Source organism: Xanthomonas bonasiae, assembly GCF_014836395.1.
Taxonomy (GTDB): Bacteria; Pseudomonadota; Gammaproteobacteria; order Xanthomonadales; family Xanthomonadaceae; genus Xanthomonas_A; species Xanthomonas_A bonasiae.
Window position 1 is genome coordinate 140,338 of sequence record NZ_JACSQX010000005.1, and the last position, 57,671, is coordinate 198,008.

39 protein-coding genes (1 of these 39 running past the window's edge) are annotated in these 57,671 nt (G+C 68.7%); 21 read left to right on the top strand and 18 right to left on the bottom strand.

What is annotated here, in order from left to right; all coding sequences use genetic code 11:
- Positions 1-205 precede the first annotated feature (205 nt).
- Both H9658_RS09505 and H9658_RS09510 read left to right on the top strand, forming a co-directional pair.
- Entirely contained in the window at positions 206-463 is a 258-nt protein-coding gene (locus H9658_RS09505; RefSeq protein ID WP_179567602.1) for a helix-turn-helix domain-containing protein, read from the top strand.
- 1 nt (position 464) lies between these two features.
- Positions 465-1,805, top strand: a complete 1,341-nt coding sequence (locus tag H9658_RS09510) for a type II toxin-antitoxin system HipA family toxin (RefSeq protein ID WP_191825164.1) — start codon at positions 465-467, stop codon at positions 1,803-1,805.
- A 304-nt stretch (positions 1,806-2,109) separates the two neighbouring features.
- Here H9658_RS09510 and H9658_RS09515 read toward each other — a convergent pair whose 3' ends face one another.
- Positions 2,110-2,859, bottom strand: a complete 750-nt coding sequence (locus H9658_RS09515) for an SDR family oxidoreductase (RefSeq protein WP_191825165.1) — start codon at positions 2,857-2,859, stop codon at positions 2,110-2,112.
- A 97-nt stretch (positions 2,860-2,956) separates the two neighbouring features.
- Between H9658_RS09515 and H9658_RS09520 the strand changes: the two genes are divergently transcribed.
- Positions 2,957-3,907, top strand: a complete 951-nt coding sequence (locus tag H9658_RS09520; protein ID WP_191825166.1) for an AraC family transcriptional regulator — start codon at positions 2,957-2,959, stop codon at positions 3,905-3,907.
- A gap of 14 nt (positions 3,908-3,921) precedes the next feature.
- On the opposite strand, the gene H9658_RS09525 is transcribed toward H9658_RS09520, so the two are convergent.
- Positions 3,922-4,506, bottom strand: a complete 585-nt coding sequence (locus H9658_RS09525; RefSeq protein ID WP_191825167.1) for a TetR/AcrR family transcriptional regulator — start codon at positions 4,504-4,506, stop codon at positions 3,922-3,924.
- 64 nt (positions 4,507-4,570) lie between these two features.
- Between H9658_RS09525 and H9658_RS09530 the strand changes: the two genes are divergently transcribed.
- Complete coding sequence (locus tag H9658_RS09530) at positions 4,571-5,605, top strand: NADP-dependent oxidoreductase (RefSeq protein WP_191825168.1); 1,035 nt, start codon at positions 4,571-4,573, stop codon at positions 5,603-5,605.
- A 292-nt stretch (positions 5,606-5,897) separates the two neighbouring features.
- The gene (locus tag H9658_RS09535) at positions 5,898-6,329 is read left to right on the top strand and encodes a gas vesicle protein (protein ID WP_179567592.1); all 432 of its coding nucleotides are present in this window, start codon (positions 5,898-5,900) and stop codon (positions 6,327-6,329) included.
- Between the two features lie 52 nt (positions 6,330-6,381).
- Here H9658_RS09535 and H9658_RS23185 read toward each other — a convergent pair whose 3' ends face one another.
- Positions 6,382-7,854 carry a sensor domain-containing diguanylate cyclase gene (locus H9658_RS23185; RefSeq protein WP_191825316.1) on the bottom strand — a complete coding sequence of 491 codons (1,473 nt, stop codon included), beginning with the start codon at positions 7,852-7,854 and terminating at the stop codon, positions 6,382-6,384.
- Positions 7,855-8,762: 908 nt separating this feature from the next.
- On the opposite strand from H9658_RS23185, the gene H9658_RS09550 reads away from it, so the two are divergent.
- The 8 genes from H9658_RS09550 (at position 8,763) to map (ending at position 22,644) form a co-directional block, all read left to right on the top strand.
- Positions 8,763-12,155, top strand: coding sequence for a GH92 family glycosyl hydrolase (locus tag H9658_RS09550; RefSeq protein ID WP_225209862.1), 3,393 nt, complete (start codon positions 8,763-8,765; stop codon positions 12,153-12,155).
- Positions 12,156-12,442: 287 nt separating this feature from the next.
- A complete protein-coding gene (locus tag H9658_RS09555) occupies positions 12,443-15,553 on the top strand; it encodes a TonB-dependent receptor (protein WP_191825169.1) in 3,111 nt (1,036 codons plus the stop codon).
- A gap of 134 nt (positions 15,554-15,687) precedes the next feature.
- On the top strand, positions 15,688-18,132 hold the full coding sequence (locus H9658_RS09560) for a GH92 family glycosyl hydrolase (protein WP_191825170.1): 2,445 nt from the start codon (positions 15,688-15,690) through the stop codon (positions 18,130-18,132).
- Positions 18,133-18,207: 75 nt separating this feature from the next.
- On the top strand, positions 18,208-19,365 hold the full coding sequence (locus H9658_RS09565; RefSeq protein WP_225209863.1) for a LacI family DNA-binding transcriptional regulator: 1,158 nt from the start codon (positions 18,208-18,210) through the stop codon (positions 19,363-19,365).
- A gap of 185 nt (positions 19,366-19,550) precedes the next feature.
- Positions 19,551-19,994: a DUF2231 domain-containing protein gene (locus H9658_RS09570; RefSeq protein WP_191825171.1), complete on the top strand. Its 444-nt coding sequence runs from the start codon at positions 19,551-19,553 to the stop codon at positions 19,992-19,994.
- A complete protein-coding gene (locus H9658_RS09575) occupies positions 19,987-21,291 on the top strand; it encodes a PQQ-dependent sugar dehydrogenase (RefSeq protein ID WP_225209864.1) in 1,305 nt (434 codons plus the stop codon). Before H9658_RS09570 ends, H9658_RS09575 begins: the two co-directional genes overlap by 8 nt.
- 367 nt (positions 21,292-21,658) lie before the next feature.
- On the top strand, positions 21,659-21,871 hold the full coding sequence (locus H9658_RS09580) for a ParD-like family protein (protein ID WP_179567582.1): 213 nt from the start codon (positions 21,659-21,661) through the stop codon (positions 21,869-21,871).
- Complete coding sequence (map, locus tag H9658_RS09585; RefSeq protein WP_191825172.1) at positions 21,868-22,644, top strand: type I methionyl aminopeptidase; 777 nt, start codon at positions 21,868-21,870, stop codon at positions 22,642-22,644. Before H9658_RS09580 ends, map begins: the two co-directional genes overlap by 4 nt.
- 292 nt (positions 22,645-22,936) lie before the next feature.
- On the opposite strand, the gene H9658_RS09590 is transcribed toward map, so the two are convergent.
- The 3 genes from H9658_RS09590 to H9658_RS09600 are packed head-to-tail and all read right to left on the bottom strand — an operon-like array spanning position 22,937 to position 26,045.
- Positions 22,937-23,338 (bottom strand): hypothetical protein, encoded by a 402-nt coding sequence (locus H9658_RS09590; RefSeq protein ID WP_191825173.1) that lies wholly within the window; start codon positions 23,336-23,338, stop codon positions 22,937-22,939.
- On the bottom strand, positions 23,319-23,825 hold the full coding sequence (locus H9658_RS09595; RefSeq protein WP_225209865.1) for a hypothetical protein: 507 nt from the start codon (positions 23,823-23,825) through the stop codon (positions 23,319-23,321). The genes H9658_RS09590 and H9658_RS09595 overlap by 20 nt, the downstream gene beginning before the upstream one ends.
- 27 nt (positions 23,826-23,852) lie before the next feature.
- Positions 23,853-26,045 carry a TonB-dependent siderophore receptor gene (locus tag H9658_RS09600; RefSeq protein WP_318241277.1) on the bottom strand — a complete coding sequence of 731 codons (2,193 nt, stop codon included), beginning with the start codon at positions 26,043-26,045 and terminating at the stop codon, positions 23,853-23,855.
- Between the two features lie 576 nt (positions 26,046-26,621).
- Between H9658_RS09600 and H9658_RS09605 the strand changes: the two genes are divergently transcribed.
- Positions 26,622-27,245, top strand: a complete 624-nt coding sequence (locus H9658_RS09605; RefSeq protein ID WP_191825175.1) for a Fur family transcriptional regulator — start codon at positions 26,622-26,624, stop codon at positions 27,243-27,245.
- A gap of 5 nt (positions 27,246-27,250) precedes the next feature.
- Here the strand turns inward: H9658_RS09605 and H9658_RS09610 are convergent, their stop codons facing one another.
- The 5 genes from H9658_RS09610 to H9658_RS09630 all read right to left on the bottom strand — a co-directional run bounded on the left by H9658_RS09610 (position 27,251) and on the right by H9658_RS09630 (position 32,470).
- Positions 27,251-28,102: an AraC family transcriptional regulator gene (locus H9658_RS09610; protein ID WP_191825176.1), complete on the bottom strand. Its 852-nt coding sequence runs from the start codon at positions 28,100-28,102 to the stop codon at positions 27,251-27,253.
- Positions 28,103-28,351: 249 nt separating this feature from the next.
- Entirely contained in the window at positions 28,352-29,293 is a 942-nt protein-coding gene (locus H9658_RS09615; RefSeq protein ID WP_318241279.1) for an MBL fold metallo-hydrolase, read from the bottom strand.
- Between the two features lie 125 nt (positions 29,294-29,418).
- A complete protein-coding gene (locus H9658_RS09620; RefSeq protein WP_191825178.1) occupies positions 29,419-30,060 on the bottom strand; it encodes a TetR/AcrR family transcriptional regulator in 642 nt (213 codons plus the stop codon).
- A 12-nt stretch (positions 30,061-30,072) separates the two neighbouring features.
- The gene (locus H9658_RS09625) at positions 30,073-31,590 is read right to left on the bottom strand and encodes an FAD-dependent monooxygenase (RefSeq protein ID WP_191825179.1); all 1,518 of its coding nucleotides are present in this window, start codon (positions 31,588-31,590) and stop codon (positions 30,073-30,075) included.
- A gap of 400 nt (positions 31,591-31,990) precedes the next feature.
- Positions 31,991-32,470 (bottom strand): VOC family protein, encoded by a 480-nt coding sequence (locus H9658_RS09630; protein WP_179567564.1) that lies wholly within the window; start codon positions 32,468-32,470, stop codon positions 31,991-31,993.
- Positions 32,471-32,749: 279 nt separating this feature from the next.
- Between H9658_RS09630 and H9658_RS09635 the strand changes: the two genes are divergently transcribed.
- Entirely contained in the window at positions 32,750-32,905 is a 156-nt protein-coding gene (locus H9658_RS09635; protein WP_179567562.1) for a hypothetical protein, read from the top strand.
- A gap of 319 nt (positions 32,906-33,224) precedes the next feature.
- Here the strand turns inward: H9658_RS09635 and H9658_RS09640 are convergent, their stop codons facing one another.
- From H9658_RS09640 to H9658_RS09665, 6 genes are all read right to left on the bottom strand, one after another.
- On the bottom strand, positions 33,225-36,398 hold the full coding sequence (locus H9658_RS09640) for a bifunctional cytochrome P450/NADPH--P450 reductase (protein WP_191825180.1): 3,174 nt from the start codon (positions 36,396-36,398) through the stop codon (positions 33,225-33,227).
- A complete protein-coding gene (locus H9658_RS09645) occupies positions 36,395-37,099 on the bottom strand; it encodes a TetR/AcrR family transcriptional regulator (RefSeq protein ID WP_191825181.1) in 705 nt (234 codons plus the stop codon). The genes H9658_RS09640 and H9658_RS09645 overlap by 4 nt, the downstream gene beginning before the upstream one ends.
- A 290-nt stretch (positions 37,100-37,389) precedes the next feature.
- Complete coding sequence (locus H9658_RS09650) at positions 37,390-38,685, bottom strand: carbohydrate porin (protein ID WP_191825182.1); 1,296 nt, start codon at positions 38,683-38,685, stop codon at positions 37,390-37,392.
- A gap of 281 nt (positions 38,686-38,966) precedes the next feature.
- Positions 38,967-39,896, bottom strand: a complete 930-nt coding sequence (locus H9658_RS09655) for a dihydrodipicolinate synthase family protein (RefSeq protein ID WP_191825183.1) — start codon at positions 39,894-39,896, stop codon at positions 38,967-38,969.
- A gap of 114 nt (positions 39,897-40,010) precedes the next feature.
- On the bottom strand, positions 40,011-41,408 hold the full coding sequence (locus tag H9658_RS09660) for an MFS transporter (RefSeq protein ID WP_225209866.1): 1,398 nt from the start codon (positions 41,406-41,408) through the stop codon (positions 40,011-40,013).
- Positions 41,409-41,511: 103 nt separating this feature from the next.
- A complete protein-coding gene (locus H9658_RS09665) occupies positions 41,512-42,366 on the bottom strand; it encodes an IclR family transcriptional regulator (RefSeq protein ID WP_191825185.1) in 855 nt (284 codons plus the stop codon).
- A 431-nt stretch (positions 42,367-42,797) separates the two neighbouring features.
- Here H9658_RS09665 and H9658_RS09670 point away from each other — a divergent pair, with 431 nt between their 5' ends.
- A complete protein-coding gene (locus H9658_RS09670; RefSeq protein WP_191825186.1) occupies positions 42,798-43,268 on the top strand; it encodes a hypothetical protein in 471 nt (156 codons plus the stop codon).
- 30 nt (positions 43,269-43,298) lie between these two features.
- Here the strand turns inward: H9658_RS09670 and H9658_RS09675 are convergent, their stop codons facing one another.
- Positions 43,299-44,054: a nuclear transport factor 2 family protein gene (locus tag H9658_RS09675; protein ID WP_191825187.1), complete on the bottom strand. Its 756-nt coding sequence runs from the start codon at positions 44,052-44,054 to the stop codon at positions 43,299-43,301.
- Positions 44,055-44,468: 414 nt separating this feature from the next.
- Here H9658_RS09675 and H9658_RS09680 point away from each other — a divergent pair, with 414 nt between their 5' ends.
- The 5 genes from H9658_RS09680 to H9658_RS09700 all read left to right on the top strand — a co-directional run.
- Positions 44,469-44,657, top strand: coding sequence for a hypothetical protein (locus H9658_RS09680; RefSeq protein ID WP_191825188.1), 189 nt, complete (start codon positions 44,469-44,471; stop codon positions 44,655-44,657).
- Positions 44,658-44,924: 267 nt separating this feature from the next.
- Positions 44,925-45,671, top strand: coding sequence for a response regulator transcription factor (locus H9658_RS09685; protein WP_191825189.1), 747 nt, complete (start codon positions 44,925-44,927; stop codon positions 45,669-45,671).
- A gap of 470 nt (positions 45,672-46,141) precedes the next feature.
- Positions 46,142-53,776, top strand: a complete 7,635-nt coding sequence (locus H9658_RS09690) for an SdrD B-like domain-containing protein (protein ID WP_191825190.1) — start codon at positions 46,142-46,144, stop codon at positions 53,774-53,776.
- Complete coding sequence (locus tag H9658_RS09695) at positions 53,773-57,147, top strand: Ig-like domain-containing protein (RefSeq protein WP_191825191.1); 3,375 nt, start codon at positions 53,773-53,775, stop codon at positions 57,145-57,147. Before H9658_RS09690 ends, H9658_RS09695 begins: the two co-directional genes overlap by 4 nt.
- Positions 57,148-57,157: 10 nt before the next feature.
- Positions 57,158-57,671: the 5' portion of an OmpA family protein gene (locus H9658_RS09700; RefSeq protein WP_191825192.1), read on the top strand. 506 nt of this gene lie beyond the right edge of the window; 514 of the gene's 1,020 nt are visible here — the first part of the coding sequence; the start codon lies at positions 57,158-57,160; its stop codon lies beyond the right edge, outside the window.

The window sequence follows — 57,671 nt, forward strand, 5'->3', positions numbered from 1 at the left end:
GGCTGCCCCAGTCACTGCAGAAAGTGCGGCGATTGTGCCTGCGGCGAATTGCTCAATCGTCACCGCTTCACGCGGGACGAAACGCCCCGTATCCAGCAACGCAGGGACTGGCCGGCAGTGGGTGGGTCTACCTGAATATCAGCTATTTGAAATTTATTCGTTTTGCGGGTATTTTGCGGTTAGCTGGATAACGGGTACTGCTCTGATGCCAAAACGCCACGTTCTGGTCACCGCGACGCAACTAGGCGCGACGCTGCAGGCCGCACGCAAGGCCCAGGGACTGACCCAGTCTGCACTGGCCGGCCGTCTAGGCCTGAGCCAGTCGCGGGTTTCCCATCTGGAACTGAACGCCCACGCGTTGAGCGTCGAACAACTCTTGGCCTGGTGCGCGGCGCTGGGGTTGGAACTGACCATCGGCATCCGCGGCGACCCCACCGCCGCCAACGCGCAAGCGGAGTGGTGAGATGGGGCGTCGATCGCACAGCCGCAGCCTCTCCATCTGGACCAATGGCGTTCGCGTGGCGCGCTGGACGCTGCCTGCGCGCGGGGAGATGGAACTGCACTACGACGCGGATTGGGTCGGCGCCGACATCGGCCGGCCGCTGTCGCTTTCGCTTCCGTTCAACCTGCAGAACCAGCCGCTCAAGGGCGAGAAGGTCTTCAACTACTTCGACAACCTGCTGCCCGACAGCGATGCGATCCGCCGGCGCGTGGCGCAGCGCTTCAGGGCGCCATCCACCGATCCCTTCGACCTGCTGAGCGCGATCGGGCGCGACTGCGTGGGGGCGGTGCAGGTCCTGGGTGAGGACGAGGTGCCGCAGGATGTCGGTCGCATCGAGGGCTTACCGCTGTCCGAAGCGGACGTCGAACGGCACCTGATCGAAACCGTCTCGCCGCACGCCTTTGCCGCGCACCGCGACCCGGATGCGGACTTCCGCATCTCCCTTGCCGGTGCGCAGGAGAAGACGGCCTTCCTGTGGTGGGAGGGGCAGTGGTACGCGCCGCGCGGTGCCACGCCGACCAGCCACATCTTCAAGCTGCCGATGGGCCTTGTGGGCGGGCGGCGGGCGGATTTCAGCACTTCCGTCGACAACGAATGGCTGTGCCTGCGGCTGCTGAAGGCCTATGGGTTGAACGTGGCCGATGCGCGCATCGCCCGCTTCGGCCAGCAGCGCGTGCTGGTGGTCGAGCGCTTCGACCGGCGCCTGGCGCCCAATGGGCAGTGGCTCATGCGCCTGCCGCAGGAAGACTTCTGCCAGGTCGCAGGGTGTTCGCCGTTGCGTAAGTACGAGAACGAAGGCGGCCCAGGGCTCACCGCCTTGTTCGGCACATTGCGTCAGTCGATCAATGCCGAGGCCGACATGAAGACGCTGCTGGCCGCGCAGGTGCTGTTCTGGTTGTTGCGCGCGCCCGATGGTCATGCCAAGAATTTCAGTATCCAGCTTCTGCCGCGTGGCCGCTTCCAGTTGACTCGGCTGTATGACGTGATGTCGGCCTATCCGGTCTTGGGCGACGGCCCCCATCAATGGTCGCCTCATGAGATCAAGCTGGCCATGGCGTTGCTCGGCAAGAACAAGCATTACGCGATGCACAGTATCCAGCGCAGGCACTTCAGCAGCACGGCGCAGCGGGTCGGCTATGGGTCGACGGCCGAGCTGCTCATCGAGGAGATCCTGGCGCGCACGCCGGCCGCCATCGCCGAGGCGCGCGCGGACCTGCCGCAGGACTTCTCGCCGCGCGTTGCCGACGCCATCCTGGGCGGGCTCGAACAGGCAGCCGCCGTGCTCGAAGGAATGGCCGCTTAGCGGGGCGAGCAATCGCCAGCGGACCGTTGCAATCCGGATGCAGCCTCTGCGCTCAAGTGGGTGGCAACGGACGCATCTCGCGGCCGCCAGCGGCGCCGCGCCACCACGGTGCCGTCGCCGCCTGACCCTGGCGCGGTAGCTGCCGGGGAGCACTGTGAGGCCCGGCAGGCCATCGCCGCCACCTGCCGCCCCGCAAGTCCTTGGCTTCCAGCGATGTCGTTGGGCAAATGAAGCCGTTGCAGGCTTCGAGCAAAAGCCGGAACGGCCAGGCGTGTCAGGCGAAGCGCCTGGCGCGCTCGCCAGTTCACCCCGCCTCCGCCGCCCACTGCACCGCATCCGCCCCGGCCGGCAGATACAGCGGCGCTGACGGATCGGTGGCCGCGCGCCAGACGGCTTCGGCGACGTCCTGCATGCGGGTTCCCGGCCCGGTGGATTCGGCCATCCGCGCGATGGTGTGGCGCATGAAGTCGCCATAGACCGCGTCGTCCATGCCGCGCAGGCGGGTGCGGGCGGTGTCGCGAAAACGCGTCTCGCCCGAGGAACCGGGCAGCACGAGGCGCACGCGCACGCCGAACGGTTCGACTTCGCTCGCCAGCGACTCGGTGAAGGCATTCACCGCCGCCTTGGCCGCGCGGTAGATGCCGACCAGCGGCAACGGCTTGTAGGTGACGCTGGAGGTGACGTTCACCACGACGCCGGCACCGCGCGCCCGCATCTGCGGCAACACCGCCTGGGTGAGCGCCATCGTGCCGAAGGTGTTGGTGTCGAACAGGGCGCGCACGGTATCCATGTCCATCAACTCGAACGGGGCGGGTGCGCCGAAGCCGGCGTTGTTGACCAGCACGTCGATCGGGCCGGCCGCCGCGACGGCCGCGCGGATGCTCTGCGCGTCGGTGACGTCCAGCGGCAGCACGCGCAGCTGTGCCGATGGCGGCAGCAGGTCCTCGCGCGGGGTGCGCATGGTGGCGAGCACCCGCCAGTCGCGGGCGAGGAAGTAGCGGGCGGTTTCCAGGCCGAAGCCGGAGGAGCAGCCGGTGATCAGGACGGTCTTCAAGGGGATTCCTTTGCGCGTGGACGAGAACCCACGATAGATTGCCGTCCCCGTACTCGCTACGATCCAGAGTCCTTGATTCGTTTGCGAGCGTCCAGCGATGGTGGATCCCCTTGCCGAGGTGGTGACGCTGCTGCAGCCGATGGCCCGGTTCTCCAAGCAGGTGGTCGGTGCCGGTGCCTGGCGCATCCGGCGTTCCGACGCCGGGCAGCCGTTCTACTGCGCGGTGCTGGAGGGCGGCTGCCACATGGCGCTCGACGGCGGCGCGCCGATCCTGCTGCAGGCCGGCGATTTCGTGCTTGTGCCCGCGGCTTACCGCATCACGATGTCCAGCCTTGCGCCGCACGCGGACGTGGCCGAGACCATGCCGACGGCATTGGGGAACGGCGTGTTCCGGATCGGCACGCAGGACGGCCCGGCCGACCTGCGCATCCTGGCCGGCCACTGCAGTTTCGGCTCGCCGGATGCGGCGCTGCTGGTCTCGCTGCTGCCGCAGATGGTCTATGTGCACGGCGAGCACCGGCTCGCCACGCTGGTGCGCCTGGTGAGCGAGGAGTCGCGCGAGGCACGCCCCGCACGCGAGGTGGTGCTCTCGCGTTTGCTGGAAGTGCTGCTCATCGAAGCGCTGCGCTCGGCCGCGGGCACGGCGGCGTCGCCGGGCCTGGCGCGCGGGCTGGCCGATGCGCGCCTGGCCGCGACGATCCGCGCGATGCACGCGCAGCCCACGCGCGCATGGACGGTGGCGGCGTTGGCGAAGGAAGCCGCCTTGTCGCGCTCGGCGTTCTTCGAGCGCTTCGGCCGCACGGTGGGCATGGCGCCGATGGAATACCTGCTCGCCTGGCGCATGGCCTTGGCCAAGGACCTGCTGCGCCGCAACGAGTTCGGCATCGCCGCGATCGCCGAGCGCGTCGGCTACAGCTCCGCGAGCACCTTCAGCGTCGCGTTCGCCCGCCATGTCGGACAGCCGCCGACGCAGTACGCGCGCGCAGGTGGCCGCGGCGCTGCGCGCGGCGAACCGTCGTTCTCCGACCACGTCGAGGGCGTGCGGTAGGCATTCGGCGCGGATTACCGCTTCCGGGCCGGCGACCTCGTGGGAGGCGGTGCGGGTTGCGCAAGGATCGCACCGGTCACGAGTTCGAACAGGCGCTCGGAGCGCTTGGCGTGCGATGGCTGTTCGCGCAGCCAGGCCAGCGCGGCAATCAGGTCGAACAGTTCGTCCCCATCCATGTCGGCGCGGGCCTTGCCGTCCGCCTGCGCACGCGCCAGCAGGGCGGCGCCGGCGGAGCGCAGCCGTACGCAGGAGGCGTGCAGCGCGGAGGAGGCGTCTTCGATGGCGGACATCATCGGGGCGAGGATGCCGCGCTGGCGATGGGTGAAGGCGATGATCTCCTCAAGCCAGGCCAGCAATGCCTGATCCGAGGCCGCTGCCGTGCGCAAAGCGTCGGCCTTCGCCGCCAGGTCCTCGAAGTCGTTGCGCAGCAGCGCCTCGAGCAGGGCTTCGCGGGTAGGGAAGTGGCGGTACAAGGTGCCCAGGCCGACTTCGGCGCGGCGGGCGATGTCCCGCAGCGAGGCGTCTGCGCCGGTCTCGGCCAGGGCCTCGCGGGCCACGTCGAGCAGGCGTTGGTAGTTTTTCTGGGCGTCGGCGCGCATGCTTTCCTTTACATGTGGAGCACTGCTCCGTATATTCGGAGCACTGTTCCGATCAGGATACGCCATGCACAGCTCCGACGACACACAGCACATGATGAAAGCGGTCCGCCAGCGGGCGTTCGGCGGCCCTGAGGTGCTCCATTACGAGGACGCGCCTGTGCCCGTGGTGCGGCAGGGTGAGGTACGCATCCGGGTTCACGCCATCGGCTTGAACCCGCCGGACCTGTACCTGCGGGAGGGCTACAGCCGCCTGCCTCCGGAATGGCGCCCACCGGTGGCGTTCCCGCTGATCCTGGGCACGGACGTGTCGGGGGTGATCGAGGCGGTGGCGGAGGACGTGGGCGGGCTGTCGCGCGGCGACGCGGTCTACGCGATGGTGCGCTTTCCGGACGGATTGGCCGGCGGCAGCCAGGCGTATGCGCAGTACGTCACCGCGCCCGCCACCGAGGTGGCGCGCAAGCCGGCCGGGATCGACCACGTGCACGCCGCGGGCGCGCCGATGTCGTTGCTGACGGCGTGGCAGTTCCTGATCGCGCAGGGCCACGCCGTGGCCAATCCGCTGCAGCCCATGCCGCATGTGCCGGTGCCGTTGCAGCGCAAGACCGTGGTGGTCAATGGGGCGGCCGGCGGCGTCGGCCATTTCGCGCTGCAGCTGGCCAGGTGGCAAGGCGCGCGCGTGATCGCGGTGGCTTCCGGCAAGCACGAGGCCTTCGTGCGTGCGCTGGGGGCCGAGCGCTTCGTCGACTACACCAAGGCCGCGCCGGAGGAGGTGCTGCGCGACGTGGACCTGGTGGTGGATGCCGTCGGCGGCCCCGGCGCCGGCAGGTTCCTGCGCACGCTCAAGCGCGGCGGCGCGCTGTTCCCGATCTTCCCGCTCGGCTTCGATGGGCACGCCGAAGCGGCGGCGCGGGGCGTGACGGTGTCCACCACCCAGGTGCGTTCCAGCGGCGCGCAACTCGCCGAACTCGCGGCACTGCTGGAGGCGGGCACGGTGCGCGTGGCCATCGACAGCACCTTCGCGCTGTCGCAGGCGCGGCAGGCGCACGAACGCGCCGAGCAAGGGCACATCCAGGGCAAGATCGTGATGACGGCCGACTGAGGCCGCGGGCCGGGGCGTTGCCGCCTGCATCGATGGTGGCGATCCCGGCAGGCGGTGCGCGCGTTGACCGCCGTGGCGACGCCAAGCAGGAGTGACGGCGATCGTCTGACTGCGCGGCAGGCGCTGTTGCCGCCTTCCCCGTGCCGGGAGCTGGTGCGCGCGGCACGTTGGCCGGTGCATCGTGGCTGGGATTTCCGCGACGGCACGTGCCGGTGTCTCTGCGCGCGCCGACGAATCTGTATACCCTCATGGCGCCATGGGATCGCTGTGGCGACTCAAGGGAGACACACACATGTCACAACACGAAGAACAATCGACCGCGGCGCTGGATACGGATGCGTTGCTGGCTGCGGCCCATCACCCCGACTACCTGCTGCAGGATCTGGTGGCGATCGCGAACCTGGGCGTGCAGATCGGGCTGACGCTGACGGTGGGCGGCAGCACCATCTCCGGCATGCTGATCGGCGGCAAGGAGTTCATGCAGCGGCTGACCGAGTCGATCACCGAGGTGGCGCCCGACGAGCTGGTCGCGCCACTGCAGGAGCGCTTCCAGCCGTATCGCGACATCTACGAGCAGAGCGAGCTGAAGCCGGCCACCTTCGTCCATCTCGCCGACGCGCGGGTGGTGGCGACGGGCGGCGAGTTTCCGGTCAACGGTTGTCTGTGGCGGGGGCGGATTAGCCAGGTCTCCGGCTTCAGCATCGGCGTGATGTCCAGCGTCTGAGGCGGTCCAGCGGCACGGCAAGACCCCGCTTCGGCGGGGGTTTTTTTTGCGGCTACGTGGAAAACCGATCCCGGCCCGCCTGCTTGGCCCGGTACAGCGCGGCGTCGGCCATGCCGACCAGTTCCGCGGCGGTCCAGCGCTGATCCTCCATGTGCACGCTCGCCACGCCGATGCTCACCGTCACCCGCGCGTCGGTCGGGCTGGACGCGTGCGGCAGGTCCAGGTCGCGCACCGCGGTGCGCACCTGCTGCGCCAGCGTCTGCGCGCCCGCGGCGTCGGTGAACGGCAGGATCACCGCGAATTCCTCGCCGCCGTAGCGGGCCGCGATGTCGTGCGGCCGCTGCGCGCAGGCGGCCAGGGCCTGTCCCACGTGCCGCAGGCAGGCGTCGCCGTTCACGTGTCCGTAGGTGTCGTTGTAGAGCTTGAAGTGGTCCACGTCGATCATCAGCAGCGAAATGCTGGAGTGCAGGACTTCGCTCTGCTGCAGCGCGCCGCGCAACTTGTAGTCGAAGCCGCGCCGGTTGTAGATGCCGGTGAGCGTGTCGCTCCAGGCTTCCGTGCTCAGCTTGGTCTCGCTGGCCTGCATGCGCCGCAGTTGCTGGTCCAGCCAGAGGCCGAGGCCGACGAACAGCGCGCACGCGATCACCGCGATGCACGAGCGCCGCACGGCCACCGCGCGCCAGGGCGCGAGCACTTCGTCGGTGGACACGCCGATTAGCACCCAGAACGGATAGCGCTGGACAGGGGCGAATCCGGAGATCCGCTCCACTCCGTCGATGGGCGACACGGCGGCGATGGAGCCGCGGCGCACTGCCTGCATGGTCCGATGGAAGGGCGTGCCGGCGATGCTGCCGCCGCTTCGGCCGATGTCTCCGGGGGAGCGGGAGACGACAGTGCCGTCGTCGCCGACGATCGCGATCGATCCGTCGTGTCCGATGTCGAACAGGCGGTGGAAGCGGGCGAAATAGTCGACCGGGATGCCGACCAGCACGATGCCGGCGAAGGAGCCATCGGGCTTGTCGATGCGCCGGGTCAGCGGGACGATCCAGGCGCCATCGGCCGGGCTGCGGATCGGCCCGCTCAGCAGCGCCAGGCGGTCGCCGTGGTGCCGATGGTGTGCGAAGTAGGCCGGTTCGGAACCGTTGCGGTGCTTCGCGCCTGCAGGGAGCGAGGAGTTCACCGGGTGCCCGTGCGCGTCGTAGACGACGATGACATGCACCCGGTCGGAGCGGTCGACCTCTTCGCGCATGGAGTCGCGCAGGGCATCCGGCGCCAGAAGGCCGCTCTCGACGCCGGCGACGACGCCTGTCAGCACCGTCTCGGCGATGGCGAACGAATCGCTGGTGTGCTGGGCGAGGGAACTGGCCAGGTTCAGCGCATTGGTCCGTGCGGTCTGCAACGCCGTGTTCCTGGCGTCGCGCAGCGACGAGTACTCCGACCCGGCCAGCACCGCCCACGCGGCGGTGACGAACAGGTACAGCGCCACGCGCTGGGCCAGGTTTCTGCGGCGCTTGCCTTTGGTCATGCCCGCCGCCCCCTCGCGGCGCGTCTCTCGACTCCCCTGGCGGTTATCGGCAGCGGAGCCCCGGGCTGAACCACCAGGGAGGCGCGACGGGCACGCATGCCGCCAGGCGCGTGGCCGCCGTGGGCGCGTTGGCGTCAACTCACCGCCCGCGGTTGGAGCGAGCGTTTGAGGGACGACGCGTTTTCGCCAAGGGCGGTCGTTAGCTGGCAGGTGAAACCTAAATGAGTCACGCGTACGCATGTTCCGGCGGTCCGCAGGCGCATCGTCGACATCGACGACGCGCGGCACGGCCCACTGCGCCGCGCCTGCACGCTGCGCAGCCGCTCGCTCGATGCGCAGGCCGGCTTCCGGATCGGGATCGGCATGCTGTGCGAGCGAAGCGCATCTGGTGCGCATACCGGACGCGATCACCGAGGTGCGCGCCACCTGCCGCAGGACGCTTCGCCGCGCGTTGCCGACGCCATCCCGGGCGGCGGCCGCGGTGCCCGAAGGGATGGCGGCGTAGCGAACGCGAGGACGTGTCGCGACCTGCGCAAGAGCGCAGCGCGTCGACGCGCGTTGGACGTGGCGTTGGGCCACGGATGAGGCCATGGCTGTTGCGCAGCAGCATGCAACCCCGAAACGGGCGTGTTACATCTACCCGCGTTGGATCGATCCAAAGCCGTCGATGCATTGCATCCTGGGGAAGACGGCGAGTGGGGGATCGCGAGCCACGCGTCTGCTGATGGTCGCTGACGGGTCCGCATGCACCTGCGGCCGCGGCGATGCGTCGGCACCGACGTTGCGCGCGGTCCATCGGGTCGATCCGGTCCACGTTGCGTTCTCGCATCGCGCGCCGTTGTCACTGCGGTTGCGCGCCGCCATGCGCGCCGCGGGTGCCACCGACCGACACTTCCTGGGAGTCTGCCATGACGTTCCGCCCACCCTTCGCGCACCTGCCTGATGCTTCGCGCCGGTGGCTGGCGTCCTTCGTTGCGGCGGCGTTGCTGCTGGCAGGCAGCGGCGCGGCGTGCGCGCACGACAGCGGCTTCGCTTCATCGTTCGAGCGCGGCGAACCCGCGCCGGCACCGGCCGCGCAGCCCGGCCAGCAGGGCGTGCAGATCGCTGTCGGCAATGGCCCCGCGCATCCCTACGCGGCCAAGGCCGGCATGGGCTACACCGGGTTGCACGCGTTGCGCTATCGCGCCGCTGCGGCCGGGCGCGCGTCGCTGTTCGCGGTCGATGTTGCGGTGGAGCCGGACACGATGCTGTCGTGGATGGTGCTGCCGGAAATCGTGGACGGCGACACGGTGGCCTCGACCGGTGTGGCGGTGGATCTGCTGTTCGACGATGGGCGCCGGTTGTCGGAGCTGGGCCTGGAGGATCAGCACGGTGCGCTGGTCAGCGCACAGGGGCAGGCCGCGTCGCAAACGCTGTATCCGCAGCAATGGGCGCTCAAGCAGGTGCGGCTGGGCGAGGTGGCGGCCCTGCGCGGCAGGCGCATCCGTGCCATCGAGTTGCAGGTGCAGCCTGGCGCCGGCAAGCTGGCGTCGGGCTGGATTGACGATGTCGCGCTGCGCCGCGAGGCAGCGCCGCAGGCGGCGCGACGGCCGAGCGACGAGGTGGTGACCACGCGCGGGACGCAGTCCAACGGCACGTTCTCGCGCGGCAACAACATTCCCGCCACGGCGATGCCGCATGGCTTCAATTTCTGGGTGCCGGCGACCGATGCCGGTTCGCTCGGCTGGCTGTACCGCTGGAACGAGCAGAACGGCGAGGACAACCGGCCGCGGCTGCAGGCGCTGTCGATCAGTCACGAGCCCAGTCCGTGGATGGGCGATCGGCAGACCTTCCAGGTGATGCCCTCATCCACGCGCGGAGTGCCGGAGGCGGACCGCGGCAAGCGCGCGTTGTCGTTCGGTCACGACCACGAAGAGGCGCGCCCGCATCTGTACCGGGTGGACTTCGACAACGGCATCCGCGCCGAACTGGCGCCGAGCGAGCGGGCGGCGATCTTCCGCTTCCGCTTTCCGCGCGGTGGCGACGCCAATCTGCTGTTCGACAACGTCGATGCGCGCGGTGGCCTGACCCTGGACGCGGCGACGCAGACGCTGCGCGGCTACTCCGACACGCGTAGCGGGCTGTCCAACGGCGCCACGCGCCTGTTCGTGTATGCGCGCTTCGACCGTCCGTGGATCGCCAGCGGCAAGATCGCCACGGGGCGCCCGACCGGCTACGTGAAGTTCGCGCCGGGCGCCGAGCGCGAAGTGGTGATGCGCATCGCCACCTCGCTGATCTCGGTGGAACAGGCGCAGCGCAACCTGCAGCAGGAGATCGGCGACGCCGGGTTCGACGTGGTGCGGGAGCGCGCGCAGGACGCGTGGGACGCGGTGCTGGGACGGGTGCAGGTGCAGGGCGCCAGCCACGATCAGCGGGTCACGCTGTACTCCAATCTGTACCGCCTGTTCCTGTATCCGAACATCGCCCACGAGAACGTCGGCGATGCGGCGCATCCGGATTGGCGGCATGCCGACCAGAACACGTGGTCGAAGGACAGTGCCGGCGGCGACGCCGAGCGCAGCTCCGCGCCGGTGGCGCCGGGCAAGGTCTACGTCAACAACGGCTTCTGGGACACCTTCCGCACCAGTTGGCCGGCCTACGCGCTGTTCGCGCCGGAGCAGGCCGGGGCGATGATCGACGGCTTCCTGCAGCAGTACCGCGACGGCGGCTGGGTGGCGCGCTGGTCCTCGCCCGGCTACGCGGACCTGATGGTCGGCACCAGCTCCGACGTGGCCTTCGCCGACGCCTGGCTGAAGGGCGTGCGCGGATTCGACGCGCACGCCGCCTATGCCGCGGCGCTGCGCAATGCCACGGTGGTGCCGCCGGTGGCGAACGTCGGCCGCAAGGGGCTGGCCCGCTCGATGTACCGTGGCTACGCCGCCAACGATGTGCACGAAGGCCTGTCGTGGACATTGGAGGGCGCGCTCAACGATTTCGGCCTGGCGCAGATGGCGCAGGCGCTGGCCGCCGAGGAACAGGATCCGCAGCAAGCGCAGCGCTATCGCGAAGAGGCCGAGTATTTTCAGGCGCGTGCCACCGACTACGTGGCGCTGTTCGATCCCGCGACGCGCTTCTTCCGCGGGCGCACGCCCGCAGGCCAGTGGGGCGTGCCGGCGTCGGGCTTCGATCCGCGCGTGTGGGGCGGCGACTACACCGAGGCCAATGCCTGGACCTTCGCCTTCACCACCCCGCACGACGCCGCCGGCCTGGCCGGGCTGCTGGGCGGCGAGGATGCCTTGGCGACGCGGCTGGACGCCTTCTTCGCCACGCCGGAGACGGCGGACCCGCAGTTCGCCGGCAGCTACGGCGGCGTCATCCACGAGATGACCGAGGCGCGCGACGTGCGCATGGGCATGTACGCGCACAGCAACCAGCCGTCGCACCACATTCCGTGGATGTACGTGGCGGCGGGGCAGCCGTGGAAGACGCAACGCATCACCCGCGAGGTGTTGCGCCGGCTGTACCTGGGCAGCGAGGTCGGCCAGGGCTATCCCGGCGACGAGGACAACGGCGAGATGTCGGCGTGGTACCTGTTCGCGATGCTCGGGTTGTATCCGCTGCGCATGGGCGCGCCGGAGTACGTGATCGGCTCGCCCGCGTTCCCACGGGCGGAGGTCGATCTCGGCAACGGCCGCAAGCTGGTGGTGATCGCACGCAACAACAGTGCGCGCAACGTGTACGTGCAATCGCTCACGCTCAACGGCAAGCCGTGGGATAAGGCCTGGCTGCGCCATCAGGACATCGCCGATGGCGCCACGCTGGAGTTCGTGATGGGCGACACCCCATCGCGCTGGGGCAGCGGCGTCGCTGCGCTGCCGCCGTCGCTGACCCCGCCCGGCAGCGCGCCGCGCGGCCTGCAGGACGTGGCGTCGCAGGCGGTGGCAGTGTCGTTGAATGGACAAGCCAAGGCCGCCGCATTGATCGACGACGACGCGACGACGGCGCTGTCGCTGCCGGCCGGCGCCAGCGTCGACCTGCGCTTGGCGACACCGATGCGCGCCACGCACTACACGCTGACCAACGCCGACAGCGCATTGTCCGGCCTGGCCTGGACGCTGGAGGGGCGCAACGGCGACGGCGCCTGGACCCTGCTGGACCAGCGGCGCGCGCAGGCGTTCGCCTGGGCGCGGCAATTGCGGCCGTTCCGCATCGCCCACCCCGGCGCCTACGCTGCGTACCGCTTGCGCCTGGAGGCGGGCGAGGGCGTGGCGCTGGCCGAGATCGAACTGTTGCAGCCGGTGGCCCGGCAGGCCGTGCCATGAAGCGGCGACAGCGCAGCGCGTGCGACGTCCGTCGCCCGCTGCAGGAGAACGCAATCCGCTAGACCAGTGGCGCGACAACAGGCTCGCCGCGAAGTACCGAGGTATCTGATTTTTCAAGTGATTGGGACGATCCAATCCGGTTTGTGCAGGACAGGAGGAAAGAAACGCAAGGCCGGCTCGCCGCAGTGACGCCGGATGTTTTCCTGCCGCGACGCGCGCACGTTCCGCTCGGTCTTTGGATCGATTGAAACCCGCCGTCGCCGCAGCCGATCAATCTTTGGGAGAGGATGATTGAAATGAACCGCATGTCACACGTACGCCACCGCAGCACCTTGTCTGTGGGGATCGCCATCGCCTTGTGCGCGAGCGCCGCCTCCACCACCGCCTTCGCGCAGCAGGCCGACAGCACGCCAGCGCCCTCGGGCCAGGCCGAACTGCAGGCCAAGGACCTGGACGCGGTCACGGTGACCGGCTACCGCTACGCGATCGAGAAAAGCCTGGAGCAGAAGCGCAACGCCAACGCCGTGGTGGACGTGATCACCGCCGAGGACGTCGGCAAGTTCCCCGACAAGAACGTGGCCGATGCGTTGCAGCGCGTGCCCGGCGTGGTGATCAGCCGCGACGGCGGAGAGGGCAAGAACGTCAGCGTGCGCGGGCTGTCCTCGGAGCTGGTGCTGACCGAATTGAACGGCAACTACATCGCCACCGCCGAGTCCAACGGCGACCCGACGCGCTCGTTCAACTACACGCTGCTGCCGTCGAACCTGCTGGGCAGCGCGGAGTTGTACAAGACACCGGAAGCGCGCATCGACGAAGGCGGCATCGGCGGCACGGTGATCCTGCAGACGCGGCGGCCGCTGGAGCTGGAACCCCATTCCGGCTTCGTCTCGGTCGAGGGCACCTGGGCCGATACCAGCAAGAAGACCGACGGCCAGTTCTCCGGTTCGTACTCGTGGCACGACAAGGACAACCGCTTCGGCGTGTTCGTCGGCTACACGCAGCAGAAGCGCACGGCGCGCACCCTGGACGCCAGCACCGAGGACTGGCAGTGGTACGGCCGCGACGAAGTCGGCCCGGCCGTGGACGTGAACGGCAATCCGTCGGCGTTCAACTCCAACTGGTGGGGCGGCACCGGCTTCTGGGACCAGAACGGCAATTACCGCACCGGCTTCATGATGCCGACCGCGGTCAGCCTGGACGTCAAGCAGGAGGAGCGCGAGCGCAAGGGCGGCCAGCTGACCTTCCAGTTCAAGCCGACCGACGACCTGACCCTGACCGCGAACTACTTCCGCTTCGATCTCTCGCAGAACTCGCAGACCAACACCGTCAAGATTCCCGAGTGGAACATCGCGCGTTACTACGGCGACGGCAACTGGCGCGGCGGCCGCCTGCTCGACGGGCTGCACCTCGATCCCAGCGGCACCATCGTCACCGGCGCCGACTACAGCCTGCATCCGGGCAAGGCGTACTACTGCAGCGAGGCCCAGGCTGCCGCGGCCGGCCTGCCGCCAGGCGGCTGGGGCTCGGACGACTGCACCGTGCCGACGCCGCAGATCACCGGCAGCTACAACATCGAAAAATCGCTGTCGCAGACGGTGGACCTGGGCGGCGAATGGCGCGGCGAGAGCGTGGACGTGTCCTTCAAGGCCGGCCGCACCTGGGCCAAGGGCGGGCCGGAGCTGCAGTTCTCCCTGCCGATCAAGCCGCGCCTGCAGAACCCCGACGGCAGCTGGACCAACGGCAACTTCGCCAGCGCCTGGGACCTGACCGGCACCCCGACCATGACGTTCTCGCCGGAGTTGATGCAGAACCTGCGCGACGGCATCCTGCAGGTCGATCTGGGTTCGACCGGCTCGTCCTGGACCCGTAACACCAACCAGCAGAAGTACGCGCAGATCGACACCACCTGGCATCTCGACGGCGAGGTCTTCGATTCGCTGCAGTTCGGCCTCAAGCGTCGCGACGGCGGCATCCACCGCAACACCGGCAACAACTACTGGGTGTGTCCGGGCACCGACCCGGGCGACTACGACAACCGCTACTGGAACGGGCGCTGCAACGCCATCGCCACGCAGTTCTCGCCGGACCTGCTGTATGCGATGGACAACTTCCCCGGCGGGGTGAAGGCCAGTGCGTTTCCGGCGATCAACTTCCCGGGCTACATCGGCTACTTGAACAACACCTACGGCGCGATGCAGACCCGCAGCGAAGACAACTTCGTCTACAACGTCGACGAGAAGATCTATTCCACCTACCTGCAACTCAACTTCCACACCGAGCACCTGCGCGGCAACGTGGGCGTGCGGGTGGCGCGCACCGGCCAGCACGCCGATTCCACCGACAAGGTGACCGCCTACAACGACTACTTCTTCGACGGCGCCGACGGCAATCCGCTGGCCTGCCAGCAGGGCGCCGCCATGCCCACCGGCGCCCCGGCCGACACCTACTGCGGTACCGAAGGCTACTGGCGGTTGTCGGACAGCGAGCAACGCAACGAGTCGTTCGTCATCAGCGGCCTGGACCGCAATTACACCGACGTGCTGCCGAGCTTCAACCTGGCCTACGACCTGACCGAGAACCTGCTGTTGCGCGCGGCGGCGTCGAAGGTGATCGCGCGTCCCAGCTACACCGACATCGCCGCGCCCGGCAGCCTGGAGTACTACAGCCCCGAGTACGTGGCCGACCGGCGCCTGACCGGCGGCGCCAGCGAGCAGGGCTGGTACGGCTCGGGCAGCAACAAGAACCTGGAGCCGTACAAGGCCAACCAGTTCGACCTGGGGCTGGAGTGGTACTTCCAGCCGGGCTCGGTGGCGGGTGTGGGACTGTTCCGCAAGAACGTCGAGAACTTCGCCGTCGGCGTGATCAGCGACGTGAGCATGATGGTCGACGGGCAGATGGTCACCGTGCAGAACTACAGCACCCAGGCCGGCGGCCAGGATGCGGTCTCGCAAGGCGTGGAGCTGTACGCGCAGCACACGCTGGCATCCGGCCTCGGCGTGCAGTTCAACTACACCTACAACGATGCCAGCAAGGCGGCGGTGCGGCTGGAGGACGGGACCGAGGTCGGCAAGACCTCCATGCCCGGCAGCGCCAAGAACCAGACCAACCTCACCGTGTTCTACGAGACCGACCGCCTGCTGCTGCGCGCCTCGTACAACCGTCGCGGCGAACTGGTGCAGGGCCTGGTCAACGGGCTGAACATCTACGAGGAGCCGTACTACCAGATCGATCTGAACGCGGCCTACAACATCACGCCGGCGCTCAGCCTCTCCGCGTCGGTGCTGAACCTGACCAAGCAGGAGACGCGCCAGCACCTGGGCGATGACACCCGCGATCGTTTCTATACCAGCGGCTACGCCGGCCGGCTGGCGTATCTGGGGCTGACCTACAAGTTCTAGGCGCGCCCCCGGTATCCGGGCCCATGCGGCACTCCCGTTCGGCGGGAGGCCGCGCGGGCCGGACGCCGTTTTTCGTTGCAGGCCACGACCGTTCCCGTCGCGCGGGGCGGTCGCTCACCACAGGACCACACCGCATGACGCTTCCCCCGCTGCCCTCCCTGCTCCACACGCTCGCCCTGTCCTTGTTGCTGACTGCGCCGGCGCTGGCGGCCGCGCCACGGCCCAGCGCCGAGGTCAACACCTTCATCGGCAGCAAGGACGACGGCAACACCTTTCCCGGCGCGTCCGCACCGTTCGGGATGATCCAGGTCAGCCCGATCGGCGCGCACTACGCCGGCTGGCGCTACGACGATCCGCAGATCCGCGGCTTCGGCCATTCCTTCCTCTCCGGTGCCGGCTGTTGGGAACAGGGCGGGCAGGTCTCGGTGCTGCCGGTGACCGGGCGCATCGGCCCGGGCGGCGAGTTCGATACGGCCGATCCGAAGGCGTTCGACCACGCACGCTACGGTGCGCGCTACCAGCACGATGGCGAGCGTGGCCAGGCCGGCTACTACAAGGTGCGGTTGACCGATTACGGCGGCATCGAGGCCGAAGCCACCGCGCTGACCCGGGCGGCGGCCGAGCGCTACACCTTTGCGACCTCGGGCGAGGGCCATGTGCTGGTCAACATCGGCCAGGCCAACGCCCGCCATGTCGTCACCGGCAGCACCCTGAGCGTCATCGGCGACCGCGTGGTGGAAGGCAAGCTGGTGACCGACAGCTTCTGCGGCGGCCACCAGTACACGACCTGGTTCCGCCTGGAGTTCGATCGTCCGTTCAAGGCCTTCGGCACCTGGGGCGAGGCCGGCGGCGTGCCGGGGTCGCGCCATGTCATGGAAGGCGAGGGCAAGCCGAGCGGCGCCTGGCTGACCTTCGATCTGGGCAAGGACCGCGCGGTCACCGCCATCTCGGCGATCTCGCACGTCGATGCCGAGGGCGCGCGCAACAACCTGCGCAGCGACGGCATAGCCAATGGCCGCCTGCTCGGCTTCGATGCCATGCGCACCCGCGCACAGCGGACGTGGGACAAGGAGCTTGCCAGCGTGCGCGTGCACGGCGGCAGCGGCGACGACCGCGTGGTGTTCTACACGGCGCTGTATCACGCGCTGCTGCAGCCGCTGACCGGCAGCGATGCGGATGGCCGTTACCGCGGCTACGACGACCTCATCCACCGCGCCGACGGCTGGACCTACCACGAGTATTTCTCGCTGTGGGATACCTACCGCTCGCAGAACCAGTTGCTGGCCCTGCTGCGGCCGCAGCGCGCCGCCGACATCGCACGCTCGCTCCTGGCGATCGATGAGCAGGGGGGCTGGCTGCCGCGCTGGGGCTATGCCAACTTCGAGAGCAACGTCATGACCGGCGATCCGGTCACGCCGTTCCTGGTCGACCTGTGGCGCTTCGGCGCGCTGCAGGGGCGCGAGGCCGAGGCCTACGCCGCGCTGCGCCGCAACGCCTTCGAGATGCCGCCGTTGAACTCGCGACATGCCGGCCGGTCCGGCAATGCCAATTACCTGGCGCACGGCTTCGTGCAGTACGACCGCGCGTTCCCGTCCAAGGGCATGGATGTCGATCCGCACCACGGCGGCTCGGCGACGCTGGAGTACGCGCTGGCCGACTGCGCGCTGTCGACGATGGCCGGCGCGCTGGGTCACGCCGAGGACGCCGCGGTGCTGAACCGCCGCGGGCGCAACTGGCGCACGCTGTGGGACCCGACGGTGCGCGATGCGCAGACCGGTTTCAGTGGCTTCCCGCGGCCGCGCACCGAGGACGGTGCGTGGTACACGCCGTCGGATGGCCATTACGACCCGCGCTCGCAGCACGGCTTCCATGAAGGCACCGCCTGGCAGTACCAGTGGTTGGCGCAGCAGGACGTGCCGGGCCTGGTGCAGGCGATGCACGGACCGGAGCAGGCCGCGCGGCGCCTGGACGCGTTCTTCGCCTACGACGCGCTGCTGGCCGATCCGGCCGGCGCCGCGCGCAAGGAATGGGTGGTGGGCCCGTACAGCTACTACAGCCAGTTCCGCTACAACCCCAACAACGAACCCGATCTGCACGCGCCGTGGATGTACACGCTGATCGGCCAGCCATGGAAGACCAGCACCGTGCTGCATGCGGCGCAGACGCTGTTCACCAATGCGCCGAACGGCGTCACCGGCAACGACGACCTGGGCACGATGTCGGCGTGGTACCTGTTCAGCGCCATGGGCCTGTATCCGGCGGTGCCCGGCACCGGGCAGTTCCTGCTGCATGCGCCGCGCTTCTCGCGCATCGAGCTGGACATGGGGCCGGGCCGCACGCTGCGCATCGATGCGCCGCAGGCCGGCGACGGCGCGCTGCGCTATATCCGCGGCGTGACCCTGGACGGACGCACGCAGGCGCCGGTCTGGCTGGACTGGGCGCAGCTGCGCCAGGGCGGCCGCTTGCGCTTCGAGCTGAGCGAGGCGCCGCAGCCGCAGGGCTGGGGCACGCGCCCGCAGGACCTGCCGCTGTCGCCCTGTGCCGCCGACCCCGCTGCGGCGGGCATGACCTTGCGCTGAGTCCGCACACGACACCGGCAGCCACGCGCAGCCGATGGTTTACGCTGCGGGTCTCGTCAGAAGGGGATCGATCCGATGCGCCAGAAGCGTCCGCCCCGTGCCGCATCCATACGCGCGTCCAAGGCCGTCCTGCCCACGCCGGCACCGGCGCCGGACGCGGTGGATGGCGTGGGGAAGGCCGCGCCGGCCGCCGCGGCACGCGATCGCCAGCGCGTGGTGACCGTCACCGACATCGCCGATGCGGTCGGCGTCTCGCGCGCGACCGTGTCGCTGGTGCTGCGCGGCAGCCCGCTGGTCCATGCCGACACGCGCGCGCGGGTGGAAGCGGAGCTGAAGCGGCAGCGCTACGTCTACAACCGCGGCGCGGCCAATCTGCGCCGGCGCACCTCGACCAGCGTGGCGCTGGTCATCAACGACCTGGCCAATCCGTTCTTCGCCGAGTTCGCAGCCGGCGTGGACGAGGCGCTGGGCGAGAAAGGCTACGTGACCCTGCTGGGCAGCACCGGCGAGTCGCCCGCGCGGCAGCAGGCGGTGCTGGGCTCGCTGATGGAGCACACGCCGGCGGGCGTGATCCTGTCGCCGGCCGAGGGCAGCGACGCCGCCGAGCTGCACACGGTGCTGGACGCGCGCGCGAACGTGCTGCTGTTCAACCGCGAACTCGCCGGCGCCGACGATTGGGGCTTCCTCGGCCTGGACAACCAGCGCGGCGCGCAACTGGCGACCGAGCACCTGATCGCACTCGGCCACCATCGCATCGCCTTCTACGGTGGCCATGCCGCGTCCAGTTCGTGCCGCCAGCGCCGCGCCGGCCACGCGCAGGCGATGCGCAGCGCCGGGTTGCCGGTCGACCCGGCCTGGCTGATCGAGTCGGCGCCCAACCGCCTGGAAGCGGCTGCGCGCCACGGCGAGCTGTTCGCCGTCGCGGCGCCACCGACGGCGGCGGTCTGCTACAACGACACGGTCGCGCTGGGCCTGATGCTGGGCCTGCTGGCGCGCGGCATCCGGCCCGGTCAGGACTTCGCCGTCACCGGCTTCGACGACATTCCCGAAGCCGCGGTGAGCACGCCGGCGCTGACCACGCTCGCCGCGCAGCCGCGCGCGCGCGGCCGGCAAGCGGCGCAGCTGGTGCTCGCGCAACTGCACGACCGCGCCGCGCCGCGCAGGACGATCGCGCCGGTGAGCTTGTCGGTGCGCGAAAGCAGCGGAGCGCCGATCGTTGCCGCGCTCGCGTAGCGCTGCGATCACGGGTGCGGCCGAAGCGGCGAGTCCGGACGACACGACCGAGCACGCCGTCCCATCGCGACACCCTCTAGACAGAGACGGGCAGATAGTGGATCGCACCACCACCGCGGAGCGTTCCGCGGTTTCGTGGTGAGCGGGCGATTCGCCCCATTCCTCCCTTCGTCGAGAGCCGTCTCATGCATCTGCAGACTGCAGCGCGCCGTTCCGTGGTGGCCAACGCCCTCTACGGCCTGCTCAACCCCATCCCGTTCGGCTGCTTCGTCGCAGCGCTGATCTTCGACATCGTCTATGCCCGCAGCGGCGTGATCCTGTGGACCAAGGCGGCGGCCTGGCTGATCGCGATCGGCCTGGTCATCGCCATCGTGCCGCGCCTGATCAATCTGACCCAGGTCTGGATCACCGCGCGGCGTTCCTCGCTGCCGGGGGAACGGCTCGACTTCTGGTTGAACCTGCTCGCCATCGTCGCCGCCATCTTCAATTCCTTCGTGCACAGCCGCGATGCGTATGCGGTGGTCCCCGCGGGCGTCTGGCTCTCGATCGCCACGGTCGCGCTGCTGGCGATCGGGCATGTGCTCATCGCCATCCGCACGACGCCACGCGAGGGTTACGCCCATGGCTAAGCGCCTCTGCACGTCCGCCTTCGCCCTGAGCTGCGCAATGGCCCTGGCCGCCTGCAGCGGCAAGGCCACGCTCGAACCGACCCAGCAGGCGGGCAACGCGCCGCCGTTGCCGGAAGCCCGCAACTTCCTGCTGCCGCCGATGCGGGTTCCCGAGGGTGTGGGCTGGAAGGAGGGGCAGGCGCCCACGGTGGCGGCTGGCCTGAAGATCGAGAAGATCGCCGGCGGCCTGAAGCATCCGCGCCAGCTGTACGTGCTGCCCAACGGCGACGTGCTGGTGGTGGAGGCCAACTCGCCGGGCATGGAGCCGGTCACCACGCCCAAGCAGCTGATCGCCGGCCTGATCCAGGGCCGTTCCGGCAAGAGCGCCAAGGGCGGCAACCGCATCACCCTGCTGCGCAGGACAGCGGACGGCAAGTGGGAGCAGCATGCGTTCCTGAAGGGGCTGCACTCGCCGTTCGGCGTGCAGCTGATCGGCGATGCGCTGTACGTCGCCAACACCGACAGCATCATGAAGTTCCCCTACGTCGCCGGCCAGACCGAGATCACCGCGGCCGGCACGCTGTTCGCCGATCTCCCCGGCACGATCGAGCACCACTGGACCAAGGCGCTGCTGGCCAGCCCCGACGGCCGCAAGCTGTACGTCGGCGTGGGCTCCAACAGCAACATCGGCGAGAACGGGCTGGACGTGGAGTACCGCCGTGCGGCCGTACTGGAAGTGGATGTCGCCTCGGCCAGCAGCCGCATCTTCGCCTCCGGCATCCGCAATCCGACCGGACTGCAGTGGGAGCCGCACACCGGCGCGCTGTGGGCGATCGCCAACGAGCGCGACGAGATCGGCGCCGATCTGGTGCCCGACTACCTGACCTCGGTGCAGGACGGCGGATTCTACGGCTGGCCGTACAGCTATTACGGGCAGAACGTGGATGTGCGGGTCAAGGATCAACGGCCGGACCTGGTGGCCAAGGCGATCAAGCCGGACTACGCCCTGGGCTCGCATGTGGCCGCGCTGGGCCTGTGGTTTTCCCGCGGCGAGACGCTGCCCGCGAAGTACCGCGAGGGCGCGTTCGTGGCCGAGCACGGCAGCTGGAACCGCTCGCCGCTCAGCGGCTACCAGGTGGTCTACGTGCCGTTCCAGCAGGGTCGGCCGGCCGGTCCGCCGCAGACCGTGGTCAGCGGCTTCCACTCGCAGGACCAGTCGCAGCTGTTCGGCGCCCCGGTCGGCCTGGCGCAGGATAAGGACGGCGCGCTGCTGATTGCCGATGACGTCGGCAACAGCGTCTGGCGGGTGAGCTTCTGACCGAGCGCAGACTCGCTCCGCCCACCTGCAGGCGGGCGGAGCGAGTCTGCGCTCGATGCGGCGCCTGGCGCGGGCCACGCCGGCCGCCGCCGATCTGAGGCGGCAGGAACGCAACCGTCGGGCGTGCGTACGCGCGCCTGTGCGCCACGCCGATCCCCGCTTTTGCGCCTGGCCCGCGCGTCTGTGACGTGCCTTCAGTCAAGGCGTATTCCGTCCAGCGCTATGAAATGCAGAAGGAGTGGCGTCCTGCGCATCCGTTGCCGTCGCCCTCGTGCCGGGGATGAGCGCGGCAGGCACGCGTGAGGCGTGTATTGTTCGCGATATACGAATCGTATATGATTCATGTATCCCGGACACAGGAGCCCCCATGGGCATCGTCAACATCGACGACGAACTGCACGACCAACTGCGCCGCGCCTGTACGGTGACCAGCCGCTCGATCAATGCGCAGGCCACCTTCTGGATCAGGATCGGCATGCTGTGCGAGATGCATCCGGAGCTGTCGTTCCAGGACCTGGTGGCGCGCGAGTTGCGTGCGGCCGGGGTGCAACCGCAGGCGTTGAAATCGGGCCGAGCGTGATCAAGCGGCCGGACGAACTCGCGCTGATGGCCGAGTCCGGCCGACTGCTGGCGCAGGTGTTCCATGCGCTGGACCAGCTGCCGCTGGAAGGCCGCAGCACGCTGGAACTCAACGACGTCGTCGAACGGATGATCGTGGAAGAACTGCACGCGCGGCCGGCCAGCAAGGGCCAGTACGGATTCCCGTTCGTGCTCAACGCTTCGATCGACGACGTGGTCTGCCACGGCGTGCCCTCGGCCGACGACGTGTTGCGCAGCGGCCAGATCGTCAATCTGGACATCACGCTCGAAAAGAACGGCTACATCGCCGATTCCAGCACCACCTACCTGGTCGGCGAGGTCGCCTATCCGGCGCGGCGGCTGGTGCAGGCGACCTACCAGGCGATGTGGAAGGGCATCGCCGCGGTGCGCCCCGGCGCGCGCCTGGGCGACATCGGCCACGCCATCGCCCGCCATGCGCGCGAGCACGGCTACAGCGTGGTGAAGGAATACTGCGGGCACGGCATCGGCCGCGAGATGCACGAAGATCCGCAGATCCTGCACTACGGCCACGCCGGCACCGGGTTGGAGCTGCAGGAAGGCATGGTGTTCACCATCGAACCGATGCTCAACCAGGGCCGCGCGGCGATCCGCGCGCTGCCGGAGCAATGGCCGGTGCATACGCGCGACGGCAAGCTGTCGGCGCAGTTCGAGCACACGGTGGCGGTGACGCGCAGCGGCGTGCGGGTGCTGACGTTGCGGCCCGGCGAGAAGCCGCTTTGCCGGGTCGATTGACGGGGAACGGCAGGAACTGAGCGCTAGGCCGCAGGATCGTCGAAGCCGAAGACCTGCCCGGGCTCGGCGGCGACGAAGCTGGCAGCGGCAACGCCTGCCCGGCGTAGCGCGTCCGACAGCGCTTCGCGCGGCTCCTCGCGGCGTTCGTCGGTCAGTTGGAAGGTGTCCAGTGGAGACCCAGGGCATGCCGGGCAGCCGTATCCTGGAAGACGCACGGCTTCGCCGTGGTCGATGTGCCTGGGCGATGAACGGCGACAGAGCTTACCGGGAGATCGGGCGCCAGCGTGGGCCATCAGCTGGATGGCTCTCCGTCCTTTGGGAGCAGTTCTCCAGCCATCTCTATTGCCTGTTCGCGTGAAGCGGCAAGAAGTAGAGGGTAGCCCCAGAACTTGGCAAAAACGACCGCAAATGCCTTGAAACCAAGACGTTTCGCCGAGTTGGGTTCGACCAGGATCATTGCCAGCACCAGCCTTCGCAATTCGAGCTTGTGCTTCTTCATCCACAGCGCGGTGCGTTTCTTTTCCTCCGGCGAGTGCTCATGGTCTTCAGCCGGTGCGGTATCGGTCAAGAGCACGAAGGGCTCCCCGCGCTGCAGATTTTCCTCGAATTCCTCGAAGTCCTTCTGGTGGTCATGTCCGGGTTCTTGGGCAAGATTCATCCAGACCAAAGGGAAGTCAGAACTGTTCATCGACATGGCCGTTTCCTTTGCTTTTGAGGCGACGCCAGGTGGCCGCAATGGCGAACACGCCCGGCAACGTAATGAAGAACACTGCCGAAAAGGCAATGTGCCAACCGTCGCGCAACCCGTCGGAGATGCCTCCGAGGGTATTCAGGACGACAAGCAGGCTGCCGAGGGCCAGCGCACCCCACTGATCCTTGCGGGTTCCGATCAGCGCTAGAAGTACCGTGACGATCCAACAACCGTAGAACGCGGAAAACATCCACAGCACGCCGGGCTCAAACGTGATCGCCGGCGTCGCTCCGTGCGCTCTCACAAAGTCGTTTACGTAGAAGAACAACTGGAAGGTGACAAAAAGCACGGCACCAGCGGCTGTCGTCAACCAGAACAAGGCGACCTTGTCTGGGTGGTTCGTGGCCGGGTCTTGTGCGGGGCGCGAGGGGGGCTGAAGAGGCATGGGAGTTTTCTCGATATCAATGGCGATATGTCTGAGGATTTCCAACGGCTGAAGCGTTCGCCTGAGCGCAGATCAATACCGGTAGTTCAGCGTCACCATCACGTTGCGTGGTGCGCCATAACCCACGGTGTCGAAATCGCCTTTCTGTAGCGCGTACTTCTTGTCGAAAACGTTGTTGACGTTGACGGCCACGTTGGTCTGCTTGGTGATGGAGTAGCGCCCCATCAGTGATGCCAGGGCATAAGACCCCTGTTCCCCGCCCAGCGAACTGGTGCCGGTATTGGGCGCCTGGTAGAAGCGGCTTTGCCATTTGACGCCTGCGCCCAGCGTCAACTTGCTCCACTCTCCGGGCAACTGGTAGCTGGTGAAAAGCTGGGCCGTGGTGCGCGGCAATTGCGAATTCAAGCGCACGCCATCGCCATCTTGCGCCGTGAAATGGGCGATCCCTGCGTAGATGTTCCAGCCACGCGCCAACTCGCCCTGCAGGTCCAGCTCGATCCCGCGCGACTTCGTCCCATCCGCGCCTCGATAGGCTTGGCCACCGGCTGGCGTATAGGTTCCTGCGACCATCTGCGCCGCGTTGTCCAGCTCGGTCTCGAACAAGGCTACCGACGCATTCAGACGCCCGTCCATGTAAGCGCCTTTGAGGCCGATTTCCTTGGTCTTTCCCTTCGCCGGCGTGAGCACGTTGCCCCTGCTGTCGCGATAGTCGGTCTGCGGATTGAAGATGCCCGTGTAGCTCACGTAGGCCGAATAGGTCTTGTCGATGTCGTAGACCACGCCGGCATACGGGGTGAATTCACTGCGCTTCTTGTAGTGCAACGACGAGCCACCGACGACGTCGTCGATTTCGTAGTTGCTGAAGCGGCCGCCGACAATGAGTTTCAGAGGCTCGGCCAGCGAGAACCGGGCGGCGCCATAGACACCGCTCTGCTTGATTCGGGTGCGGGTCGGTATCCAAGCCATGGCATCGAAGTCGGGGCGCGGATAGGCTGGACTCAGCGCATAGACATTGACCGGCGCAAAGCCGGGATAGAACGGAGCGACATCCTCCTGGCCGGCCGTGCGGCGCGAACGCGTCGCCCCCACCACCAGGTCATGCTGGCGGCCAAACAGTTCGACGGGGCCGCTCGCCATCACGTCGAAGGTGTTTTGACGGCTGCGTCCTTCGGACGCCAGTGCTACCGGATACGCCCCGTAGGGATAGGTGCCCAGTCCCGTGGCGCGATCGGGGCGGCCGATCAGGCCGAGGAGTTCGGCATCGTAGTCGGTGCGGTACTTGTTGGCGACGGCCCGGAGTTTCCACCCGTTGTCGAAGCGGTGTTCGATCTCGGCAAACGCCGTCTTGAGGGTGTTGTCCCAATGGCTCCAGTCCTGCGCGTAGTTCCTGGAACGTGAGTACTCCGCCTGCGTGCCGTCGCTGAACCACAGCGGCAACCCTCCCCAGGTGGAGCCCTTCGGCGTGATGTCCTGGTAGTCATAGCCCAGGCTCACCGTCGTGTCTGCTGTCAGATCTGCCTCGATGATGCCGTAGAACGATTTCCTCTTCGGCTTGTAGCCGTCGATGTACGCGTGTCCGTCCTGGTACGTCCCCACCATGCGCGCGCGGATGCGGCCGTCCTCGGTCAACGGCACCGAGATGTCGCCCATGCCCCGGTAGGTGTCCCAACTCCCGCCACCAAGCGAGGCGGCTGCCGAGAAGTCGCGGCTCGGTCGTTTGCGCACCAGGTTGATGGCGGCCGAGGGATTGCCGGTGCCGGTCAGCAAGCCGGAGCCGCCGCGCACGACCTCGACACGATCATAGAACGCGGTATCGAGGGAACCGATGCCGCTCCCGTTGACGATGTCGCCGACGACGGTGGGAATGCCGTCGTACTGAACGTTGTTGATCAGGAAACCACGCGAATAGAAACTCGTTCGTTCGCTGTCGGACTGGTACGACGCGACGCCCGTGGCGTTCTCCAGCACGCCCTGCACCGAATTCAACTGCTGATCGTCCATGCGCTGGCGCGTGATCACCGTCAGCGCCTGTGGCGTTTCCTGCAGGGACAGCGGCAGGTGCGTCGCCGCCGCAGTTTCGCCCGTGGTGTAGGAGCCGGTACCTTCGGTGGTCGCCGTATCCCTGCGGCCCGTTACGGTAATGGCCGGGAAGGCTGTCTCCTCTTGAGAGGTCCCCTCTGGCTTGGTTTGGATCTGCGCTGGCTCGGCGGCGAATGCGCCCTGCGCGCCAATGAAAACTGCGACCGCAACCGCCGAGCCAAGCACGGTGCGGGGCGCGCTCCTGATGGCGGCCTTGTACCGCCCACCCAGAGGAGGATGAGCGGCGCACGCTGTGCGCCTATCGATTGGCCAACGGGACTTCCCAACAGGCGTGAGGGCGGGCATCAACAATACTCATTCGCATTTGGATGCCGTATTTAACAATGCGGACACAGGGGAGTCATGGCGAAACCAGGCCAGATTGTTATTCAGTTAGGCCAAGCGCGATGACGCTCTACAAGATGGCCGCAATGAAAAATAGTTTGGCCTGGTTTCGCAATATGACGTCCAACCGGCGCGGGTACGCTGCGCTCGATCGTGGTTTGCCACGCCTCAGCCCAGCCGGCTTGGCCGGCCGAACAAGCGCTTTGTTCTTATCCAGGAATCCCCTATGTCCCCCCTTCGTCTTTGTATGGTGACGATGCAGTCGGCCAAGCGCGCCTCTTACCCCGGTAGTCGTTGAGAGCACATGAGTACCGCCGCCGTCTCCCGTGCCAAACCCACTGCCACAAGCGGCGTCGGCCTCGTCGTGGTCCCGATGCCTGGCGCATCGCCCGCAGCAGTGGCGCTGGACACCACGCCATGCCGCTATTGCCGGTTCCGACGATCCGCGCCTTGGGCTGGCTGTGGCCGGCCTCCATCGGTCGCAAGAACCTGCCGTCAGGCAAACGCATGATGAAGCGCACCGCAGCAGCCGATCCCGCGACCGCATCGCCGACGTCGTCTCAGGAACAACGGTTGGCGACGAGCCGGCTGCGACCGACGATCGCTCGTACCAGCGTCCTGAACGTGCTGGAGCAGGCGACACCGAGCTGTCTCGATGCCAGCCAGATGTATCGCATCCTCAGCACGCAATCCGACAGCCTCGCGCCGGGATCGGTCTACCGGGCGCTGAACGATCTATGGACCGCTGGGTTGTTGGTTCGCACCGAAGGCGCACGTGGGCGCGCGTTCTATGCCATCAGGCCGGAAGCGCTGAACGACCAGCACGACACGCTGCGCTGCCAGTGCGGCGCGCGGCTGGTTTTCATCGAAGACCTGGCGTTGCATGAACACCTGCGGTCTCTGGCATCCGGGCAGGGCTTCGCTCTCGACGAGGAGTCGGTCTTCACCATCACCACGACGTGTGCGCAATGTCGGCCACTGCGCAAGGAAGGACGGCAGGCGATGGAGGGCGGTCGGTGGTCCCGGGCCAGGACGGCCTGATCCAGTCAGGGCGAGGTTTCATCGGGGAGCATGATGCCGGGCACGGAAGCAAGCTCGGCGCCGCTCATGCGATCGGAGAGGTAGCGTGCCGGAGGCTTGCCCACGGCCTTGCGGAACATGGTGACGAACCCGCTGGCGTTTTCGTACCCCAGCTCCAATGCCACCGTTTGCACGCTTTCACCCTTGGTCAAACGTTGCAGCGCAAGGATCACATGCAGCTGCCGGCGCCAGCGTCCGAAGCTCATTCCGATTTCGTGCAGCAGAAGACGGCTCATGCTTCGCTCGCTCATGCCGATGCGAACAGCCCAATCGGCCTTCGAGGTTTTGTCGGTGGGATCGGCCAGCATCATTTCCGCGAGGCGGCGCAATCGCGTGTCGCGCGGCATGGGCAGATGCAGGTCTTCCACCGGTGCTGCCACCAATTCGTCGAGTAATGCGGCAATCAACCGCTCTTCCCGTCCCCCAAGCGCGTATAGCTCCGGAAAACCGGCCACCTTCAGCAGCAACTCGCGCAGCAATGGCGATACCGAGATCGTGCAACAGGTCTTCGGAAGATCCGGTGCGGCGTCTGGCTCGACGAACAGGCAATAGCATTCCGTTTCGCCCGCCCCCCGCGCCGCGTGCGGCAAATCTCCCGGTATCCAGATGGCGCACTGCGGCGGCACGATCCAGACGCCGTCTTCGATTTCGCAATTGAGGATGCCGCGTACGGAGTAGATCAGCTGCGCCTTGCGGTGCTGATGCCTCGCATTTTCCCAGTCCTTTGTTACCCATGTGGCGCTCAAGGCCACAACGGGCCGCGAGACGCTGTCGACGTCCCTGGGCACAGTTAGATCGGTGATTGCGATGCTCGACATGTTGTCTCGCAGAGCCTCGGATGGAAAAGGAGGCTTTGGCCTAATCGGAAAATATAATCGCTAGCTTGCTCAATTAAGTCTAGCTGCTCCGCAGACAAGGTGCGATCAGCCATGCTGACCATTCCTTGCGTTCGGGGCCTGGCTCCTCCTGACTGGGGTGACGCACACGGCGTTCGGGTACTGAAGTTGCGGCCTGGGAAGAAGCCGCTTCGCCAGATCGATTGACGAGGAAACGGCAGGTGCGCAGCGCTACGCCGCAGGATCGTCGAAGTCGAAAACCTGCCCGGGCTCGGCGGCGACGAAGCTGGCAGCGGCAACGCCTTCCAGGCGTAGCGCGTCCGACAGCGCTTCGCGCGGCTCCTCGCGGCCTTCGTCGGTGAGTTGGAAGGCGCCCCAGTGAATGCCCAAGGCATGGCGGGCGCCGGTGTCCTGGAAAATGCGCACGGCTTCGGCGGGGTCGATGTGCTGGGGCGCCATGAACCAGCGCGGCGCGTAGGCGCCGATGGGGATCAAGGCCACATCGGGTGCGCCGTGCCTGGCGCGGATCTCGCGAAAGATGGCGCCATCGCCGTAGCCGGTATCGCCGGCGAACCAGACGGAACCGCGCGCGGTCTGGATGAAGAAGCCGCACCACAGCGCCATCCTGCGGTCGCGCACGCCGCGGCTCGACCAGTGGTTGGCGCGGGTGAGGGTCATTGCCGCGGTGTCGCCGATCGGCAGCCGATCGTGCCAGTCGCCGGTTGCGATCCGTGCATCGGGAACGCTGTTGCGCAGCAGGAGGTCGTTGCCCAGCGGCATCACGAACAGCGGGCGATGCGCGCGATGCAGCTTGCGCAAGGTCGCGATGTCGAAGTGATCGTAGTGGTTGTGGCTCAGCAGGACCGCATCGATCGGCGGCAGGTCAGAGAACTTCACACCCAGTGCCGTGACCCGCTTGGGGCCGGCGATCTGCGAAGGGCTTGCGCGCTGCGACCAGACCGGGTCGGTGAGCAGGTTGATGCCGGCCATCTGGATCAGCAGCGTGGCATGGCCGACCATGGTGACGCGGATGCGATCGCTCCGCTGCGCAGGAACGGTGGGCGTCACCGCTACCTGCGCGGGCCAGCGCACCGCGCCCATGGCGGCTTTCCAGCGCAGCACGTTTGCCAACGAGTTGTCGATGGTCGGCTGGCCTGGATTGAAGAAGCGCACCCCGTCGAAGTGGTCGCTGACGGGGCCGCTGTAGTAGGGGTTTTTCATCGGAAAGGTGATCGGTGCGAAGGGGGGGATGGCGCAGGCAGAGCGGCGAGGAAGGGGGCGGGAAGCCCTACTTCGGCTTATCCGACACCGGCTCTCGGCTCGATTCCGTGCAACAGCAACCGCCCATGCTGTTCGGCCAGCGCGCCGAGATCCGGCGCGTGCGCGCTGTCGCTGCCGAAGACCTGGTGGAACAGCATCGCCATCATCATCGGCCCCATGATCGACAGCACGTAGAGCTTGGGGTCGCCGGCGGGGGCCGCACCGCGCGCCTGGGCTTTTTCGATGATGCCGGCGACGGTGGACATCACCCGGTCGATGGCTTCGGCGTGCCAGATGCGGGCCAGTTCCGGAAACGCGCGGCTCTCGCCGATCACCATGCGCACGATCGCGGGCAGGCGTTGGTCGCCCATGCGCTCGGCGGCGCGCGTCAGCAGCAGGGTGGTGAGTTCGGCGAGCCCGCCTTCGAAGGTGGCGGCGGCGGCCTCGATCGGGGCGAGGTTGGTCAGCAGCCCATGGCGCACGACCGCGGCGAACAGGTCCTGCTTGTTGTCGAAGTACAGGTACAGCGTGCCTTTCGCCACGCCCGCGCGTTTGGCCACGTCCGCCAGCTTGGTCTCGGCAAAGCCGTTCTCGGCGAAGGCGTCGAGCGCGGCGCTCAGGATCTCCGCAGGGCGCTCGTCCTTGCGGCGTTTCCATTTGGGTGTCGTCGGTTGCGTCATGCGGTCTCGATGCTAGTGCAGGCTGTATCCGTGGGACACACGATACGCATCCAGCGCCGTGAGTGATGCATCGGCCGCGGCGAAGGCGACATAGCCGTCGGGGCGCAGCAGATAGGCCGCGTCCTGCGCGAAGCCGGCAGCGTGATGTTCGGGCTGCCATGCGAAGACGCGCAGGACGATGTTGCGGGCGTCGCACCAAGCATCCAGCTCGGGCGGCGCGCTGCCGTAAACGTGCAACTGCCAGCCGATCTGCGGCAAGGGCGCGTAGTTGTCGGCGTCGGCGGTCTGCACCCACGGCAGGCGATCGCCGCCTTCGACGGCGCCGGCCCTGCCGGCGCTCAACGGGCTGTCCCGATAGTGCAGCATCGTCTGCGACACGGTGCGGAACATCAGCTCGCTGACGTTGCGCAGCCGGTAGGCCAGGCTGGCCAGGGTCGGGGCGATGTAGGTCCTGACGAAACCGGCGACGCTGCCTTCGGCGGTGACCAGGGTGAAGGCGCGGTCGGTGGTATTGACCAGGCTGCGCGCGAACGCCTGCCGTTCGGCGGCGTAGCTGTCGAGCACGGCGTCGGACGCGCGGCCCTCGAGCACGTCGGCGAGTTTCCAGGACAGGTTGATGGCATCGAGGATGCCGGTGTTCATGCCCTGGCCGCCGACCGGGCTGTGGACGTGCGCGGCATCGCCGAGCAGGAACACACGGCCGTGGCGGAAGCTGTCGGCGACGCGATGGTGCACGCGATAGGTCGAGAACCAGTTGACCTGGTCGATGCGCACGCCGAGATTGCGGATGGCGTCCTGGCTGACGTCGCCGAAGGTCAGGCTCTCCGCCCGGTCGGCGCGCTCGTCGCGCACGGTGCCGATCAGCCGGTAGTGCCCGGTCTTGCTGTAGGCCAGCACGAGGATGAAATCGCCGTCGCCGAGTGCGATATGCGCTTCGTCCATCGACTGCAGGCCGCCGAGTTCCACGTCGGCGACATAGAACACCTGCCTGTAGGTGCCGCCTTCGAAACCGATGCCGAGTTGATGACGCACCGGCGAGCGTGCGCCGTCGCAGGCCGCCAGATAGCGCACCTCCGCGGCCTGCTCGCTGCCGTCGGGCAGGCGCAGGCGCGCGGCGACGCGATCGCCGTGGTCATCGAAGGAGAGCAGTTCGGTGTTGCGCTCGACGGCGACGCCCAGCGACTGGAGTTGGGCGATCAGCAGGCGCTCGTGCTGGTCCTGCGGGTACACCAGCACGAAGGGGTAGGGCGAGATGCCCGCCGCGGAATCCTGCAGCGCGATCCGCGCGCGGCGCTTGCCGCGCGCCCACAGGTTCATCGCCGGGGTGCGATGGCCGGCGGCGACGACCGCGTCCGCAATGCCCACCTGGCGGTACAGCTCGAGGGTGCGCGCCTGCACTGCCATGGCACGCGAGGTCTCGCCCGGGCCGGCGCTCTTGTCGATGAGGCGCACGCCCACCCCCTGCCGGGTCAGCCACAACGCCAGAGTGAGTCCGGTAGGACCGGCGCCCACGATCAGTACTTCGGCCATGGCATGCTTCCTCGATATAAATGACCAGAGGGTCATTTATTGCAGGCCCAGGTCTGGGAGTCAAGCAACGGCCGCTGGGCGGACGCATGACGTCTTCCCAAAGCGACGCAAATCGGAGCCTGCTTGTGCCGATGCGGCGATGACGGCGTTCCATGTCCGCAGAAAATGCGGCGATCGTGCGTACGGCCATGGCCTCGCCTGTTCGGCGGCTTCTGATCACCGGCAAGTGGCGGCGCTGGCCGAATGCGACAGCGACACCGCATTGCGCGGCATCGCGGAACGGGCGCAGCGTGGCGTGCTGCGCAGATCCCTGGCGGGGGACGCAGCACCAGCTACGAGATGGTGGCGGGAGACGAGCGTCGTTCGCGGCGGCGGACCGGATCGCGGGCCACAGGCGGGCTCAGCCGCGCCGTGCGGCTTCGATCGCGGCGATGTCGATCTTGATCATGCCCATCATCGCCTCGAACGCGCGCCTGGCCACCGCCGGATCGGGATCGGTGACCGCGGCGGTCAGTACACGCGGGGTGATCTGCCACGACACGCCCCACTTGTCCTTGCACCAGCCGCAGGCGTTTTCCTGGCCGCCGTTGCCGACGATGGCGTTCCACAGGCGGTCGGTCTCGGCCTGGTCGTCGGTCGCCACCTGGAACGAGAACGCCTGGCTATGCGGGAACGCAGGGCCGGCATTGAGGCCGAGGCAGGGGATGCCGAGCACGCTGAACTCGACCGTCAGCACGTCGCCCTGCTTGCCTGCGGGGTAGTCGCCGGGCGCGTGGTGCACCGCCTTTACCGCACTGTCGGGAAAGGTCTCGGCGTAGAACGTTGCGGCCTCCAGCGCGGTGCCGTCGAACCAGAGGCAAATGGTGTTCTTGCTGATCATCTGGACTCTCCTGAATGGACAGGGATACCGCATCGAATGGCGTGGCCGCTGCGCGATAAGGGACAGCCGTGGCGCGCATGTGCTGCGACGCGAAACGCTGCGGGCACGTGCCGCTGGATGCTACGGCACGATTAGGCGACGGATGGCGCCGGAAGGCATGTCGCACGGCAGCATGGCGCATGCGGGCCGGCGCGGGCACCGTCGAGGCGGGCACGGGCTAGCAAGCCCTTCACCTGCGGTGTGGTGTTTTAGAGGCCGCACAACCACACGGAGCTTTGCATGGACACCACGCTGATGCCATGGGTCGCCGGACTGTTCATCCTGTTCGTCGGATCGGCCTTCTATCTCGTCACCCGGGCCAAGAAGAATCGCGACCGCCCGGCCAAGGACGCAGCCGCGACGAAGTCCGGCGACGATGCGTCGCTGAAGAAGTAGCGTTGCATGGGCGGCGTGCGCATGGCACGCTGCCGCGAGCGTCCTGTCGCGACGCGGCACTCCGAATGCCGCTGTTCCTGCGGTTTTCCCGCCTGCAATCGGATGTGAGAACGCCACGCTGATCGCGCGCGCCGCGCGCGTGGGGGAATCCATCCTGGCTCGGCGTCGCGTTGACCATCGCACAAGGCGATGTCGGGTGCGCACGCTGTCCCGAACGAACGCCGTCAGCGCATGCCGTAAGCCATGCTGCCCGCACGAGCACAGCCGTGTGCGGCAGCCTCCGTTGCTGTCCGCCAGGCGACCCTGGCCGTCCTCGCCGTCACGAGAAAATGTCCGCCACGTAGCGGCCGTGCTCGCGTTCGATACGGTCGGCCCAGGCGTTGGCGTCCTCGGCGCTGACGCCCATGCTGTCTTGGTAGATGCGCACGAAGGTGTCGCGCACCGCCGGCGCCATGTGCTCGCCGTCGCCGCACACGAACACGGTGGCGCCTTGCTGGAACAGCGCCGATACGCGCTCGCGGTCCTGCCACATGCGGTGCTGGACATAGGCCACGCCGTCCTGCGGCGCCTGCGAGAAGGCCAGGCGGACATCGACCACGCCCATGTCCTGCCAGCGTTGCAATTCGTCCTTGTACAGGCAGTCGACGTCGGGATGGTCGATGCCGAAGAACAGCAGGGCGTCGCCGACCTCGCGCCCGCCCGCCTTCTGGATCGCGCGCTCCTGCAGGAAGCCATGGAACGGGGCGATGCCGCTGCCGGCGCAGACCAGGATGATCGGCGTGGCCGGATCTTCCGGCGGGTGGAAGCTCGCCTGCGAAGGCCGCACCGCGACCGACACCAGCGCGCCCGCTTCGAGACCTGCCAGATAGGTGGAGGCCACGCCGCGGCGTCGCCCGATCCCCGACAGCGCCGGCGTGTCGAGCACGGCCACGGTCAGCGAACACTGCGCCGGGTCGCGCAGCGGCGAGGAGGAAATGGAATATTGCCGCGCGCGCATGGCCGGAAGCGCGCCGAGAAACGCGCCCAGCGCCAGTTCGCAGGCGGGGAAGCGCTCCAGCAGATCGAGCAGGCTGGTCTTCCTGGCGAGCACCTCGTCGGTATAGGCCGGCTCGGCGGCCAGCGTTTCCAGTGCGGCGCGATCGGGCGGGCAGCGCGTGGCGGCGGCCAGTTGCGCGACCTGCGCGCGCGTGGCCGGTTGCGCCAGTTCCACGTAGTCGGCGAGCACCTGCGCCAGCGCGACCGGATAGCCGCTGGGCAGGCCGGATGCGGCACCAGGCCGCTGGCCGATGATGACCTGGGTATCGCTGGCCAGGCCGAAGCGCCGCAGCACGCGCTCGACCTGCGCGGCGGGGTTGCGCGGCAGCACCGCGAGGTAGTCGCCGGTGCGGTAGCGCATGCCCTCGGGCAGGGCGATCTCGATGTGGCGCTTGGAGCGCGCGAACGGCGCGGACATGTCGACCAGTTCGCGATTGTCGACGATGCGCCCGTGGTCCAGTTCGGTCAGCCGCAGCGCGCCGAGCCGTGCGGCCGGCACGATCTGCACCTCCAGCGCCTGCGCGGTGTGCTCCTGCGTCGCCTTGCCCAGCGCCTGGCCGAGGTCCGGCCACAGCCCGGCGTACCAGGCGTCGAAGCCGCCGAAGAAATCGCCGCCGGCATCGGTTTCGCCGCGGGGTCTGACGCGTGCGGCACCGGCCGCCTCCAGCGCGGCATCGACCCGTTTCGGAATCGCCTGGTAGGTGCGCGCCCATTGCCGGTTGCCGGATCCGAACACGGCGTAGCGCACGCCGGCCAGATCGCCGGGGGCCAGCGCTTCCACCCACGCGAGGAAGCGGCGCGCATTGTCCGGTGGCTGGCCTTCGTAGGACGAGGCGACCACCACCACCGCGCGGTCGCGCGGCAGGCGGCCGACATGGTCGTCCAGCGGCGCGACCACCGGCGCATAGCCCTGCGCGGCGGCGTCGCCGCCGATGCGCTGCGCGAACGCCTCGCACGAGCCGGAATTGCCGCCGTACAGCACCAGCAGCGGCGTCCCCGCTGCCGTGCTGGCGGGGGCCGGCGTGGTGGCCGGCGCCAGGACTTTCTGCGGTGCGGACGGCACCGCGCTGCGGCGGCGCAGGGCGAGGTCGTCGCGCCGGCGCGCGCGGATGCGGAAGCCGTCCGGCTTCAGCGTCAGGGTTTCCGCGACGTCGAGCTGGTAGTTCGGATCGACCTGGTCCAGGTCGAAACGTTGCAGGATCATGCTCAGCACCAGCTGCGCCTCCTGCATCGCGAAGCCGCGCCCGATGCAGGCGCGCGCGCCGTTGCCGAACGGCTTCCAGGCATTGGGCGGGAGCCGTTCGGCCGCGTCGGGCGCGAAGCGCTCCGGCCGGAAGGCCTCCGGATCCTCCCACACCTTCGGATCCCGGTGCAGGGTGGGAATCAGCACGAGCAGGGTGTCCTGCGGCGTCACCGCATAGCGGCCGGCCAGCGTGGTCGCCTCGCGCGCCGCGACCGCGAACGCCGGGGCGGTCGGCCACAGCCGCAGGGTTTCCTGCAGGATCTGCTCGATGTAGCGCAGTCTGGCCAGGTCCTCGACCTGCGGCGGCTGCGTGCCCAGCGCGGCGTCCACCGCCTGGCGCGCGCGCGCCATCGCCGCCGGGTGGCGCAGCAGCAGATACAGCGCGAACGACAGCAGGCCGCTGGTGGTCTCGTGGCCGGCGATCAGGAAGGTCACCATCTGGTAGCGGATGTTCTCGTCCGACAGCGCCTCGCCGGTCGCCTGGTCGCGTCCGTACAGCATCAGGTTGAGCAGGTCGTCGCGCGCGGCCGCGTTCGGGTCGGCCCGGCGCTCGGCGATCAAGGTGTCGGCGACGCCGCGGATCATCGCCAGGTCGGCCTCGTAGCGGCGCCGGCCGGGCGCGAGCAGGCGGTTGGCGATGTCGGGCCGGCGCGCGCGCGATCCGGCCTCGGCCAACGCGCCCACCATCGCCGCGACGAAGGGGTGCATCTCGTTCTGGTAGAAGCTGTTGAAGCGGTAGTCGAAGGCGCACAACGCGATCGTGTCGAGCGTCAGCCGGGTCATGTTGTCGGCCACGTCGATCACCGCGTCCGGGCCGAACCGCTCCCAGCGCTGCAGCATCTGTTCGGCGATGTCCTCCATGCGCCCGAACATCGCGCGCACGCCGATCGGGCCGAACGCGGGCATCAGCAGCCGGTGCGCCTTGGCCCAGTTGGGTTCGTCGTTGTAGGCGGTGAACAGGCCGTCGCCGCCGAGGTCGCGCAACGTCTGCAGCGGACGGTGCAACTTCTTCTCGAAGCGGGTTTCGTCGCAGACCTCGTCCACCAGGTCCTGTCCGCTCAGCACGGTCAGCGACAGCGGTCCGCTGTTCAGGCGAAAGATTGGGCCGTGCACCTTGGCCAGCCGCATCAGGCTCTGCACCGGCGCATCGCCATCGAGATGGTGGAAATTGCCGAGCAGCGGCAGCGAACGCGGTTGCGGGATGGTCTGCGTCATGGGGTGCCTTCCTGGGGAGCGTGCAGTGGCGCGACCGGCGCGCGACCGGTGTCGCGATGCGGGGGATGCAGCAGGGTGGCGAGGACGGTGTCGACCAGCCGCGCCCGCGCCTCGCCGGCCGCGATCTCCGGGGCCAGCCGCGCCAGCAGCTGCGGGAACTCCGGCGGCTGGCTCAGCATGCTGTTGAGCAGGACGAAGAACAGCGCCGGATGCGTCGCCTTCACGATGCCGGCTTCGATGCCGGCAAGGATCAGCGCATGGCCGGCCTCGTAGGAGGGACGCAGCAGGCGTTCGGCGACGACGGTGGCGCGCTCTGGGCGTTCCGACACCACGCGCGCGACGAAGTCGCGGACCGCGGGATTGGCCTCGTAGAAGGCGGCCATGATCAGGATGGCGTCCGTCAGCCGCTCGTGCAGCGGGCGCTGGTCGTGGCGGGTCAGCGTTGCCATGGCGTCGAGGCGCGGGACGACGTCCTGCGCGAGCTGGTTCACGCAGGCGTTCCACAGCTCGGCCTTGCTGCCGAAATGCACGCGCACCAGGCTCGGGCTCACCCCTGCGGCGGCGGCGATGGTGCGGATATCGGCCCGCTCGAAGCCGTACCGGGCGAAGCTGGCGGTGGCCGCCGCCAGCAGTGCCTGGCGGCCGTCGGCCTGATCCTTGCCCGGGCGGCCGCGGGGGCGCGGGGATGGCTTTGTCGCCATGGTCGGCGTTCCTGCGTAAATGTTCAGTTGTACATTTAATGGCAGTCGGCGGCCTTTGCAACTTGGCCGTTCAGCAGGCAGAGCGTTTGCGCGGCTGCTGGCGCAGGCGCGGCATCGCCGCGTTCCTGCCCGAGAAGCGGACGGTGCGCCGTGGCGCGAACTGCGGCGAAATGCGTGTCCATCCGTGCCGCAGGCGCGGCCCGATCGGCATGCAGCCTGGTGGGCGCGCGGCCGTGCAAGCGCTGCAAGCCGCAGCGCCTGCCGCTATCGCGGTGCGGCCCGCATGCGCTTCACTTCGGGGTGCCCAGCCCGCCGATGTTGACCATCACCCGCAGGCCGATCACCAGCGCGTTGTCCGGCGCGCGGCGCGCGGCGGTATTGCCCAGGATGTCGGGATTGACGATGTACTGGACGTTCGGAACCAGCGACAGCGGCAACTGCGCGACGCGATAGCTGTAGTTGAGTTCGAAGATGGTCTCGTTGCGCGAGATGTCCGGCGCGGCGCCGCGCTTGCGCAGCAGGTCGTTCATGTAGCCCTGCTGGTCGGCGCTGAAGCGGTAGTAGTTGGCGACCGCACCGAATCCGTCGCCGGGCCGCGAGGCGAACGGGCCGCTGTAGTACAGGCCGGCGGTGACCTGCAGGTCGTACACCTGGCGCGCATCCAGCGGCGCGGCGATGTTGCCGAACGCGACCAGCATGCGCTTGCCGGCCATGCCCTGCGGCCGGTAGAGCGCGCGTTCGCCCATCACGTAGGTGCCCCAGCGACCGCCGTCGTACATGCGCGCCTGCCCGCCGACCAGGCCGCGCAATCCGCCGCTCCGGTTGTAGCGCAGGTCGCTGTAGTCGGCCGAGTTGTACCAGACGCCGGCCACGTAGCGCGGTGCGCCCCGGCCCAGCGCGGGGTCGGGCTCGTAGCCGACTTCCAGGGTGCCGAGCACGCCGCTGCTGTCGGCGGTGCTCCAGTCCAGGCCGTCGTTGTTCTTGCGCTGCGGATTGAGTTCGAACGCGCCGATCGAGACATAGCGCGCATCGGGCTTGTAGCGCAGCTTCGCGCCCCAGTTGACGTAGGGAAAGCCGACGAAGCCGCCATCGGCCTGGCTCAGCTGGAACGGGCAATCCGATGCGCCGACGAAGCGGCAACCGTAGCGGCTGCGCGCGAATTGCCAGGTGGTGTTCATGCGCCCGGCGACGAGTTGCCAACGGCCGTCGGCGAACGCCTGTTCCCAGGTCAGCTGCGCCAGTTGCGCTTGCTGCTGCTGGTACCAGTAGCCCTGCACCTTGACCCCGTTGCCGATCTGGCGCTGCGACAGGCTGTCGCCGTAGTACCAGGCGCCGGTGACGTGCAGGGTGGCGCCGGGAATGCCGAACAGGCGCTGCAGATCCAGGTCGGCACCGGCGACCACGCCGCCGGCATTGCGATCGCCGCGCGACAGGCCGCCATCGGCGTTGCGCGCATAGTCGTTGGACCAGACGAAGCGCGGCGCGATGCCGTGTTCGTCCAGCCATCCATCGGTATCGGCGGCCATGGCGGTGGCGGGAAGGGCAGCGGTCGCCAGCAACGAGACAAAAGAGAGGGTTCGGGGCATGGGACGCTCCACGGACGAGACGATGCGCCCGCTGGACGTGCGCGGCAGGTGCGCGGCGTCGCGGCAGTGCGCGAAGGGGAGACACCTTCCGGTCGTGGAGCCGCAAGACAGCGTCGCGTCCGTCGGCGACGGACACGGCCTGTGCGCAGATCTGTGGGGGGACCGGCAAAAGACGCGGTGATAGAACAAAACGCGGTGCGCGGCGCCGATCCGCGAGCCATCGGCGCAGCGGATGGGCCGCGCCACTGCGCGGCCCATCGGACTGGATGGAATCCGTCGGGTCAGGCCACCTTGCCGAGGCCGGCGGCGGCCATCGCGTCGGCGATTTCCTTGTCGGCGCCTTCGGCCAGCGGCAGCAGCGGCGAACGCACGGTGGCGTGATCGAGCAGGCCGCGTGCGGCCAGCGCCCACTTCAGCGCGACCGAGCCTTCCATGTGCGAGCCGCGGTGATAGACGCTCTTGGTCACCGGCAGCAGGCGGTCGTGCAGCGCGCGCGCCTTGGCGTAGTCCTTGGCCTTGCCGGCGGCGATCATCTCGATCAGCGGCTCCGGGGCGATGCAGCCGTAGCCCACCAGCGCACCGTCCACGTCGAACATGGTGTGCAGCAGGTATTCGTCGTGGCAGGTCAGCACCGGCACGTTCGGACGCTCCTTGCGGAACACCGGGATCTCGGTGTCCCAGCGCTTCATGTTGCGCACGCCGTTCTTCATCGCGATCACGCCCGGCAGCGCGGCGATCTCCAGCAGCGTTTCCACGTTGTAGGTGGCCTTGGTCACGTCCGGGTACTGGAACAGGATCATCGGCAGGCCGCTGGCTTCGTGGATGGCCTTGTAGCGATCCTGCGGCGCGCCCTTCTGGTAGCCGAAGCGCAGCCAGCCGTGCGAGGGATAGATCAGGCCCGCCGAGGCGCCGGCGGCGACCGCGCGCTTGGCTTCGTCGGCGGCCACCCGGGTGCCTTCCAGGGTGATGCCGGCGATGATCGGAATGCGGGCGTCGACGGCGTCGCGGAACGCCTCGATCACCTTGGCCTGCTCGTCGCGCTCCAGGAAGGTGCCTTCGCCGGCGTGGCCGAGCACGGTCAGGCCCTTGACGCCCTCGATGCCGCCCAGCCACTTGCCGATGCGCTTGATCGCGGGATAGTCGACGGCGCCGTCGCGGGTGAACGGGGTGACGGGCGCGGGAACCAGGCCTTTCAGGTCGATGTTGCTCATGCTGTTTTCCTCTTCTTCGGGTCAACGGGGGATGGAGTCGAACGCGGGGTCCGACGTGGGGTGGTACGAAGCGAAGGCGCGCGGCGGCCTGCGCCGCCGCGGCCGGCGCCGGGCTCAGGGCGAGAGTTCTTCCAGCGATTTGCCCTTGGTTTCCAGCGCGCACAGCAGCGTCACCGCCGCGCCGGCCAGCAGCACCGCGGCGAAGGCGACGAACACGTAGCGCAGGCCGATGCCGGCGATGACCGCGCCGACCACCAGCGGGCCGCTGGCCGAGCCCAGGCGCAGCCAGGCGCTGCCCACGCCGGTGCCGATGGCGCGGATGCGGGTGGGATAGAGCTCGGCCGAATACAGATACAGCGAGAAGGTGATGGTCTGCACCGCGGCATAGCCCAGCGCGGCGAACACCAGCACCTGCAGCGCCGAGGTGCCGCCCAGCATCGCCAGCGCCAGCAACGGGATGCTGCCCGCGGCGAAGGCGACGACGTACCAGCGCTTGCGTCCGACCCGGTCGATCGACAGCGCGCACACCACCGCGGCGGCGACGCCGGCCAGCGAGGTGAGGAAGCCGTAGGCGATGCTCTGCTGCAACGACAGCCCGAAATGCTGACGGTACAGCGTCGGCAACCAGGTGATGAGGCCGTTGGCCACCAGGTAGGAGCAGAACCACAGGCACCAGATCACCAGCGTGCGCTTGAGATAGACGCTGCCGAACAATTCGCGCCAGTCCGAGCGCTGCGCCTTGGGCAGCGCGTTGCGGTCGAACACCGGCGCCGGCAGCGGGCCGTGGCGGCGCTCGGCGCTGCGCTCGAGGTCGGACACGATCGCGTCGGCCTTGTCGTAACGGCCCTTGGACGCCAGCCAGCGTGGCGATTCGAACATGAAGAAGCGCAGCGGGATCATGACCAGCGCCGGGATCAGCCCGACCATGAACATCGCCTTCCAGCCGTAGGTCGGCACCATGAAGTAGCCGATGCCGCCGGCGGCGACCAGGCCCAGCAGGAACATCACTTCGTACAGCAGGAAGAAGCGGCCGCGCTTCTTCGAGCCGATCAGTTCGTTGATGTAGGCGCTGGCCACCGGCACTTCGCCGCCGGTGCCGATGCCCTGGATGAAGCGGAACGCCATCATCGCCGCGGCGCCGCCGGCGAACAGGCAGGCCACGTCCATCGACACGAACAGCAGGATGGTGAACAGCAGCACGTGCAGGCGGCCGATGCGCTCGGCCAGCCAGCCGAAGAACACCGAGCCGAGCAACTGGCCCAGGTAGCCGGCCGACAGGATCATGCCGATCTGCGCCGGCGACAGGTTCCACTCCTTGGCCAGCACCGGCATCGCGTAGGCGATGGCGATCACCGTGTAGCCGTCGAAGAAGGTGGCGGCGCCGACGATGTTGCGCGCCCACCAGACCTGGCGGGTGATGGGCAGGCGTTCGAGCCGGGCGCCGATTTCCGCCTGCGCCTCGGCGGGCGGCAGCGAACGGGCGGTGGCGGCGTTGGCGGTGGTGGTGGGCATGAGCATCGTTGCTGCCTCTCGCAGGACAAGAAGAACCCGGCGCGGGCGCCGGAGCGTCCACGAAGCGGTCGGATTGCAGGGGACCGGGCGGGCGCCCGGACGGTCAGGTGCTGGGTGCGGTCACGGCGACGCTCCCGCTGGCCTGGATCGCGAAGGCGATGTCCTTAGCCGCGAGCAGGGTGGGTTGGAGGGCGGTGTTGAGCAGTTCGTCGTGGCTGGTGCGCACCGACGGCGCGGCCACGCTGATCGCGCCGAGCGGATAGGCGTCGGCATCCAGCACCGGCACCGCCAGCACGCGCAATCCCTCGGTCAGCATCGAATCGAGGATCACGTAGTTGTCGCGGCGAATGCGGTCGAAGGTGCCGAGCATGGCGACGATCTCCGGCGCGTGCGGCGCGTGCACGTTCACTCCGGTCACCCGCGTCACTTCCGCCGGCGACAGATGCGCGAGCATGGCCAGGCCGATCGCGGTGCGGGTGCTGGGCACGGTGGTGCCGATGCGGATGTCCACGCCCAGCCGGGTGATGCCGGCACGCACCCGTTCGATGTAGAGCACGTCGGGACCCTGCAGCACCGCGAAGCTGGCCGCTTCGTTGACGTCGCTGACCAGCGCGCGCAGCAACGGCCGCACCACGCTGCGCAGGTCGCGGCGGGCGATGGCGTGGAAGCCGAGGTCCAGCACTTTCAGGGTCAGGCGGAAGCGGCGGCTTTCCGGAAGGCGATTCACGTAGCCCAGCTCGACCAGCGTGTTGAGCATGCGGAACGTGGTCCCCGGATCGAGCCTGGCCAGCGCCGCGATCTGGCTCAGCGACAGTTCCTCGTGTTCGGAGGAAAACGCTTCGAGCACCCGGAACCCCTTCGCCAGCGATTGCACGGTGCTGCGCAGCTTCTTGTCCGCTGCGTCGCCGCTGTCCTCGGCGGCGGCGTCCAACGCGCCTGGGGGGATGGTCTTGGTCATCGGCATGTCCTGGTGGCTGTCGTGCGTCGCCAGCTTGCCGAACCGGCTGGCTGGTGTCGCTTGACAAGCGGTTTTCGGATTGCGAAAATTATTTCGAAAGTACGTGCCAAGATTCTGCCAGCGCCCTTGCCGCGTCAAGTTGCGCCGCAACATGCGTGGTGGGCGCGGCACAGCCGCGGATGCGGGTGGTGGCGGCAATGCGACCGCGCGGCGCGCGACGATGCTGGCCAAGGCCATTCCGATGGCGATCGGCGCCATGCCCGATCGAGCGGTTTCGCCATGCCGTGTCGGCGCTCGACCCTCCGCCGGTCCTGCCGTCCTTCGATCGATGCGAGATGACTGCGGAGCGCCGTGTAGACGGACGCGTCTGCGGATTGCGGCGCAAGCCGTGCTAACAGACAAGCGAACGCGGCGCCGATAGCGTGGCGTGCATGGCCCGAACGAACCGTCAGCCGCCGCAACCGCCTGCGCAGAAATGGTGGCAGACGCTGTCGTTCAAGCGCGCCGCCGCCGAGGTGTCGGCGGTGCTGGTGCTGGTCGGCGGCACTTACGGATGCGTGCAGTACGTGGAGGTCAAGCCGCTGGAGCGGCGTTTGGCCGAAGCGCAGGCCGCCGCGTGCAAGCCGGCGGCCAGTTCGCCCTCGATCGAGTTCAGCCTGTTGCCGGGCGACAGCCGCGTCCTATGGGAGGGCGCGCTGACGGTGACCAATGCGACGCGCGGCGGCGATGGCGGGAGGACACGGTTGCGGGCGACGCCGCGCGAGGGTGCGCCGGTCGAGCGCGCGGGGCTGTCGCCGGGCGACGGCTTCGATGTGCCGATTGCCGGACAAGGCACCTATCGGGTCTATCTGAAACGCAGCACCGCCGATTTCATCGAGGTGTCCGTGCTGCATCGGCGTTGAACCGCAGCACGCGAGGCCGCCGCCGCTGCCTCACTGCGCGGTTGCGGTCTCGACGATGGCGCCGTTCTCGTACACGCTCAGCTGGTGCATGCGTCCATCCGCTGCCGGCGCGAACACGAAGCGCAGGTCGCGTTCCTCGGCGAAGAAGCGCGTCGGCGATTCGGCGCGCAGGGTGACGACCAACGCGCCGGCCGTGAGCTTCAGATGGTCGCCTTCCACGGCGACGCGGATGTCGCCGACCTTCTGGCCGAGATAGGTGCCGGCGTAGCCGGCCAGGACGTCGGGCGCCAACGTCAGGTGCGTGGTGGGCGCTACGTACGCCACCGCGCCGTGCGCATAGCTGTAGATGCGGCGCATGCGCCAGTGGCCGTCGACCGCTTGCCAGAGATTGGTGAACTCGGCCTGGCCGTCCAACTGCTCGGGCTTGCCGTCGCGCTGCACGTAGAAGCGGTGCGTGCCCGACAGCAGCGCGAAGCCGCCGGCCAGCGGATGGAACTGCAGGCTATCGGCGACGGCCTCGCGGCGCAGGTGCATCGCCGGGTCGGCGCAGGGGCCGTTGCGCAGGGATTGCAGCACCGCGGGCCTGGACGCGGTGAGGCCGGTCCTGTCGTGGTAGAACTCCACGTCGTCGGTGAGCAGCTCGCCCATCGCACGCATGTCGCAGGCGTTGTAGGCCTGCCAGTAGCGCGCATCGGCGGCGCGCACCGCCGCTGCGTCGTCGTCGGCCGCGGTTGCGGCGCCGCTCAGGCTCAGCAGCACGCACAGGACAAGGTGGCGAAAGCGCATGGCGGGCTCCTGCAGCAGGACCACGATTGCAGCGCACTTCCGCGCCGGTCGCGCGTGCATCAAGTCATGTGCACGGATGGCCGTAGAGGTTTCGCACAATCGCTGCGGAGACGGCATGGCGCCGTTTCTGCCGCGAATGATCGACGTCTAAGGTCGTCCTTCAGGTGCCTGGATAGGTTCGATGGAAATAATTGTTTTGCAATCAACAGACCCGCGCTGACCCAAATGACATTTGAACATGATCGCGATGCAGGCGATGGAGTCAGAGGGCGTAGAGCCTCGGTAGATCGAAGACCTCGAAATGGATGATGTTGAAAGCAGGCTCTGACTGCGGTCCGCTGAAGCGCTATGTGCACGCCGCGCCGACTGCGCTATTCTTCTGTGGGGGATTACTATCACAGCAGGGGCTGACGCATGAAGCTGGCGACCGCATTTACGCTGATGTTGGGAATGGCGTTTTGTCTGGCAACGGATCGGGCCGATGCAAGTGGTGAATCTGACGGCCTGCGCGCGTCATCGCCAGTGGCATATATTTTCCCGTGCTTAAGCAGCCGCTGTAAAAATGTCATAGGCGCGGAAGCAGATATCCATTTCGTGGGATAGGAGCAGCGCGGCAACTGCTCTCGCGACTGCATATGGCATGCATGTCGCGACCGTGCCCCGTCTGGCGGATGGGGCACGCGGATTGCCGCGTTCATCCGTGCGCATGCGACTTCGGTTGCATTTCGCGTGGACGTTCCGTCGCGTAGGGCTGAAGGCGCTTATGCATCTGCTGGCCTGGAGCGGAATCCGCGGGCATGTAGCCTGCATGCTTCATCTTAGAGAGTCGCTGCCGCTTTGGGGCATGTGCGAGAGCGGGGAAAAGCTGCGATGAAAAACGATGCACCGCAGCCCTTCGACGCGGAAAGCAGGCCAAGGCCTGTATTGGACGGTGTGCGCATCGCGGTGGTCGAGGACGACGCCGAACTGTGCGCGATCATCGTCGACGAGCTGGGCCACGAGGGCGCGCAGGTGCTCGGCTTCGGCAGCGCCGAAACGCTGTACCGACATCTGCTCGGCCATGTTTGCGATCTGGTGGTGCTGGATGTCGGGCTGCCGGGCGAGGACGGTTATTCGGTGGCGCGCTATCTGCGGCAGATCGCGCCGCAGGCGGGCATCGTGATGCTCACCGGCCGCGGCGCCAATCCCGACATGACCCGCGGCTTGCTGCAAGGCGCGGACATCTACCTGGTCAAGCCGCTGGATGTGGAACTGCTGATCGCCGCACTGGCCAATCTGCGTCGGCGCTTGCAGCCTGCCGCATCGCCGGAGGCGTTGCCGGCGCAGGAATGGCGCTTGAGCGACGACGGCTGGACGCTGTCCTCGCCAGCGCAGCGCACGCTGGCGCTGACCGAGGCCGAACGCGGCCTGCTGAAGGCGCTGTTCGCGCAACGCGGCGCGCCGGTGGACCGCGACACGCTGATCGCGGCGGTCACCGACGCGCCGTGGGACTTCGATCCGCACCGCCTGGAGGTGCTGGTGCATCGCCTGCGCGCACGGGTGACCGCGGCCACCGCCGCGACGCTGCCGCTGCGTGCGGTGCGCGGGCAGGGATATCTGCTGGGCGACAACGCCTAGTCTTCGCCGCATCCGCATCCGCATCGCGCGCGGAGCCGACGCCACGCGATCGGTAGACAGATTGCGCGTTTCACCCGCCATGCCAGCGCGCCGCCTTCCGTCACAGTGCGGCCATGGGCCGCATCTCATTGCCATTGCGCCATGCGTCTCGCTGTGCGTGTGAGGAAGTGAGAGCGAACGCGAACTGCTGCTACTGACTGCCTGCGCGCCCCTGCGCAGAATCCGCGCCACCACACCGGCAGGCCTCGCCTGCGCTTTCGGGGTGGGTACCGATCCCGATCGTCAGCGCGCCCCGCACGGCCTAGGCCTGGGGCACCGGTTCGTGGGTCCGGCTTGGATGCTTGGGGAGAGAGAGGCACATGGATCATTTGATGCGCGGCAGCCGTGCGGCTGCACTGCGGGCGTGGGCGCGTGCCGCCTGCGAACACCACCGGACCACGGCGTCGTCGGGGCGACGCTTGCGGTTGCTGATGGCCGTCCTGCTGTCGGCCGCGCCTGCGCTGGCCGCGGCCGCGGACCTGCAGATCACCAACCTGTCCGACACCGGCTACGATCCCACGCCGGCCGGGGGCAGCGTGGTCTACAGCGTCACCGTCGAGAACAGTGCCGCCGATACGGTCAACAACGCGGTGGTGATCTTCGATCTGCCCGCCGGTGCCCAGGCGGGCTCGCCGTTGCCGTCCTCCTGCAGCGTGGCCGCCGGCAACGCGCAGCGCATCGAATGCCGGGTCGGCACGCTGGTCGGGACCTTCTCTTCCAACGGCGCGCCGGTGACCTTCCAGTTGCCGGTGAGCACGGTCGGCCTGGCCCCGGGCACGATCGAGATCCGCGGCGCGATCGGCGTGGAAACCGGCCTGCCCGCGGCGAGCACGCCGATCGCCTCGCTGGCCGATGCCGATCCGTTCTTCGCCGGCGACAGCAACGCGGCCAACAATCGCCGCCTGGAAGCGACCACGCTGGAATCGGCGGGCGACCTGAGCGTGGAGAAGACCGCCACGCCGAACCCGGTCGTCGCCGGCGCCGAGGTCACCTATACCGTCACCGTGCGCAACGCCGGACCCAGCGCTTCGGCCGGCTTCACCGTGGTCGACACGCTGCCGGCCGCGGTGCAGTACGTGGCCAACAGCTTCAGCGGCAGCGGCTGGACCTTCAACAGCGGCAGCATGACCGCCACCCACGCCGGCGCGCTGGCCAATGGCGGCAGCAGCAGTTTCACCTTCCGCGCCCGCGTCACCGCGGCCAGCGGCAACATCGTCAACACCGCACGCGTGCAGGCCGGCTCCACGCCGGATCCGTTGCCCGACAACAACACCGGCAGCGTCACCACCACGGTCACCGCCGGCGCCGATCTGGCGCTGAGCAAGAGCGTCAACCCCTCGCCGGCGATCTCCGGCCAACCGGTCACCTTCAACATCCAGGTGCGCAACCAGGGGCCGAGTGCCGCGGTCAATCCGCGCTTCGTGGACAACCTGCCCGCCGGCTTCCTGGCCACCGGCGGCACCGTGCCGGCCGGCTGGACCTGCACCAACAGCAACGGCGACGCCACCCGCACCTGCGCGTTGAACGGCAGCCTGGCGGTCGGCGCCGTAGCCGATTTCACCATCGAGAGCACGGTGCCGGCGTCCGGCACCAACAGCAGCGGCGACGTCACCAACAGCGCCACCGCCAGCGCCGACACGCCGGATGCGAACAGCACCGACAACACCGGCAGCACCACCTTCACCGTGCTCGCCGACGGTGCCGACCTGTCGCTGCAGAAGACCAAGACCCCGGCGCTGGTGCCGGTGTGGAGCGGCATCGGCAGCGATCTGGACAGTCGCATGACCAGCAGCATCGTCGTGCGCAACATGGGACCGCGCCCGGCGACCGGCCAGGTGCAGACGGTGGATACGCTGGCGACCGGCGAAGAGCTGTTGCAGCCGGACGGCAGCGTGGCGCAGCCGGGCGTGGCGTTCGCCAGCGGCGCGTGGACCTGCACCGTGGACCAGGCCTACAGCGGCTCCAGCGTGCAGCACGTGACCTGCGATCTCGGTGCCGGTTCGCTGCCGTTGGCAGTGGGCGCGCAGGCGCCGACGCTGCAGTTGCTGACGCGCGCGCGCAGTTCCTCGGCCAACCTGCTCAACAACGCCTGTACCGGCGGCTCCGGCGGCTCGATCGAGCCGCTGACCGGCAACGGCATCGACCGCGACCCGGAAACCGGCAACGACTGCTCGGGCGCGGGCACCCGCACCACCGACGAGCGCGCCGACCTGTCCATCGCCAAGCAGACCAATGGCGCCGGCGCCGCCGACAACGTGCTGGCGGCCAACCAGGACACGCTCAGCTACACCCTGACCGTGACCAACAACGGCCCGGACAGCACCACCGGCGTGGTGGTCAACGACACCGTGCCCGGCTTCGTCAACGGCCGCACCCAGATCAGCGTGACCACCACCCCGGCCGGCTGGAACTGCGCCATCAACGGCGCCTCGGTGGTCTGCCGCTCCGGCACCACCGCGCTGGCCAACGGCGCCACCGCGCAGATCGTCATCCAGGTCCAGCGCGCGCTGTTCGACAGCTTCAACCAGCCCGCCGGCACCTGCGGCGGCACCGCCATCAGCGGCGCGTTCTGCAACACCGCCGGGGTCGGCATCGATGCGGCCGTGGCCGGTTCGGTGGGCGAGCTCAACGGCAACAACAACCAGGCCTCGGACTGGATCCGCATCGCGCGCGTGGCCAACGTCGCCACCACCGCCAAGACCATTTCCTCGGGCACGCCCGGCCGCGCCGGCGTCAACACCACCTATGTGATGTCCTACATCAACCGCGGCCCGTCGACGGTGCCCGGGGTGATCTTCCGCGACGTGTTCACCCTGCCGGCCAACGATTCGGGCTTCGTGCTGGTGTCCGCGCAGCGCACCGGTGCCGGCACCCAGGCCTGTACCGCCAGCGCTGGCGCCGGGGTGACGGTCACCGTCGACGCCGGCGGCACCTCCTACGCCAATCCGACCGGCGCGCCGGCGCAGGTCACCGTGCAATGCCCGGCGCTGCCCTCGCTCACCAACGAGCAGACCGAAACCCTGCAGGTGGTGATCCGGCCCAACGTCAACAGCGGCAACACCGGCCGCCAGTTCGACAACACCGCCGACTTCGTGGTGGACCTCGATGGCGACGGCAACGGCGATGCCACCGCGGGCACCGACGGCGACGGCAACACCTACGACTTCAATACCGACACCAGCGACGACAGCAAGAGCGCGCAGCTGCCGTTCGAGGCCGGCCAGGTCGACCTGATCACCAACAAGGTGGACACCGGCTTCACCGGCGGCGTGGATCCGCTCGGCTTCGACGCGACCAATGCCGCGGCGAACCTGATCACCTACCGCATCACCATCCGCAACAACGGCCCGTCGGTCGCCACCGACGTGCGCCTGGCCGACACCTTCACTCCGCCGTCCGGCCGCACCGTCACCTTCATCGGCGCCTCGGCCACGCCCACCGGCACCTTCGATCCGGCCGCCTGTTCGGTGACGTCCGGCAGCAACCCGACCGTGGGCGCGGTGCAGGTGCTGAACTGTCTGATGCCCGGCATCGGCTTCAGCAACAACGTCGCCGGCGTGGTCGCGTCCGGCCAGACCAGCACGCTGTACCTGCGCTACCGCTACGACACCCCGCCCGGCGCGGCCGGCGACACGGTCAGCAACCTGGCCCAGGCCACGTCCGCCGAGACCGACAGCAACACCGCCAACAACGGCGCCAGCCAGGAGACCACGATCCGCGCCTCCGCCGACGTGGGCGTGAGCAAGCACGTGATCACCACCGCGCCCGATGCCGATCCGGATGCGGCGCTGCCGGCCAACGCCACTTCGGTGGGCCTGCGCCAGCCGTTCTTCTACGTCATCGACGGCATCAACAACGGTCCCGGCGCGAGCCTGTCGCGCGACCGCAGCGGCAGCAGTCCGCTCAACGGCACCGGCACCGTGGTCAGCGACACGCTGCCCGCCGGGCTGGTGGTCGTCGGCCAGGTGAGCTGGCAGAAGAAGGGCCCGATCCCGGGCGGCGGCGGTGGCGAAGTGCCCAACGGCACCGGCAACTGCACCCAGGCCTCGGCCACGCTGACCTGCAACCTCGGCGACGTCACCGTCGGCGGCAAGCTGCGCATCGTGGTGCCGGTGCGCTGGGATGCCTATCCGGGCGCGTCGGCGATCAACAACACCGCGACCATCACCACCGAGCAGGTCGATCGCGTCCCGCCGAACAACACGTCCACCGTGCCGATCCTGGTCACCCGGGCGTCGCTGGTCGGTACCGTGTTCGAGGACCGCGACCGCGCGGGCGGCAATGGCGGCGTTCACCAGAACGGCGAACCCGGCATCGCCGGCGTCACCATCGTGCTGAGCGGCACCGACGCCTACGGCAATGCGGTCAACCGCAGCACCACCACCGCGGCCGACGGCAGCTACAGCTTCGACAACCTGTCGGCGGCCGGCGCGGGCGGCTACACGCTGACCCAGACCCAGCCCACTGGCTATCGCAACGGGCCGGTGGATCCGCCGGTCGCCGGCGCCAGCGCGCCGTCGCTGGGCGGCACCTATGCCGCCGGCAGCCCCAACTCCAGCTACACCACGATTCCGGTCGGCGCGACCGACGCGGCCGTGCGCTACGACTTCCCGGAAGTGCGTCGTCCCAGCCTGTCCGGCCGGGTCTACGTGGACCTGAACTTCAACAACGTGCGCGACGGCGGCGATCCGGCGATCGCCGGCGCCACCGTGGAACTGCTCGATGCCGTCACCGGCGCGGTGCTGGCCACCACCAGCACCGACGGCAACGGCGCCTACCGCTTCGACGACCTGGATCCGACGCTCACCTACAGCGTGCGCGAGCCGCTGCCGAGCGGGCAGTACAGCAACCGTCCCAGCGCGATCAATCCCGGCCAGATCGGCGGCGCGGCGTGCGCGGCGGGCACCTGCGTGGCCGGCACCGCGGTGGCCGCGCCCGGCGGCCCGGATGCGGCCAGCACCGATCGCATCTCGCAGATCCAGCTGGGCGCAGGCCTGGACGGCACCGAGTTCAACTTCGGCGAGAACCCCAGCGGCAGCGCGATCCAGGGACGGGTGTGGCGCGACGACGACAACGACGGCGTGATCGACCCGGCCGAGACCGGCCTGGCCGACGTGGAGCTGGTGCTGACCGGCACCGACCAGAACGGCCAGGCGGTCAACCTGACCACCAAGACCGATGCGACCGGCAACTACAGCTTCATCGGCCTGCTGCCGGGCACCTACACGGTGACCGAGCCGACCCAGCCGACCGGCACCCTCAACGGCAAGACCGTGCCCGGCGACAAGGGCGGCACCGCCACCGGCGTGACCACCACGCCGTCGGCGATCGCCACCATCGTGCTCGGCGCCAACCAGCAGGGCCAGCACTACGACTTCGGCGAAGTGGCGGCGGCGTCGCTGTCCGGCCGCGTGTACTACGACAACGACGACAACGGCGTGGTCGGCAGCGACGAATCGGGCATCGCCAACGTGCGCGTGGTGCTGACCGGCACCGACGATCTCGGCGCCGCGGTGCAGCTGAGCGTGCAGACCGATGCGCAGGGCAACTACCGCTTCGAGAACCTGCGCCCGGGCACCTACACGGTGACCGAACCGGATCAACCGGCCGACACCCGCAACGGCGTCACCAGCGCCGGTACCGTTGGCGGCACCACGCATGGCGTGGCGACCCCGCGCGAGACCGTGCCGTCGGCGATTTCCGCGGTGGTGCTGACTCCGGGCGCGCAGTCGATCGACAACAACTTCGGCGAGATCGCCAACACCCCGGACCTGGTCGTCAGCAAGCTCGCCGACCCGGTCAAGTTCACCGTCAACAACACCGCCCGCTACACGATCAGCGTGCGCAACATCGGCCCGCGTCCGACCGCCGGCGTGTACCAGGTGCAGGACCGCCTGCCGCCGGGCGTGACCCTGGCGGCGCTGCCCACCGGCAACGGCTGGACCTGCGCCGGCGCGGTCGGTGCCGACCGTTTCAGCTGCGACGCCAGTACGCTGATCGCGCCCGGACAGACCGCCGGCGATCGCATCCACGTGCAGGTCGCGGTCGGTGCCGCGGCGGCGACCGGCAACCCGGTCAACAACGCGGTGCTGGTGCAGGGCGGCGGCGAAGACGCCACGCACAGCCCGACCCCGGCCGAACGCGGCGCGTTCGAGGGCGACGTGACCCAGCTGCCGGTGTGCGATCCGGCGATCACCCAGAACGCCTGCCGCGTGCCGACCCAGGTGCAGTTGGCGGCCTCGGTGTCGGGCACGGTGTGGTTCGACGTCGGCAACGACGACACCCTGCTCGACGGCGGCGATCGCCGCCTGCAGAACTGGATCGTCGAACTGGTCGATCCGACCAGCGGCCAGGTGGTCAAGACCACGCTCAGCGCCGCCGACGGCAGCTACCGCTTCGGCGACGTGATCCCCGGGCAGAAGTGGCACATCCGCTTCCGCGATCCGAGCTCCGGGGTCATCTGGGCGTTCCCGGTCAGCGGCGAGACCGCTTCCGGCGCCACCGCCCCGTGCGCGGCCGACGCGGCGATCAGCAACGGCAGCAACAGCTCGTGCCGGGTCAGCGACGGCGGCATCAGCCAGCTGGAAGTGGTGCTCAAGGCCGGCGAGAACCTGCCGCAGCAGAGCCTGCCGGTGGATCCGTCGGGCGTGGTCTACGACGCGGTCACCCGCGACCCGGTGCCCGGCGCGATCGTCACCCTGGCCCCGGTCGGCGTCTGCGCCGGCTACGACCCGGCCACCAGCCTGCTCAACGCCGCGGCCGGCGGCTACCGCATCGACGGCAACGCGGTGTCGATGACCGTCGGCAACGACGGCTACTACCAGTTCCTGTTCGGCCCGGCGGCGCCGGCGCGTTGCGAGTTCGAGCTGACAGTGACCCCGCCGGGCGGCTACGTCTTCGTCTCCACGCTGATCCCGGCCGAAGGCAGTTCGCTGTCGCCGCCCGGCGCGGTGGGCAGCAACTACCAGGTGCAGCCCAACGCACTGGCGCCGACCGGTCCGGTCGGCACCGCGACCCAGTACTACCTGCGGCTGTTCGCCGGGTCGGCCACCGCCGGCATCGTGCACAACCACATTCCGCTGGACACCGCGGTGGCCACCGGCCTGGCCATCACCAAGACCGGCGACCGCCAGACCGCCGAAGTGGGCGATACCGTGCAATACACCATCACCATCCGCCAGACCGCCGGCAGCCCGCTGCAGACGGTGAACGTGGTCGATCGCCTGCCGCGCGGCTTCACCTACATCGACGGCACCGCGCGCGCCAACGGCGTGGCCGTGGCCGAGCCGCTGGGCAAGCCCGGCCCGACCCTGGGCTTCGCCACCGGTCCGATCCAGGTCGGCCAGCAGATCGCGCTGACCTACCGGGTGCGCATCGGCGTCGGCGCGCAGCAGGGCGACGGCATCAACCGCGCGCAAGCGCACGGCTGCTCGATCGCCGGCGGCTGCATCGATCCGGTCTCGCTGCAACCGCGTTCCGGTTCGCTGCCGTCCAACCAGGCGCAGTACCGCGTGCGCGTCAGCGGCGGCGTGTTCACCGAGGAGGGCTGCGTGCTCGGCAAGGTGTTCGTGGATTGCAACGTCAACCACGTGCAGGACCGCGAAGAGCTCGGCATTCCCGGCGTGCGCCTGTACTTCGAGGACGGCACCTGGGTGATCAGCGACTCGGAAGGCAAGTACAGCTACTGCGGCCTGCCGCCGCAGAGCCACACGCTGAAGGTCGACGCCAGCACGCTGCCGGTCGGTTCGCGCCTGACCACCAGCAGCAACCGCAACCTCGGCGATGCCGACAGCCTGTTCATCGATCTCAAGAACGGCGAGCTGCATCGCGCCGACTTCGTCGAGGGCAGCTGTTCCAACCCGGTGATCGAGCAGGTCAAGGCGCGCCGCACGCAAGGCGAAGTGCGCGCGCCGGAAACCGAAACCGGCCATGCGCCGCTGCGCTTCAGCAGCAAGCCGCTGCGCGCGCCGCAGCAGGGCACCGACAGCCCGGCGCAAGCGCCGATCGTCAAGCCGCGCGGCACCCCACCGCCCGATGTCGCCGTTCCTGCGGAGGTGCAGCCATGAGCCGGCCCGTCACGACGCGCCGCCTGCCGCGGCTGACCCTGCTCGCCTGCGCTCTGGCCGCGCTGCCGGCGCTGGCCCAGCAGACGGTCGGCAGCAGCCGCTTCACGCCAGTGCTGGGCGAGGCCGGCACGCTGTACCCGCGCACGCCGAGCAGCGCCGATGCCGCCGCGCAGACGCTGGCGCCGCGCGGCACGCTCGACGCGCATGCCGCGCAGGGCATGGACCAGGTGCAGGTGGAGGTCGACCGCGATGGCGCGCCGGCCGACGGCCAGACGCCGGTGCACGTGACCGTGCGCCTGCTCGACGCCGCCGGCAAGCCGTTGCAGGGCGAACACTTCGCCACCGTCGAACACACCGGCGGCCGCATCCTGCTGCCGGGCTCGCGCACCGACGAACTGGGGCCGGGCGCGGCCGATGCCGACAAGGTCACCCCGGGCGTGCAGCTGCCGGTGCGCGACGGCGTGGCCGAGTTCGACCTGCTCGCGCCGGACCAGCCACAGGACGTGGTGCTGCGGGTCACCGCCGGCGGCCACAGCGCCGAAGGCACGATCGGGTTCGTACCGGAAATGCGCGAGATGATCGCCACCGGCCTGATCGAGGGCGTGATCAATTTCGGCCGCCGCGACAACAGCGGACTGATCGCGCCGGTCGATCACGACGACGTGTTCGAACGCGATATCCGCCGCTGGGAAAAGCAATTCAACAACGGCAAGGCCAACGCCGCCGCGCGCACCGCGTTCTTCGTCAAGGGCCGGATCAAGGGCGAATACCTGCTCACCGCCGCCTACGACTCGGACAAGGACGTGCGCGGCCGCCTGCTGCGCGACATCCAGCCGGAAGAGTTCTATCCGGTGTACGGCGACTCCTCGCTGCGCGGCTTCGACGCGCGCTCGGCCGAGCGCCTGTACGTGCGCGTGGACAACCGCCGCAGCTATCTGCTGTACGGCGATTTCCAGACCGGCGACACGCTGGCCACCGCGACCGGCGTCGGCGCGCGCAGCAGCATGCCGCAGCGCAGCCTCGGCACCTACAACCGCACCGCCACCGGCCTGGGCTGGCACTACGAGAACGCACGCGTGCGCTCCAACGTGTTCGCCATCCAGGACTCGCTGCGCCAGGTGATCGAAGAATTCGCCAGCCAGGGCAGCGGCCCGTACGCACTGCGCAACAACGCGGTGCTGGAAGGCAGCGAGCGGGTGGAAGTGGTCGTGCGCGACCGCAACCAGCCCTCGCGGATCGTCTCGGTGCAGCCGCTGGCGCGGTTGGTGGACTACAGCTTCGAGCCGTTCTCGGGGCGCATCCTGCTCAACCAGTTCCTGGCCTCGTTCGACAGCGACCTCAATCCGGTGTCGCTGCGCATCACCTACGAACTCGACCAGGGCACCGAGCGCTTCTGGGTCTACGGCGCCGACGGCCAGCTGCGGCTGACCGATGCGCTGGAAGTCGGCGGCGCGGTGGTGGACGACCGCAACCCGTTCGCCGAATTCCGCATGGGCAGCGTCAACGCCGGCTACCGCTTCGGCCCGAATACCGCGATGGCGGTGGAGTTCGCGCGCACCCAGAGCGAGATCAACACCAACTCGATCAACCAGGTCGCCACCCCGGGCCTGCAGGATCTCAGCGGCCGCGTCGAAGGCGATGCGTGGCGCGTGGAGTTCGGCCACGACGGCGACAAGCTCGACGCCAACCTGTTCGCGGCGCGTACCGATCCGGCGTTCAACAACCCGGCCTCGCCGCTGTTCGGCGGGCGCGGCGAGTACAACGCCAAGGTCGACTACCACCTGACCGAGCACGTGGAGCTGTATGCCGAAGGCCTGCGCAGCGAGGACCGCAACCCGGACGGCGGCAAGCGCGATGCCGGCGGTGCCGGCGTGCGCGTCGGCGCCACCGAAAGGCTCACCCTGGACGTCGGTGTGCGTTCGATCCGCGAGACCGTCGGCGCCTACTCGCCGTGGTCCTCGGGCCTGGGCTACGGCAACACGGGCGGCCTGACCGGCGGTTTCGCCACCGGCTCCGGCGGCGGCGCGCTCGGCTACGGCCAGCAGCCGCTGGATCCGTTGACCGGGCTGCCGGTGATCGGTTCCAGCAGCGCCGTCACCGGCACCGCCAGCGACCTGCCGATCGGCACCCGCCTGGAATCGGACAGCGCGCGCATCGGCGCGGGCTACCGCGTCGGCGCCAAGCTGTCGCTGGGCGCCGAGTACGAGCAGAGCGTGTCCGGCGAAGACCGCAACCGCATCGCTGCCGGCGTCGATTACCAGGTGCTGGAACGCAGCCGCCTGTACGGCCGCTACGAGAAGCAGACCGGCCTGACCAGCGCCTACGGCATCACCACCACCGACCGCGAGGCCGATGCGCTGGTGTTCGGCATCGACAGCAGCTACGTGCGCGACACCCAGGCGTTCTCCGAGTACCGCATGCGCGATGCGATCAGCGGCCGCGACGTGCAGGCCGCCTCCGGCATCCGCAATACCTGGGACGTGCGCGAGGGCGTGCGCCTGAGCAGCTCGGCCGAACACGTGAAGGTGTACGACGGCAACACCGGCGATGCCACCGGCCTGGCGCTGGCGCTGGACTACGGCGTCAACCCGCTGTGGCGCGGCTCGGTGCGGGTGGAGTACCGCATCAGCGGCGACGTCGCCCAGACCGCGACCGACGAGGCCTTCGACACCACGCTGGTGCAGTTCATGCTGGCGCGCAAGCTCAGCCGCGACTGGACCCTGCTCGGCCGCAACTACCTGCTGCAGACCAACTACGCCGCGCGCGGCGACGTGCTGCAGAATCGCTTCCAGCTGGGCGTGGCCTACCGCGATACCGACACCAACCGGATCAACGCGCTGGCCCGCTACGAGTACAAGCTGGAGCGCGACGAGAGCGGACTGACCCTGCTCGACGGGCAGGCGGTGGACGGCAGCAGCCAGGACATCAGCAGCCGTGCGCACATCGTCTCCACCCATGCCGACTGGCATCCGTCGCGGCCGTGGTGGCTGACCGCGCACGTGGCCGGCAAGTGGCAGCAGGACCGTTTCGCCTATGCCGACGGCGGCCGCGTGGACAGCCGCTTCCATGCGGTGCTGGTGTCCGGGCGCGTGGTCTACGACATCACCGAGAACTGGGACATCGGCGTGCTCGGCTCCACCTTCCGTGGGCAGAGCGGTTCCAACCAGTACGCCTACGGCATGGAAGTGGGCCGGCTGCTGCGCCAGAACCTGTGGCTGTCGGCCGGCTACAACTGGTCCGGCTACACCGCCGACCGCGACCTGTCCGGTTACGAGTACACCCAGCAGGGCGTGTTCCTGCGTCTGCGCTTCAAATTCGACGAAGACCTGTTCCGCCGGGATCCGGTCCGTTACCGCGACCCGGCGCGCTGAGGAATCCATGATGACCACGACCCAACCCCGCTTCGTCCTGTCCCGCACCGTCGCCGCCGCCTTGCTGCTCGGCGCCTGTGCCGCCGGCAACGCCCAGACCCAGCTGTTGCCGCAGCAGCAACGCATCAGCGACGCCGCCATCGCCGCCGACCTGCACGGCTACCAATCCGTGCAGGACCGCATCCAGGCGCTCAACGACGGCGGCCGCCCGGTGCGCGACTACGCCTTGTCCAAGGCGCAATGCTGGCTCGACGTGTCCTTTCACGAATACACCCGCAACGACCGCAGCGCGTTCCCGCAAGGTGCGCTGAGCGAGTCGGAGAAGCTGGTGCAACTGATGGAGCAGGGCGCCGCGACGATCCCGACCGAGACCCCGCTGGTCAACGACGCCAAGTACCTGCGCGACGACCTGTGGCAGCGCCTGCGCGCGCTGCACGGCAGCGCCGGTTTCAGCTGCGCGCAGCAGGCGGCGGCCTGCGGCGAGGTCGAACTGGTGCACGCCGGCAACGAGTTCAACCAGCAGC

Coding starts and splice junctions, on each gene's coding strand:
- H9658_RS09505 (WP_179567602.1), top strand. CDS start 206: ATGCCAAAACGCCACGTTCTGGTCACCGCGACGCAACTAGGCGCGACG.
- H9658_RS09510 (WP_191825164.1), top strand. CDS start 465: ATGGGGCGTCGATCGCACAGCCGCAGCCTCTCCATCTGGACCAATGGC.
- H9658_RS09520 (WP_191825166.1), top strand. CDS start 2,957: ATGGTGGATCCCCTTGCCGAGGTGGTGACGCTGCTGCAGCCGATGGCC.
- H9658_RS09525 (WP_191825167.1), bottom strand. CDS start 4,506: ATGCGCGCCGACGCCCAGAAAAACTACCAACGCCTGCTCGACGTGGCC.
- H9658_RS09530 (WP_191825168.1), top strand. CDS start 4,571: ATGCACAGCTCCGACGACACACAGCACATGATGAAAGCGGTCCGCCAG.
- H9658_RS09535 (WP_179567592.1), top strand. CDS start 5,898: ATGTCACAACACGAAGAACAATCGACCGCGGCGCTGGATACGGATGCG.
- H9658_RS23185 (WP_191825316.1), bottom strand. CDS start 7,854: ATGACCAAAGGCAAGCGCCGCAGAAACCTGGCCCAGCGCGTGGCGCTG.
- H9658_RS09550 (WP_225209862.1), top strand. CDS start 8,763: ATGACGTTCCGCCCACCCTTCGCGCACCTGCCTGATGCTTCGCGCCGG.
- H9658_RS09555 (WP_191825169.1), top strand. CDS start 12,443: ATGATTGAAATGAACCGCATGTCACACGTACGCCACCGCAGCACCTTG.
- H9658_RS09560 (WP_191825170.1), top strand. CDS start 15,688: ATGACGCTTCCCCCGCTGCCCTCCCTGCTCCACACGCTCGCCCTGTCC.
- H9658_RS09565 (WP_225209863.1), top strand. CDS start 18,208: ATGCGCCAGAAGCGTCCGCCCCGTGCCGCATCCATACGCGCGTCCAAG.
- H9658_RS09570 (WP_191825171.1), top strand. CDS start 19,551: ATGCATCTGCAGACTGCAGCGCGCCGTTCCGTGGTGGCCAACGCCCTC.
- H9658_RS09575 (WP_225209864.1), top strand. CDS start 19,987: ATGGCTAAGCGCCTCTGCACGTCCGCCTTCGCCCTGAGCTGCGCAATG.
- H9658_RS09580 (WP_179567582.1), top strand. CDS start 21,659: ATGGGCATCGTCAACATCGACGACGAACTGCACGACCAACTGCGCCGC.
- H9658_RS09590 (WP_191825173.1), bottom strand. CDS start 23,338: ATGTCGATGAACAGTTCTGACTTCCCTTTGGTCTGGATGAATCTTGCC.
- H9658_RS09605 (WP_191825175.1), top strand. CDS start 26,622: ATGCCGCTATTGCCGGTTCCGACGATCCGCGCCTTGGGCTGGCTGTGG.
- H9658_RS09610 (WP_191825176.1), bottom strand. CDS start 28,102: ATGTCGAGCATCGCAATCACCGATCTAACTGTGCCCAGGGACGTCGAC.
- H9658_RS09620 (WP_191825178.1), bottom strand. CDS start 30,060: ATGACGCAACCGACGACACCCAAATGGAAACGCCGCAAGGACGAGCGC.
- H9658_RS09625 (WP_191825179.1), bottom strand. CDS start 31,590: ATGGCCGAAGTACTGATCGTGGGCGCCGGTCCTACCGGACTCACTCTG.
- H9658_RS09630 (WP_179567564.1), bottom strand. CDS start 32,470: ATGATCAGCAAGAACACCATTTGCCTCTGGTTCGACGGCACCGCGCTG.
- H9658_RS09635 (WP_179567562.1), top strand. CDS start 32,750: ATGGACACCACGCTGATGCCATGGGTCGCCGGACTGTTCATCCTGTTC.
- H9658_RS09640 (WP_191825180.1), bottom strand. CDS start 36,398: ATGACGCAGACCATCCCGCAACCGCGTTCGCTGCCGCTGCTCGGCAAT.
- H9658_RS09645 (WP_191825181.1), bottom strand. CDS start 37,099: ATGGCGACAAAGCCATCCCCGCGCCCCCGCGGCCGCCCGGGCAAGGAT.
- H9658_RS09650 (WP_191825182.1), bottom strand. CDS start 38,685: ATGCCCCGAACCCTCTCTTTTGTCTCGTTGCTGGCGACCGCTGCCCTT.
- H9658_RS09655 (WP_191825183.1), bottom strand. CDS start 39,896: ATGAGCAACATCGACCTGAAAGGCCTGGTTCCCGCGCCCGTCACCCCG.
- H9658_RS09660 (WP_225209866.1), bottom strand. CDS start 41,408: ATGCCCACCACCACCGCCAACGCCGCCACCGCCCGTTCGCTGCCGCCC.
- H9658_RS09665 (WP_191825185.1), bottom strand. CDS start 42,366: ATGACCAAGACCATCCCCCCAGGCGCGTTGGACGCCGCCGCCGAGGAC.
- H9658_RS09670 (WP_191825186.1), top strand. CDS start 42,798: ATGGCCCGAACGAACCGTCAGCCGCCGCAACCGCCTGCGCAGAAATGG.
- H9658_RS09675 (WP_191825187.1), bottom strand. CDS start 44,054: ATGCGCTTTCGCCACCTTGTCCTGTGCGTGCTGCTGAGCCTGAGCGGC.
- H9658_RS09680 (WP_191825188.1), top strand. CDS start 44,469: ATGAAGCTGGCGACCGCATTTACGCTGATGTTGGGAATGGCGTTTTGT.
- H9658_RS09685 (WP_191825189.1), top strand. CDS start 44,925: ATGAAAAACGATGCACCGCAGCCCTTCGACGCGGAAAGCAGGCCAAGG.
- H9658_RS09690 (WP_191825190.1), top strand. CDS start 46,142: ATGGCCGTCCTGCTGTCGGCCGCGCCTGCGCTGGCCGCGGCCGCGGAC.
- H9658_RS09695 (WP_191825191.1), top strand. CDS start 53,773: ATGAGCCGGCCCGTCACGACGCGCCGCCTGCCGCGGCTGACCCTGCTC.